Source organism: Paenibacillus sp. LS-5 (genome assembly GCF_056121505.1).
The window spans coordinates 173,015-230,685 of the sequence record NZ_JBWAVA010000002.1; the positions used below are offsets into that span (position 1 = coordinate 173,015).

The following is a 57,671-nucleotide window of genomic DNA, read 5'->3' on the forward strand; positions in this document are numbered from 1 at the left end:
AGAAACTGCTGATCGCCCGTCCGGTGGTGCCGATGGGTAAGGATATCGGATACCTGCCAGGTGAGAAGGACGAAAAGCTGCGTCCGTGGATGCAGCCGATTTATGATAATTTGGAATTTTTGTTCGATACGAAAAAGTCCGGCGATATCGATAAAATATTGATGGGCCTAGGCAGTATTCAAGTGGAGGCTCTAACCTATATTCGCGGACGTTCGATCCCGTCTCAATTTATTATCATTGATGAGGCACAGAATCTGTCCCGCCACGAGGTGAAGACGATCGTATCCAGAGCCGGGGAGGGCAGTAAAGTCATCCTCATGGGCGACCCGGAGCAGATTGACCATCCGTATCTGGATGCGGCAAGCAACGGACTCAGCTATATCGTGGAGAAGTTCAAGCAACAAGGCATAAGCGGACATATTACCCTTGAAAAGGGCGAGCGTTCACACCTGGCCCAGTTGGCTGCCGACTTGCTGTGATGTTTTGGACTTATGCTAGAATCAAGGCCCATATTGCACTTTGTGAAATCCATTGTTTCCTGTGCGCATATTAGTGTACGTGCAAATGACAGTGCCCTTCAGCAGCCCCGCTGCTCCAGCAGGGCTGCAATTTACAGCAAACAGCCGGGAGGTCATTCCCGGCTGTTTGCCATTCTGCCCCCGAAAGGAACGGCGGGGGATTTTTGTGTCAGTAGAGCCGTTAGCGGAGAGAGCGGAATTGTTCTGGAGAAACGGAGTGTTCGCCTTTGTCCCCGGATTTGCACCGCGAAATCAGATTCAATAATTCCGGTGACAACAGCGATCGAAAGAATAATCCGCATGGGGAGCGTTCAGGCTCGTCAAGAGAATCAATGGCTCTTGCCGTTCTCACCTATATAATAGAAGAGAACGTTTTCAACGCGGCAGACAAGAAGTGAAGCATCTGGTAAAATGGGGGAGAAGAGTCATAGGGCTGGAGGAGAAAACACGTGCTGAGAAGGAGAAACTACTGGCTATTGTTTGCTATTTTATTGTTGTCGCTGACAAGCCTATCCCCCAGCATGGAGCTGGATACCAGTGACGATACCTACCCGATGAAGCAGCCGCTCAATCCGTTGGAGCATTCCGAAGCTGGAAATAAAGATCTTATTCAAACTTTGAGCATCCAGGTATCCATGAGCAGTGAGGAATTTAACGAACTGCAGCGGATCAGCAATAACTATAGCTTGTCCAACGGCACCCGGGTAATCCTGAGCAATGTGGATAGTGATAAGGCTGATGATATTCTGAAGCAGGATCTGACGATTGGCCAGAGCCCTGATATTATTATGACCGATGGCCGCAGAATCATAGAATTGGCGACGCAAGGTTACTTGCTGCCAATAGATATATATCAGAGTGTACCTGGAAGTGCGCCACTGACCACTCTGATTCCTCAAGTGCAGTGGAATGGTTATGACTGGGGTGTTCCTCTTGATATTGACCCCTATGTGCTTGTGTATTCACCGCAACGGCTCAGGGAACTAGGGATTACAGAGTTGCCCGGAAGTCTGGAGCAGTGGAATGAGCTGCTTAAGGTGATTCGTGAGCACCCCGACAAACAGCGCTATCTGCTAGCGATGGATACTCGTAACCCCTACGGCTATTCAGCAGTTCTGGCAAGCATGGGCGGAAGTCTTCGATCGGTCAGTCCTGCTCTGCTGGAATGGACCCATTACGCAGGCAGCTATTTTTTTCTCACCAGCCGTACAAACACTGATATTTGGGGTATGCTTCAAGAAGGCAAACTTGCAGTTGCAGCCCTCCCGCTCTCGGAGTGGCAGAAGCACGGGAATTCTTCACTATCCGCGGAAGCGCCGCTAACTACAGGCAGCGGGTCAGGGTATGAAGCGATCTACAGCCGTTTCTTCGCACTCCCAGCACAATCCGGTAATCCGGAGGAAGCAGTTAATTGGCTGTCCTATGTGACCTCCAGCATGGAGCAACTGGATTGGCTGGAGAATACAGGACGTCTTCCGGCACTCGATGAGATATACCGTACCGGACTGCCAGAGCGTGTAAAGCTTCCGTTTGACCCCGGGTTGCTGCTGGGAGACGAAACAAATCTGAAGAGTGAATCAGCAGGCGATTGGACAGCATTGTCGCTGGCAGTAACACAACTACTGACAGGCGAGATAGATCCGGCAGGATACGCTGCTGCGGTGGCACAGTCCTCAGAATGAGAGCGAGAGCTTCACATGCAGCACACCGTCCTGGCTGCTCACCTCAGTTGCACGGAGGAAAGAGACGATTTTGGCCGGATAGAACCCCAGGTCGAATTCTTCCTCCAAGGCCTTTCGCGTAGTATCGGGTAACTCGAGGCCATTGAATACGACATGATCGACATGGAACATCAATCCGTTAACCGGTTCCTCCTGAATGGTGTAATGGCCGGTCAGCGTGAGCGATAATCCGCCGCTTTTACCGGAAGCTGTTACTTCATTGTCATTGAACTGAAAGGCAAAATCCTTGAAAAGTTCATTCTGCGAGATGAGGAATTCATTCAGATCAGCTTCCTTTAAGGCCAGATTATAAGTCATTCCTTTACGGGTCAAAATCCCGTCCCGGCTTTGAACGAACTCAGGCAACTGCTTCATAGCAGAAGACAAGGCTTTGAAATAAGTTTTGACTTCGTGAACCCCGATATTTTCCCAATATTTGGTGAACTCCTCCAATAAGGCGCTCATACTAGCCGGATCACTGCTGGATTGAATGCCCTTGTCAATATCTTCATGCAGTGCCGCGATGCGTTCTTTTTGCTGCTCCAAAGCTGTTTTGAGCGTTAGAAGCTCCTCTGAACTGCGCTGTGCTGCGGTAAGTGTTGCTTTTAACTTCTTATACTCCGCTTCATATTGAGACAAAATGTCACGGTCTCTTCCTATAATAATCTCATAATAATCATATAAGGCCAGTAATCTGCCAATACTTTTAGCGGAAAGAACCGCTGCCAGGAGTCCATCTCTATCTCCCATATAATAAGATCGGATTATAGCGCCGGCTTGTTCCCGCTGATTCTGTATTGCGCTTTGCTGAGAAACAGCCCTTTTTTCCAGAAGTGATGCCTTTTCCTCAAGAGTCTTCTGCTCAGCGGTGATCCGCGAGATTTCCTGCTCAATTTCTGCCGAGGATAACGTCTGTTCCAGTAGCTTACGGGTGACCTCGTTGTCAGGCATGACAGGAGGAGAAACGCCAGACAGTCCAGTTCCAGGATCAGCACTCAAAAAATGAGGGGGCATCAGCGGCAGCACAGTGAAGCAGAGAAGGATAAGGAGTACACAAGTAAACCGGCTTCGATTGTTGCGGGATTTCACCACTCCACCACCTTATTAAGATATCAGGATATGTATGTACTATTATTATGATTAGCCCTGCTAAAATATCATACCCTCTTTTCTGTCCAAGACCTACTGCGTATGCACAAAAAAACGGAAGCGCTCCATAAAAAAAGGAACAGCCTCCGTTACTATATTTAATAAATTAGTGGAACTTACAGCGGCAATCCCATTTCGAAGATCGTCCAGTAGCTGAAGCCCGTAAATGTAAGAATCATATATCCCCAAAAAAGCAGAATATAGGTCTTCTCAGTAAACTTCATATATCCGAGGATCACGAAAAAAGCGGTTTGCAGAAAAAAGAGTAGAGCCATCTCCGTTAAATTCCCGGCAAAAGCCATAAGTCCAATCACAAGCGTAAAAAAACCCAAGACTCGAAACATGCGGTCCAAGAGAACATCTCCCTCCTGTATGTATCCGGCAATTTCTTATTTGTAGTTATATTATAACGGCTGAAGCAAACGGTGTAAACGAATTCATTAAAAAAATGCTGTTTTTTTGAGATAATTATGATTTTTGTTATAGACTCGGCCCAGATATTTTGAAAGTGGATATTTTATAGTACAGCAAGTATGAGGTTTAGCCAAAATGGAAATACAATTTAGTATCAAATAGATTCTATGAACTCTAATAGAGGCATAGAAATGGAGTAAGCAGCTTTTATCCTATTCACTATCCGGCGGAGCTGCCGGTTATGAAGATGGTTATTTCATGATGTTGTTAGGAGGGTTTGGCTTTATGACAGCCGTTAGACAGGATGCTTGGAGCGCGGAAGATGATTTGATATTGGCCGAAATAACGCTGCGTCATATCCGTGAAGGCAGCACACAGCTTGCTGCTTTTGAAGAGGTAGGCGAAAAAATCGGCAGAACCTCGGCCGCATGCGGATTTCGCTGGAACAGCTGTGTTCGCAAGAGCTATGAAGATGCAATTGGTATTGCCAAGAGCCAACGCCAGAAGCGGAATTATTTGAAGAAACAGCCTTCCGCCAGGGGCGCACAGGTAGCAAGTCTCATTCTTGGAGACATGGAAGAGGAATACAGCCGCAGTGAGGGGCTAGGCGAGAACTCTTTGTCCATTGATGCCGTAATCCGCTTCTTAAGGCAATGGAAGGGCAGCTTTCAGGAGGCAGGCCGCCAGCTGAAAATGCTTGAGAGGGATTTACGCGAGAAAGAAGATGAATTAACAGAGCTGAGGGTAGAAAATGAAAGATTGTCCAAAGAGGTCAATCTGGCCCAAAGTGACTACCGAGTAGTCAATGATGATTACAAGGCATTAATTCAGATTATGGACCGGGCGCGGAGACTTGCTTTCCTTAATGAAGAAGAAGAAGAAATGAAGACAAGATTCAAAATGGATGCCAACGGTAATTTGGAACGGATTGAATAAACATAAATATTTTTCTAAATCCCGCATGCAGAGGCTAACCGCCAGCGTTTGCGGGTTTTTTGCATGGATTATGCTTGTTTTTCTTTTTCGGAAGAAAGGATATAATGAGGGAAATTGTGTACAAGATGGCAGGTGACAGCATGAAAATAGATGTGATCGGTGCAGGCTCACTCGGTCTTTTACTGGCCGGCAAGCTGATTCTATCCGGCGCAGAGGTCAGACTATGGTGCCGGAGCGAGGAACAGGCGGAAGAATTGTCGAGGTCAGGAATCACCGTAAGTTACGAGAACGGGAATCTATCCCAACATCTCCAAGGCACTAGCTTTCAGGTTGGACCCATTAGCGGTTACGGGGATACGATCCTCCGGCAGCCTGGTGAATGGACAGCAATAATGCTTAAGCAGAATGCGTTTCACAATATGCTGCCAGAGATTCTGGCGCCTCTTCGGCACACGAGACTCCAAGTCATTTGCTTTCAGAACGGTATTGGACATGTGGAGCTTCTCCAGGAGCTTTTGCCGGAGGCTTCAGTCTGGGCTGCAGTGACGACCGAAGCAGCCAAGAGGAAAACATTAACAGAGGTTATTCATACAGGACTTGGGGAAACATTTATAGGGAAACGAGGAAACAAAATCTCAAATGAACCAAAGGTTACCCTAAAGGAGGACGATATAGCGGCAATACGTTTGACTCATGCTCTTACAGCAGCAGGATTCCGGACTTTGGTGTCGAAAGAAGTGGATACCATGATTTACCGGAAGCTGCTATTCAATGCTGTGATTAACCCGCTTACAGCGATCTGGCGCATTCAGAACGGGGAGCTGATTGTCTCCGAGGAACGAATACAGTTAATGAAAGAACTGTACCTGGAAGCCACCTCCGTATATGAAGCCAGCGGTATCAAGGTTGATGTTCAAGCATGGGAGGGCATAATTGACGTTTGCCGGGCAACATCTGGCAACATCTCATCTATGCTCGCTGATGTTCTAGCGTCCAGAGATACAGAAATCCGCTGGATTAATGGGAGTATTGTGGCAATGGCGGATAGAGCTGGTATTGCGGTCCCTTTACACCGCTGGATTTGCCGGATGGTAGAAGGCATGAATGTGAAGGAGAGGTGAGGCTGTTTGGAATTGCTGCGGAATTCGTTCATTTCTTTAAGCGTTATTCCGGTTGTTCCTTTTTTGATCGTATATTTCATAGGAATTGGCCTCAGAAAAGAAAGAAGAAATACTTTTTTACTGGCAATGGATATTACTACAGTATTTTTATTTTTTTCAGTATCTGCCTTATTCAATAACATCTTTGACTCACGGTTCGGGTTATACCTTATACTACTTATTGTATTAATATCCGCTGGACTGCTTGGAGGCGCCCAAAACCGCCTAAAGGGAAATGTCGACGGAAAACGGTTACTTCGGGCAGTTTGGAGACTTTCATTCTTTTTTATGGGTACCATGTATGTACTATTTATGGTCGTAGGCCTTATCCGTTACATATCACAAGCCATGTAATGTTCCATTGCTCCGGTGAAGCGTCAATGTCACAAAATTTTTAACTTTTCAAAAAAAAGTGTTTTCAGAAAATATTGCTCTAGATTTTTTTGACCACTGGTTGTATAATCATAAACCATATACCACATTCTATTTAGGGGGAACTGCTAGATGAAGAAGAGTAAAAGTCTATTGCTCATGATTGCAATGGTTCTTGTTATCGGCACAGTGCTTGCTGGCTGCGGCGGAAACAACAATGCAAACAAAGGCAACAACGCTGCGGCAACAAACGCAGCAGGCAATGAAGGCAGCACGAACACAGGCACCGCAACTGGTGACGAGAAATTGGCCGCTGATCAGACACTTAGAGTCAACCTGACTGCAGAACCACCTACATTTGATCCAGCACAAGCTCAAGACAGCCAAGCAAATACGCTGTTGAAAACTATGTATGAAGGTTTGACCCGCATGAATGACGAAACTGGTCAAGCTGAGCCGGGTATTGCTGAGAAGTGGGACATTTCCGCTGACGGTCTGGTATATACCTTCCACCTGCGTGATGCTCAATGGAACAATGGCGACCCTGTAGAAGCTGCAGACTTCGTTCGCGCATGGAAAATCGTGCTCGACCCTAACACAGACCCTACTGCACCATATGCATACCAATTGTACTACCTGAAGAACGCTGAAGAATATTACACAAAGAAAGTTACAGATTTCAATCAAGTGGGCGTAAAAGCTATTGATGCAAAAACTCTTGAAGTTACGCTGAAAGCTCCAACACCTTACTTCCTTGGCCTTCTGTCCTTCTATACTTATTACCCAGTACACAAATCCGTTGAGGGTAATCCTAAATGGGCAACTAACAAAGACACTATGGTTACCAATGGTGCCTTCACACTGACTGGCTGGACTACTGGTCAATCTATCGAAGTTACTAAGAATGATAAATATTGGGATGCAGCTTCCATTAAACTTAGCAAAATCGATTTCTCCATTGTTAACAGTGGTGCAACTGAATTGCTGAGCTACAAAAACGGAGAACTTGACCGTGCAGGCGCACCTCATGGTGAAATTCCGCAAGAACAGCTTCCTATCGTCAAAAAAGAGCTTCCTAACGAGTTTGTCTCCAAGGGAATCGCTGCTACTTACTACTATGAATTCAACACTACTGAAAAACCTTTCAGCAACGCTAAGATCCGTAAAGCACTCGCAATGTCGATTAACCGTCAAGCTCTTATCGACAATGTAACTCTGGGCGGACAGCTTCCAGCTTTCGGTTATGTGCCACCAGGTATCGCTGGCGCTGACGGTGAATACCGTAACGCAGTTAAAGATGATTACTTCAAAGAAGATATTGAACAAGCTAAAACATTGCTTGCAGAAGGTCTGAAAGAAGAAGGTCTGACTACACTGCCTCCAGTAGAACTGTCTTACAACACAAGTGAAGGCCACAAGAAAATTGCCCTGGCTATCGCTGATATGTGGAAACAAGCTCTGGGTATTACTGTAAACACAGTGAACCAAGAATGGGCTGTATTTATTGACAACCGTCAAAACCTGAACTACCAGGTTGCTCGTGCCGGCTGGACTGCGGATTACAATGATCCAATGACTTTCCTGGATATGTGGGTAACAGGCGGCGGTAACAATGATACTGGTTACGCTAACCCTGAATATGACAAACTGATTGCTGATGCAAAAGCAAGCTCCGACCTGGCAAAACGCCAAGAAGACTTTGCTGCAGCTGAAAAAATGCTGATCCAGGATGATATGGTCCTGATGCCTATCTACTACTACACAAACAACTCCCTGACTAAAGAATACCTCAAAGGCGTATCTCTTGACTTCAGTGGTGCAATTGACTTCACCCGTTCTTACCTGCTTGAACACTAAGATTCAAACTTCAGAAAATTAATTAAATAGTTAGTCGTCTGAAGTTAGCAGTACACTTCGGGATATATATGTGGAATTCCATATATATCCCTTTTTTTTGTATTTGCGGATTTTTGTTAATGTTTTCACAAGTTTGCAATAATAGAAAATGGACAAAAGGTCATTTTTTGAATAGAATTCTATTGTATGTCCATAAAAAAGTCGAAGGAGGTGTTGATGGGGATGGTTCGTTATGTAGCCAATAAATTTTTCTATATGATCGTATCGCTGTTTGTACTTATTTCAGCGACTTTTTTTCTGATGAAAGCAATTCCGGGAGATCCGTTTACTGCCGAGAAAAAAGTTCCGCCGGAAATTAAAGCGCGTTTATACGAGCAATATGGTCTGGACAAGCCGCTCTATCATCAGTATTTTAAGTATTTGGGTGAAGTTGCCCGAGGAGACCTGGGTGTTTCCATGAAACGTCTGAATCAGGATGTAACTCATTTGATTGGTCAGACTTTTTCATCATCCCTGAAGCTAGGGATTTTTGCGATTATCGTGTCGGTTATTGTCGGCGTAATACTAGGTATGCTGGCAGCATTGTATCACCGGAAGTTCATTGATAGCGCTGCGATGGTGCTGGCGGTACTCGGGATTGCGGTCCCGAGCTTTGTAGTCGCATCCCTGCTGCAGTATATGTTCGCTTATAAGTTTCATATGTTTCCGGTTTCAGGATTTAAGGGCCCCATGTATTATTTCCTTCCGGTAGCCGCGCTCTCGGCACAGCCGATAGCCTTTATTGCGCGTCTGACCCGTTCCAGTATGCTTGAGGTGCTGCATGCAGACTACATCAAGACGGCTAAGGCTAAAGGACTAAGCTGGTTCGCTATTTTGAGCCGTCACGTTCTCCGCAACGGAATTCTGCCTGTCGTTACATACATGGGACCTATGACAGCCAACATCGTTACCGGTTCTGTGGTTATCGAGCAGATTTTTGGTGTGGGCGGTATCGGGAAACAGTTTGTGGAAGCGATCGGTGTCCGTGATTATACCGTAATTATGGGGATTACTATTTTTTATGGTGTACTGCTCATGTTAGCCCGCTTTATTACAGACATTGCTTATGTATTTGTAGATCCGCGTATCAAACTAACTGGAGGAAAGGAGGGCTAAAGATTGGTATCTGACAAAAATATGAGTTCGCTGGATGCGAACCTGAAACCAGAGGACTTCCAAAAAATCGGTATTGATGAGAAACAGGCGGAAGTCATTCAACGTGAAAGTCTTTCAGCTTGGAGGGATTCCTGGGAACGTCTTCGTCAGAACAAAATGGCGATGACTGCTCTTGGTATTCTTGCCTTGATTATTTTGGCAGCACTGATTGGGCCATTGTTCTCAAAATACAACTACTACTCTAATGATTTGCTCAGCACCAATAAGCCCCCTTCATCCGACCACTGGTTTGGAACTGATGATCTGGGCCGTGACATTTTTGTCCGTACATGGTACGGAGCACGTATTTCACTGATTGTTGGTTTGGCCGCAGCGGCAATTGATTTGCTGATCGGTGTTATTTATGGCGGAATCATGGGCTTCTTTGGTGGCCGCGTGGATAACATTATGAATAAGGTTTCTGAAGTATTGTACTCCATTCCTTATTTGCTGGTGGTTATTTTGCTGCTCGTGGTAATGGAACCAAGCTTGTTTACGATTATCGTTGCGTTGACCATTACAGGCTGGATCACCATGTCCTGGATTGTACGCGGGGAGATTATGCAGCTTAAAAACCGTGAGTTTGTTCTGGCTTCGCGTTCCATGGGTGCAGGCTCCAAACGACTCTTGTTCCGTCATTTGCTGCCAAATGCCGTAGGACCCATTATCGTAACGATTACTTTGTCCGTACCAAATGCCATTTTTGCTGAAGCTTTCTTAAGCTTCCTCGGTCTGGGTGTACAGGCTCCAATCGCTTCCCTGGGTTCAATGATCAGTGATTCACTGACAGGCTGGATGTATTATCCGTGGCGCTTCCTGTTCCCGGCTATCCTGATCAGCTTGACCATGCTTTCCTTTAACATTTTTGGTGACGGTCTACGTGATGCACTGGATCCTAAGCTGAAGAAATAGGAGGTGAATATGATGGAACCCATTCTGCAAGTCAAGGATCTGCATGTTTCCTTTTTTGTTAAAGGCGGAGAAGTACAAGCTGTCCGTGGTATGAATTTTGAAGTAGGCAAAGGTGAAACAGTAGCCATTGTTGGTGAATCCGGCAGCGGCAAGAGTGTTACCGCACAATCGATTATGCGGCTTATTCCTACGCCCCCTTCCAAAGTGAAAAAAGGCGAGATTATTTTTCAGGGACAGAATCTGCTGGACAAAAGCATGAAGCAAATGGAAACGATTCGCGGCAAAGATATTGGCATGATCTTTCAAGACCCGATGACTTCTTTGAACCCAACGATCAAGGTGGGCAAACAGATAACCGAAGTTTTGATCAAACATCAGAAAATGTCAGCGGCCGAAGCGAAAGAGCAAGGTATTGAGATGCTGAAGCTCGTAGGCATCAAAAATGCGGAGGCTCGCTTTAACCAATATCCCCACGAATTCTCCGGCGGTATGCGCCAGCGTGTAATGATCGCCATTGCACTGGCTTGCCGCCCGGCCCTGCTGATTGCAGATGAGCCGACAACGGCGCTTGATGTAACGATTCAGGCGCAGATCATGGAAGTCATGCAAGATATGCAGCAAAAACTCGGGACCTCCATCATACTGATTACACATGACCTCGGCGTTGTTGCCGGAATGTGTGACCGGGTCATCGTCATGTATGCTGGTGAAGTAGTGGAAACCGGAACCAGATGGGAAATCTTTAAAAATCCGCAGCATCCGTATACCAAGGGGTTACTGCGGTCGATGCCGCGTCTGGACCAAAAGAAGGGCGAGCCGCTGATCCCGATCATCGGTACTCCCCCGGATCTGATCAAACCGCCGGTCGGCTGTCCGTTCACGGCACGCTGCAGTGAAGCGATGCATGTCTGCGAACAAATCGATCCCGGTGCAACAGAATTCAGTGAAACGCACATGGCGCGTTGCTGGAATCTGCATTCGATGGCCAAGGAGGTGCAGTTCGTTTGAGTAAGAACCTGATTGAAGTTGAAGGTCTTAAGAAGTATTTTAATGTAGGTAAGGGAAGAGTTCTTAAGGCTGTTGACAATATTAATTTCACGATTCGCGAAGGCGAAACCCTGGGAATGGTAGGGGAATCCGGATGTGGTAAAACAACTGCCGGCCGGACAGTGCTTCGTCTTTACGAACCCACTGCTGGCAGTGTGAAATATAACGGAACGGATATCTACAAATTGTCTCCGGGCAAAATGAAAGCTATGCGCCGTGATATGCAAATGATCTTCCAGGATCCGTATGCATCGCTGAATCCGCGTTTTACGGTTTCGGATATCATTGGTGAAGCACTGGATATCCACGGTATGGCTGGAAGCCGTGCAGAACGCAAAAAACGGATTGAAGAGCTGCTCGATATGGTTGGACTCAACCATGACCATGCAACCCGCTATCCGCATGAATTCTCCGGTGGACAACGTCAGCGTATCGGAATCGCACGTTCACTAGCGGTTAATCCTAAATTCATCGTCTGCGATGAGCCGATCTCCGCGCTGGACGTATCTATTCAGGCGCAAGTGGTCAACCTGCTGAAGGAACTGCAGGACCGTCTTGGACTAACCTATCTGTTTATTGCGCATGACCTGTCCATGGTTAAGCATATCAGTGACCGTGTGGCTGTTATGTATCTGGGCAAAATGGTTGAGCTGGCAGAAAGTGAAGAGCTGTATGCCAATCCTATCCATCCTTATACGAAGTCGCTGCTGTCCGCGATTCCAGTACCGGATCCGGATGTGGAAGCGAACAAGAAACGTATTCATCTGCATGATGAACTGGGTACTCCAATCTACGCGGCTGGGGAAAAAACCAATGACAGTGATTTTGAATTGGTTGAAGTTTCGAAGGGCCACTTTGTAGCCAAGCAATTCGCATAGGAATATACAATTAATATTACCTCGATATATTATTTGACGAAGTATACCTTAGGCGGGAGCATTCAGCTCTCGCCTATTGTTTCGTTAGTAACCGGCTGCTAATTAAAGGAACAGCGGGTTTCTTTGACGGCGCCCTTAACTTTGGATACAATCATAAAGAGTTTATCCGACCCATTGATTACATATAGCAGCATAGTAGAACAGGAGGCAATTGCACATGAATGTAGTACCTGAGCCCGTTCCGGGCGGGTCGGCACTAGCCCGCGACTATATACATCATTATGAAAAAGTAGGTCATTTGTACGGCGGGGATTTCCGCAGTGAGGCCAGCAGAGCCGAGCGTGCAAAGTGGCTGGACAGTACTGAAGAACTGCGTGCTGACCGTTCCGGGATTGCTGAATGTTTAAGACAATATAATCTTAAATTTAATTCTCATTCTGCAGTGATGGATTCCCTGGCACTTCTGGAGCAAAAAGGGACTTTGGTCGTTACCGGCGGCCAGCAGAGCGGTTTGTTCACGGGTCCGCTTTTTGTTATATATAAGGCAATTACAACAATTCAGGCGGCAAAAGAAGCGGCAGCGCAGCTCGGACGACCCGTGGTTCCGTTGTTTTGGATTGCAGGTGAGGATCATGACTGGGATGAGGTCAATCATACGTATGTCTTGAACCGTACAGGGGAGATCACTAGACTTAAGCTGGACAAGGCCGATGAACTCCGGTCTTCCGTAAGTGCGATCCAGGTTGAGGAAGAAAGCTGGCTGCAAATGATCGGGCAATTGGACAACCTGCTGCAGGAAAGTGAGTTCAAGCCACAGATTATGGACGTGATCCGCGATTCCTCAGCTGCAGGATGCAGCATGAGTGATGCTTTTGCCAAGCTGATGGGTTCGTTGTTCGGCAGATTCGGCCTGATTCTGCTTGATTCCGCAGACCCCGGGCTGAGGAAGCTGGAAGTCCCGATGTTCAAATCTATGATTGAACAGAACGATGAACTGGAGACCGCATACCATAAATCTGCTGCAAGGATAGCGGATAGCGGATATGAGCTTCAGGCTGCTGTAACTGCTGGCGGGGCCAATCTTTTCTATATACATCAAGGTGCACGCCTGTTGCTTCACAAAGAGGAAGGTCGCTTCACTGACCGGAAGGGCGCGGTCTCCTTTTCCCGACAGGAGTTACTGGATCAGCTTGATAAACATCCTGAAAGGTTTAGCAACAATGTACTCACCAGACCGCTCATGCAGGATTATGTGCTGCCGGTACTGGCAACGGTGCTTGGACAAGGGGAAATCGCTTATTGGGCTATTCCGCAGCCAGCGTTTGAGGTGGTGGGGGAACGGATGCCGTTAATCATTCCGCGTATGTCCTTCACGGTTGTGGAAGGGACACTTCACAAGCATATGGATAAGTACCAGCTTGTTTTTGGCGATGTTCTTCAGGGCTTGGAGGAGAAAAGAAAGAAATGGCTCGCCGCCCAGGATGAGCTGGAGCTGGAGCGCCGGTTCGAGGAGACAAAGACTGCTTTTACTGCAATGTACGAACCGCTGATTGAACAGCTGGGCTCGATACAGGCGGGACTTCTGAAACTCGGTGCAAACAATAAAGACAAGATTCTGGATCAGATTACGTTCCTTCAGACCAAAGCCCAGGATGCTATGGAGAAGCAGAACGAAGCTGCGCTCCGCCAGTGGGAACGGATTGAACTGTCGCTGATGCCGCTGGGCAAGCTGCAGGAGAGAGTATATAATGTGACATACTATCTGAACCGATACGGTCCGAAATGGCTGGATGAGCTGATGAACATCCCTGCGGATTACAGCGGGAATCACCGCTTGATATATATGTAAATTCAAAGAAGCGGTTTTTCCGCAAAACTTTCAGGAGGTTTTACAATGAGTTCAATGTCGAAAGAAAATAGTATTGTCGCAGATATGTCGCTGGCTCCGGAAGGACATCTCAAAATCGACTGGGTTCGCCAGCATATGCCTGTATTGAACCGTATCCGGGAGCAGTTCGAAGCCGAGCAGCCGTTCAAGGGTTTGAAGGTGTCGATTACGCTTCATCTGGAAGCCAAAACGGCTTATCTGGCTAAGGTTGTTCAAGCCGGCGGTGCCGAGGTAACGATTACCGGTTCCAATCCATTGTCCACTCAAGATGATGTCTGCGCAGCACTGGTTGAAGACGGCATAACGGTATTCGCCAAATACAACCCTTCCCCTGAAGAGTTCAAGGCTCTGAATATCAAAGCTTTGGAGAGCAAGCCGGATCTGATTATTGATGACGGCGGTGATTTTGCTACACTGCTGCATTCCGAGCGTCCCGACCTGATGGAGAATATCCGGGGCGGCGCAGAAGAGACCACTACCGGGATCATCCGGTTAAAAGCACTGCAGAAGCAGGGTATTCTCAAGTTCCCTATGGTCGCTGTAAATGATGCCTATTGTAAATATTTGTTCGACAACCGTTATGGTACGGGCCAGTCAGCCTGGGACGGAATTGTCCGCACTACTAACCTGATTGTAGCCGGTAAAACAGTTGTAGTAGTGGGTTACGGCTGGTGCGGTAAAGGTGTGGCTATGCGGGCCAAAGGCCTAGGTGCCAACGTGATCGTTACTGAAGTGGACGCGATTAAAGCTGTAGAAGCCCATATGGATGGATTTCACGTAATGCCGATGCTGGAAGCAGCAAAACGCGGCGATTTCTTTGTTACCGTGACCGGTAACCGCTATGTGATCCGCGGGGAGCATTACGATGTAATGAAGGATGGGGCGATTATGTGCAATGCGGGCCATTTTGACGTTGAAGTGAATAAGCCTGAACTGTCCGAGCGTTCCGTATCCCAGCGAACGGTACGCAAGAATATTGAAGAATACCAGTTGAAAGACGGTCGCAAACTGTATCTGCTTGCCGAAGGCCGCCTGGTGAACTTGGGAGCTGCTGACGGACATCCTGCCGAGATTATGGATACCACTTTTGCACTGCAGGCACTTTCACTTAAATATGTAAATGATAATTACAAGAGCATTGGCGTCAAAGTAGAGAATGTTCCTTACGATCTGGACGAGCAGGTAGCCCGTTATAAGCTGGAGAGTCTGGGGATTTCCATTGACAGTCTGACTCCGGCACAGGTCGAATACCTCGACAGCTGGAATCTCGACGCATAACCTATAGAACGGAATACAAGGTGTCCGGGCCATGTAAATGGTTCGGGCACTTTTTTTTGAAATATAAGCTGTATATGCCCGCCGGTTTCTGCTTGCCCCCTTGACAAAAAGAAAAAATTACCTCCCTTGTGAAAAAGGATTTTGATTTTTAATGGCGAATCTATTATGCTTAGGTGGTGTAAAGTGGGGCAAAGTGGGGAATTAGAAGTTAGAGGTGGGGAATAATTATGTTTATGGGGGAATATCAGCATAGCATTGACGACAAAGGCCGAATCATTATCCCGGCCAAGTTTCGTGACATGCTCGGAACCTCCTTCGTAGCAACCCGCGGCCTCGACACTTGTCTATTTGTTTATCCCATGGAAGAATGGGGCATCATGGAGCAAAAGCTCAAAAGCCTTTCACTGATGAAATCGGATGCTCGTGCCTTCAGCCGCTTTTTTTTCTCGGGAGCGACCGAATGTGTATGGGACAAGCAAGGCAGAGTGAATCTGCCGGGGAATTTGCGGCAATATGCCAAGCTGGATAAGGACTGTGTGATTCTGGGCGTTTCGAACCGGGTGGAGATCTGGAACAAAGAGCTATGGGAGCAGTACTTCGAACAGTCAGAGGAAACGTTCAACGAGATTGCCGAGAAATTGGTTGATTTCAACTTCGATCTATAACACATATATTATTCGAATACTGCCCTGGAGGGATGCAGCTTGTTTCACCACATCACGGTGCTTAAGGAAGAAGCGACAGAAGGGCTGCACATCAAGAAGGATGGCATCTACGTGGATTGCACACTCGGCGGAGCGGGACATAGTGCTCTAATTGCCGGTAAGCTCAGCGGCGAAGGCCGGCTGATCTGTCTGGATCAGGATGACTGGGCGCTTCAGAATGCAAGGGAGCGTCTCGCTGAATATGGAGACAGGGTGGTTTTGGTGAAAACCAACTTCCGCGATCTTGAACAAGTGCTTAAGGAACTCCCTTTTGTTCCGCAAAAGGATGGCGTTCCCCAGGTAGATGGAATTCTATACGATCTTGGTGTGTCCTCGCCCCAGTTTGATGAAGGGGAACGGGGATTCAGCTATAATCACGATGCTCCGCTGGACATGCGGATGGATCAGTCCGCTGAGCTGACTGCAGCCGACATTGTGAATACCTGGCCTGAACAGGAGATTGCCCGTGTGCTTTTCCAGTATGGAGAAGAGAAATTCTCACGGCGGATTGCCCGCAAGATTGTGGAGCGGAGAGAAGAACATCCTGTGGAGAGCACGGGAGAATTGGCGGAGTTGATTAAGGAAGGTATCCCGGCGGCCGCACGCCGCACGGGTGGGCATCCCGCCAAACGCAGCTTTCAGGGACTCCGGATTGCGGTGAACGATGAACTTGGTGCTTTTGAAGAAGGGCTTCACGCAGCGGTACGCTGCCTGGCACCCGGAGGAAGAGTATCCGTGATCACCTTTCACTCCCTGGAGGACCGGATTTGCAAACAGATTTTCAGCAGCTACTTAAGCAGATGCACATGTCCGCCAGACTTCCCATATTGCGTATGCGGTGCAGAAGGCACCTTGAAGCTAATTAACCGCAAACCGCTTGTTCCTTCAGAAGAAGAGCTTGAGCAGAACACACGTGCACGTTCAGCGAAGCTGCGGATCGCAGAGAAATTGTAAATAACGATAAAGGAGAGTCAGAGATGGCCTATACCCGCGGCAACTTAGCAGTTCAACCCAAAAGAAAAGAAGAGGCAGACAGGCTTTACCGTGAGAAAACAAAAGTAGTCACGCGACGCATGGTACTTCCACTGCAGGAGAAACTTCTCTACATGCTGACACTAGGTGTGTTCGTTCTGGTTGCTGTCACCCTGATTTGGCGATATGTCCATATTTACGATTTGAATCTGCAGGCGCAGAAACTGGATGCCAAAATTGCTTCAACCAAAAAAGATATCGCAACGTTTCAGATGGAGAAGCAGAGTCTTGAACAGACAGTGGCCAAGAGGGCTGCTGAGCTTGGATACGTCAAGCCATCTGATGATTCGACCATCTATATACCACTGAGCAGCACGGCCACTGACGGAGACCATTAATCAGCGATTGGCAGCAATCGCAATAATAGAGTTGGTGAGGTTGGCTTATGGTAAAAAGAATAAAACTTCGCACGCTGTTTATAGGAGGGTGTATTACCCTCTTTTTTCTTGTTTTAGTAGGTCGGGTGTTTTGGCTTCAGGTTATGGACGGTGAGTATTGGCAGGATAAGGCAGCCAAACAGTGGGCTCACTCTGCAACCATCAGAGCGGTGCGCGGTGAGATTGAAGACCGCAACGGCAATATCCTCGCCAGTGATGTTCCTGCTTACACTATTGTCGTCAATCCTGAGGTCATTGCAGAGCAGGGGATTGGCCAGGAAGTGATAGATGGGCTGCATGAGCTGCTGGGCAAACCCGTAGACGAGCTCAAGCCATTGATCGAGGCCAAGGATGAGAAGGGCAACTATCTCAAAAACCGTGAGATCCGTAATGAAGGCTGGAAGATTGACAAGGAGCTCAAGGATAAGGTAGTGGCCTTTTACGAGGAACTGGGCAAAAAACATGATATCCGGGAAACCGGTGTCGGATACGTTACGGAGCAGAAACGATATTATCCCAAAGATACACTAGCCGCGCACATCTTGGGCTATACCGACAGAGACGGCAAGGCGATCATGGGGCTGGAGAAGTATTTTGACAAGCAGCTGAAGGGTACGGACGGCAAACTTCTCTATCAAAGTGATGGCAAAGGCGTCAAGCTTCCGGATTCCAAGGATACTTATCAGCCTGTGGTTAACGGGAGCAATTTCAGGCTGACTATAGACAGCACAATTCAATTCTATATTGAGCAAGCTATGCAGAAGGCATATGCCCAATACAAGCCTAAAAGCATCAGTGTTATAGCTGCTGATCCAAACACAATGGAGATTCTGGGCATGGCGAATATGCCTACCTTTAATCCTAATGAGTACTGGGACCCTAATCAGGATGCTGCTGGCTTCTATAATCACGCGATCAAATCCAGGTATGAGCCAGGTTCAACCTTTAAAATTGTTACACTGGCCGGAGTGGTGCAAGAAAAATTGTTTAATCCTGAAGCCACTTTTCAATCGGGCCAAATTCGGATTAAGGGGTATAGCAAGCCGCTGCACGACATCAACAGAGTGGGCTGGGGTGAAATCTCGTTCCTGGAGGGCGTGAAGCGTTCAAGTAACGTAGCTTTTGTTAAGCTGGGGTATGAAATGCTTGGCCAGGAGAGATTGCTGCAATACATTAATGATTTTGGATTCAATGAAAAAACCGGAATCGACCTGCCGGGTGAAACCATCGGTATCGTCAATCCTGATCCGAATAAATCAGTCGAGAATGCAACTTTGGCTTATGGGCACGGTAAGGTACTGGTTACACCGATTCAGCAACTGACTGCAGTGTCCGCAATCGCTAATGGCGGCAAACTGATGGTTCCGCATGTGGTCAAGGAAATCACCGACCCGAATACCGGCAAGAAGACCATTACCCAGCCTGAAGTGGTACGCCAGGTGATATCGAAGGAGAGTGCACGTGAAACTGGCGGCTACCTGGAACAGGTTGTTGCGGATCAGGTGAAGGGAACCGGACGGCATGCCTACATTGAGGGCTATCGTGTAGCAGGTAAGACGGGTACGGCAATCAAAGTAAACGGTACGGATTATGACCGAAACAAGGTATTGTCTTCCTTTATCGGATATGCACCAGTGAATGATCCCAAGATTGCGGTGATTGTGATTATTGATGAGCCGCAGGGTGAAGATGGCGGGAATGGCGGCGGGGCGGTTGCTGCCCCAGTGTTCCAGGAAATTGTGTCGCAGGCGCTGCCTTATATGGGAGTGCCCAAGGTGAGTGAGGATTCTGCAGACAGTACTTCCAAAACCGTTAAGACTGCTGTTGCCCCGTTGCGATCCACTCCGGATCTCACCGGCAAAACGGTACAGGCAGCCCGAAAGCTGCTGATTGATCAGGGCTTTGACTTTGAAGCTGTGGGAGAAGGAGCTACAGTGGTCAGCCAATATCCTGAGAAAGGGACGACACTCGCTTCGGGTCAGCGCATCTATCTGCTGAGCCAGCAGGGAGAGAAGCCCGTTATACCGGATTTGCGCGGACAGTCGCTTCGTGATGCGTTGGAAATCCTTAGCCTGTTGAAGGTAGGCATTGCAGTGGATGGCGAGGGTTATGTGTCTGCGCAAACGGAAGGGATCAAGAACGGTAAGACACAGGTTACGCTGTCGCTGAAACCGATCAATGAATATGGAGAGGATATTCCTCCCCCTCCTGACGAGGAAGAACCACCTGAAGAATAAGGCCATCGCATAGGCTTGTTCTAACCCCTGTTTGTCCTGAATAGTCATGAAGATAAGAGCTCATGTCTAGAACAGCGAAAGCGGGGGGACGGAATGAAGGTTTCAAAAGTCGTAACGCGCCGGAGAATGCTGTGGACGCTGCTGGGACTGGCCGTGTTGTTTGGCGCTCTGGCTGTGCGTCTGGCATATGTACAGCTATCTGAAGGAGAGAAGCTGAGTGCCAGAGCGGAAAGCCAGTGGCGCCGCAATATTCCTTTTACCGCTAAACGTGGTGAAATATTGGACCGGGAAGGGATACCGCTGGCATATAATATCAGCTCGCCGACTGTGTATGCAGTGCCCGTGCAGGTGAAAGAAAAGCAAAAGACAGCACAGACGCTGGCTCCACTGCTCGGTATGAGTGAGATGAAGCTTGTGACTTTATTGTCCAAAAGTCAGTCATCGGTGAAGCTACAGCCCGGCGGCCGCAAAATTACGATGGAGCTGGCCGCGAGCATCCGTGATTTGCAGCTGCCGGGCATCGTTGTGGCTGAGGACAACAAGCGGTTTTATCCTTACGGAGATTTAGCGGCACATATTCTTGGCTTCACCGGTATCGATAATCAAGGCATTACCGGGGTGGAGAGTATATACGACAAGCTGCTTCAGGGCAGCGCAGGCGATATCTCCTATTTGTCGGATGCCGGAGGCCGGCTGATGCCGGGTTCTTCAGAAAAATATTCTGCACCCCGGGACGGCCTTAATCTTCAGCTGACGATAGACAAGCAGATCCAGTCGATTATGGAGCGCGAGCTGGACCAGGCCATGGTGAAATATCAGGCACAGGGCAGTTGGGCTATAGCCATGAACCCGAAGAATGGTGAAATTCTGGCTATGGCCAGCAGACCCGGATATGAACCCGGAGCCTACAAGGAATATGATGCCGGGATCTATAACCGGAATCTTCCAATCTGGATGACTTATGAACCGGGTTCCACCTTCAAAATCATTACCTTGGCCGCTGCGCTCCAGGAAGGTAAAGTGGATTTGCAGAATGACCGTTTTTTTGATCCTGGCTATATCGAAGTAAGCGGGGCCAAACTGCGCTGCTGGAAGAAGGGCGGGCATGGCAGCCAGACCTTTCTTGAGGTGGTGGAGAACTCCTGCAATCCCGGATTTGTGGCGCTGGGACAACGGCTCGGCAAAGACACCTTGTTCAAATATATCCGTGAGTTTGGATTTGGCTCCAAGACCGGTATTGATCTGAACGGTGAAGCAAGCGGAATTCTCTTTAAGCCTGCACAAGTCGGACCCGTAGAGCTGGCGACTACCGCTTTTGGCCAAGGGGTATCCGTCACGCCGATTCAGCAGATCGCTGCTGTCTCGGCGGCCATTAACGGCGGCAAGCTCTACACACCGCATGTTGCCAAGGCCTGGATCAATCCGGATACCGGAGAGACTGTATCAGATGTGCAGCCGGATATGGTACGTCAGGTCATCTCGGAGGAAACCTCGAAGAAGGTGCGCGCTGCCCTTGAGAGCGTAGTTGCCAAAGGCACAGGCCGGCCGGCTTTTATTGACGGCTACCGTGTGGGAGGCAAGACAGGGACGGCACAAAAGGTCATTAACGGCCGGTATTCGCCTACAGAGCATATTGTATCGTTTATCGGCTTTGCGCCTGCGGATGATCCGCAGATCGTAGTGTATACGGCAGTGGATAATCCGAAGGGTATTCAGTTCGGGGGAGTGGTGGCAGCACCTATCGTGCAGAATATCCTGGAGGACTCCTTGCATTACTTGAAGGTTCCGGAACGTAAAGATCAGCTTCCCAAAACCTATAAATATGGTGAGACTCCGATTGTAACCGTTCCTGATCTTACGGGGGCTACAGTCCAGGATATTTATGAGGATCTGAACATGAACTTCACACTCGCCCGTTCCGGAACAGGCAATACCGTAATTAATCAGGCGCCCAAAGCCGGAGCAAGAGTCGAGCAGGGTTCGACAATCCGGATTTATATGGGGACTGAGGATGGGAAATAATGTTGGATGAATTCTTCTATTCCGAAAAATGCAGAGTGAGGGATGGCTATGAAAGTATATGAATTATCATCTTGTCTCGCGGCTTCGCGGGTATATGGAGATGGAGAGACAGAAATTACGGGACTCCAAGCAGATTCCCGCCGCGTTAAGCCTGGCGACTTGTTCATCTGCCTGCCTGGTTTTACGGTGGATGGGCATGAGTTCGCCCCCCAGGCTGCTGCGAACGGGGCTTCTGCCCTTGTCTGTGAGCGGAAGCTTGAGATTGATCTGCCTCAGATTGTTGTGGATGACTGCCGGTTTGCCATGGCTGTGTTGACAAATGCCTTTTTCGGCTCGCCTAGCAGCCGGATGAGAATGATCGGTGTGACCGGCACGAACGGAAAAACAACGACAACCTACCTGATAGAGCGTATTATGCAGGACCAGAACATCAAGACAGGACTGATCGGAACCATTCAGCTGCGCTATGACGGACAGACCTATCCGGCATCCGGCACAACACAGGAATCCCTTGAGCTGCAGCGTACGCTAAATGATATGGTTCAGAAAGGCGTACAGTGCTGTGTGATGGAAGTCTCCTCGCATGCATTGGAGCAGGGACGTGTAAAGGGAACAGATTTCCGGACGGCCATATTTACCAATTTGACTCAGGATCATCTGGATTATCATCATACGATGGAAGAGTACAGAGCGGCTAAAGGGCTATTCTTTTCCCGGATGGGGAATGTGATTTCGCCATGGAAGGAAGAACGTAAATATGCTGTGCTGAATGCGGACGACGAGGCAAGTGCTTACTTTGCTGCACAGACTGCCGCAGAGGTGATTACATATGGCATTGACACTGCAGCGAATGTCCGGGCCTCGCAAATTTCCATCACTTCTAAAGGAACATTCTTCCATGTAGATACGTTTAAGGGAGAGACTGACATCTCGCTGCGTATGGTAGGTAAATTCAATGTATATAATGCTCTGGCTGCAATTACAGCTGCGCTTCTGGAGAATGTTCCGCTTGCGGACATCAAGGCCAGTCTCGAATCTGTGGCCGGTGTGGCTGGACGCGTGGAGTCCGTAGATGAAGGCCAGGATTTTGCGGTAATCGTAGACTATGCCCATACCCCGGATGGATTGGAAAATGTGCTGCGGGCCGTATGTGAATTTGCTACAGGTAAGGTCCTTACCGTCTTCGGGTGCGGAGGAGACAGAGACACGACCAAGCGCCCGCTGATGGGCAAAATTGCTGCAAAATACAGTGATCATGTTTTTGTAACCTCGGATAATCCCCGCACGGAGGATCCTCTGCTTATTCTTCGGGATATTGAAGCAGGATTGATGGAGGACGGAGTCGCGCAGGACCATTATGAAATGATTGTGGACCGCAGGGAAGCGATCAGAAAAGCTATTGAAATGGCAAGCCCCAGCGATGTAGTATTGATTGCGGGGAAAGGTCACGAGACCTACCAACTGATCGGCGGAGTGGTTCATGATTTCGATGACCGCGTCGTCGCCAAAGAAGTTATAAGGGGCCGAAGCTATTGATTACAAGAACGCTGCAAAACATCGCTGACATGTGCGGGGGAGAACTGTCCTCTGCTAACGATATGGATAAGAGAATTGCGGGAGTCGTTACCGACTCCCGCAAAATTACGCCTGCCTGCCTGTTCGTTCCGCTGGTTGGGGAACATTTTGACGGGCATGACTATAGTGCTGCCTCTTTGGCTGCGGGTGCCGCCGCAACCTTGTGGCAGAAGGATCGGGGAGCCGCTCCTGCGGGGGACGGAGTGATCCTGGTGGAGGATACTCTCTCTGCACTGCAAAAGCTGTCTTCTGCTTATTTAGGCCAAGTCGCTCCGCAGGTGGTTGCCGTCACCGGCAGCAACGGGAAGACAACCACGAAGGATATGATTACAGCTCTGCTGGAAAGAGAATACAAAGTCCACAAGACTGCTGGGAACTTCAACAACCATATTGGTCTGCCGCTGACGATTCTCTCCATGAGTGAGGATATCCAGATTGCTGTGCTGGAGATGGGGATGAGCTCGAGGGGAGAGATTGCACTTCTTGCTTCACTCGCACCGCCTGATGTGGCGGTCATTACCAATGTAGGGGAGTCCCATTTGCTGCAACTGGGGTCCCGCAAGGAAATTGCCCGTGCCAAGCTGGAAATTGCCGAAGGGCTGAAACCTGGAGGTCTCCTGGTTTATAACGGCGATGAACCGCTGCTCTCCGAAGTTATGGCGGAGCCAGGATTTCCTGCACCAGAGGGGATGCGAAGCTTCCGCTTTGGCTTAAACACTGACAACGACGATTATCCTTCGGGAATGATGACACATATCGGTGGAATGACTTTTACTTCCCGTCTACATGCGCAGCGTGCCTTCACGCTGCCGCTGCCGGGCCGTCATAATGTCGTGAATGCTTTGGCTGCGCTGGCGGTTGCCAGCCACTTCAGGGTGTCCGAGGACAATCTTGCAGAAGGCCTCAGCAAGCTTAAACTGACAGGGATGCGGATTGAAATGATGCAGACAGCTTCAGGCATTACCATGTTGAACGATGCCTATAATGCCAGTCCTACCTCGATGAGAGCAGCCATTGATGTGCTGCAAAGCATGAAATGCAGCGGCAAAAAAATCGCTGTACTGGGGGACATGCTGGAACTTGGGCCGGATGAGGCATTGTTCCATCAGGAGATCGGCGCTTACCTGGATCCATCTCTGACAGATCTGGTCTTTACCTATGGTCCTCTTTCTGCGCATATCGCCCGCAAGGCTGAGGCGCGCTTTGGGCCTGAACGGGTATTTGCTTTTACGGATAAAAAGGAGCTTACCGCTGCCTTGATCAGTCTAATTGACCCTAAGGATGTTCTGCTCTTCAAAGCTTCCAGGGGAATGCGGCTGGAGGAAGTGTTGCACAGCTTGAATGAATATTCTCAGACAGATATTAACGAATAGGAGGGGATGTACCCATGGATTATCAATTACTTCTGCTGACAATTGCTGTATCCTTTATCCTTGCGGTCATTGCCGCTCCGCTCATCATTCCGCTGCTGCGGAGGTTGAAATTCGGACAGCAGGTTCGGGATGACGGACCCCAGACTCACTTGAAAAAAGCCGGAACGCCTACGATGGGCGGAATTATCATCATGGTGGCGTTCACGCTGTCTTTTTTGAAATTTTCGGTGGTAGATTCAGACTTTTATGTCCTCTTGGTAGCTACGCTTGGCTATGGGCTGATCGGCTTCCTGGACGACTATATCAAAATTGCGTTCAAGCGTTCCCTGGGACTGACTCCTCGCCAGAAGCTGCTGGGCCAGCTGTTGGTCGGTGCCGTAATGTGCGGGCTGCTGATTAACGCGGGGCACAATACCGGAATCAGTATCCCGGGAACTTCGGTCAGCTTTGACTGGGGGAACTGGTTTTACTATCCGTTCATTATCATTATGATGATGGCTGTAACGAATGCGGTGAATTTTACCGATGGAGTAGATGGGCTGCTGTCAGGTGTCAGTGCGATTGCCCTTGCTGCTTTTGCCGTGGTGGCTATGCAGGCTACCTCGATTGCGGCAGGTGTCTGTGCGGCGGCGATGATCGGAGCGGTACTTGGTTTTCTGGTCTTCAATGCGCATCCGGCGAAGGTATTTATGGGTGATTTCGGATCCTTCGGCATTGGTGGAGCCATTGGTGCGATTGCCATTGTTACCAAAAGCGAGCTTCTTTTTATTGTAATCGGCGGCGTGTTTGTTATTGAAATGCTGTCTGTCGTGCTGCAGGTGGCCTCATTCAAAACCCGCGGCAAACGCATCTTCCGCATGAGCCCGATCCATCATCATTTTGAGCTTGGCGGCTGGTCGGAATGGCGGGTAGTCGTCTCCTTCTGGGCGGTGAGCCTGGTGCTGGCGGCAGTAGGACTAATCTTGAGCAAGGGGTTGTAAAGAATGAAGCATCCGGATGAGTACCGTGGTGAAAAAGTGGTCGTCCTGGGCCTTGCCAAAAGCGGTGTCCAGGTGGCCAAGGTGCTGCATGAGCATGGCGCCATTGTAACGGTCAATGACAAAAAGGAAAGAGATCAAAGTCCCGAAGCTTCCGAACTGGAATCTTTGGGAATTTCTGTTATATGCGGAGGGCATCCCGAAGGATTAATTCATTCAGGGGTAAGCCTGGTAGTGAAGAATCCGGGAATTCCCTATTCCGTGCCCCCGGTTCAAAAAGCAATGGAGCTGGGAATCGAGATCGTGACCGAAGTAGAGGTAGCCTATCACCTTTGTGCAGCGCCTATGATTGGGATTACCGGTTCCAATGGTAAGACGACTACGACCACCTGGGTAGGGCGTATGCTGGATGCTGCGGGAATGAAGCCTATTGTGGCCGGGAATATCGGTACGCCGCTCTGCCAGGCCGCACAAGAGGCTCATGATGATAACTGGATGGTAGTGGAGCTTAGCAGCTTTCAGCTAAAAGGGACCCGGGAGTTCCGTCCCAAGATAGGCTGTCTGCTGAATGTGGCTGAGACCCATCTGGACTATCATGGCGGTATGGAGGACTATATAGCCTCCAAAGCTAAGCTGTTTGAGAGACAAGGGCCAAGTGATACTGCGGTGCTGAACTGGGATGATCCTGTGTGCAGGGAACTGGTGCCTTATATCCAGGCAGGGATTTTGCCTTTTTCAATGACCGAAGAGCTGGTTCAGGGTGTCTTTGTCCGTCCATCTTATGTCCATGGTACTGATGATGACCTTAAGCGGGTGATTATCTATCGGGATCATTCGGAGAGTGAGACAGAGATTGCCGCTGTTGATACCATCGGCCTGCCGGGCCGCTTCAATGTGGAGAATGCACTGGCAGCCTGCGGGATTGCCATCGCTGCTGGTGCAGACCCTGGCGGGCTAGCTGAAGTACTGGCAAATTTCAGAGGTGTAGAGCACCGGCTGGAATATGTAGCGGATAAAGCGGGGGCTGCCTATTACAACAACTCCAAAGCCACCAACTCCAAAGCTACCTCCATGGCGCTGGCCTCCTTCCGGAAGCCCGTGGTTCTGATTGCCGGCGGCTTGGACCGGGGGTCCGACTATATGGAGCTAATGCCTGTCCTCGGCGGCGTCAAAGCGCTTGTGGCACTGGGACAGACTAAGGACAAGCTGGCGGCCGTTGCAGGTATGGCAGGAGTAAAGCGCATCATCTCCGTCGATAATGGGGAGAGCGCCGCCGCCGTGCTGCAACAAGCCGTGCGGGAGGCTTCCGCTCTGGCGGAAGCGGGAGATATTGTTCTCCTGTCTCCCGCCTGCGCCAGTTGGGATATGTTTACATCCTATGAGGAGCGCGGGCGTATTTTTAAAGAGGCGGTGCATAACCTTTAAGTAGGGGGGTGGATAAGCCCCTACTACGGATGCAAGAGGTGTGCTCCTGATGAACAAATCCCGTCATGCGCCCGATATCTGGATACTGATGGCGATTCTGTCCCTGCTGGCAATCGGTATGGTGATGGTTTACAGCGCAGGTTCAGTATTGGGCTTCCGCAATTATGGCGATTCGTTTTATTTTGTCAAAAGGCAGCTGTTGTTTGCGGGGCTTGGGCTTGGCGCAATGTTCGTTACCGCGAACACCGATTATCTGGTCCTGAAGAGATTGGCCAGGCCAGCGCTGATCATCTGCTTTATTCTGCTGGTCATGGTGCTGATTCCCGGCATCGGTGTTGTGCGCGGCGGGGCCCGTAGCTGGCTTGGCATCAGCTCTTTCGGGATTCAGCCTTCCGAATTTATGAAAATGGGGATGATCCTCTTTCTGGCCAACTGGCTGGGAAAGGATGAGTATGACATCTCTGTGTTCACAAAAGGACTGCTGCCCCCGCTCGCACTGATCGGTTCTGCATTTGCCCTGATTATGCTCCAGCCGGATCTGGGGACAGGCACCGTCATGTTCGGCGCTGCCCTTATGATGATTTTTACTGCCGGGGCCCGAATGAAACATCTGCTCTCTCTTGGTGCCTTGGGAGTAGTGGGGTTTGCTGGCCTCGTAGCTGCTGCTCCTTACCGCCTGCAGCGGATAACAGCATTCCTGGATCCTTGGTCCGATCCGCTGGGGAAGGGTTATCAGATTATCCAATCGCTCTATGCGATTGGTCCAGGCGGACTTGGCGGTCTGGGACTGGGCATGAGCCGGCAAAAGTACAGTTATGTGCCGGAGCCGCAGACTGATTTTATTTTTTCCATTTTGGCTGAGGAGCTTGGGTTTATCGGTGGGCTAATTGTACTGATTCTGTTCCTGATCCTGATCTGGCGAGGGATGAAGGTGGCAATGAGCCTGCCGGACAGATTCGGTAGCTATCTGGCAGTAGGCATAGTCTGTATGGTAGCCGTCCAGGTCATCATCAATATCGGCGTTGTCATCGGCCTTATGCCGGTTACAGGTATCACCCTTCCGCTGATCAGTTATGGCGGCTCATCGCTGACCCTGATGCTCACAGCACTCGGCATTTTACTCAACCTATCCCGTTATGCGAGGTGAAAGATATGCGTATCGTATTAAGCGGCGGCGGCACAGGGGGACATATCTATCCTGCTGTCGCTGTTGCCAGACAACTTGAAGCGGAAGAAGAAGGTTCGGCTTTCCTGTATATTGGCGGGAAACGGGGGCTTGAGAGCAAGCTGGTTCCCCAAGAGAATCTTCCGTTCAAATCGATTGATATCACTGGTTTCCGGCGCAAGCTTTCTATGGACAATGTGAAGACTATAATGCGTTTTCTAAAAGGGGTCAAAGCCTCCAAGGCAATGCTCAGAGAATTTAAGCCGGATGTCGTGATCGGTACAGGCGGTTATGTATGCGGTCCGGTTGTCTATGCTGCCTCTAAGCTTGGGATTCCAACCCTTATTCATGAACAGAATGCGATTCCCGGGCTGACCAACCGTTTTCTCAGCCGTTACGCGGATACGGTTGCCGTTAGCTTTGAAGGCACAGAGTCGGCGTTTCCGGGAGGGAAAAATGTAATCTTTACCGGGAATCCCCGGGCGACAACTGTAACGACGGCGAACCCGCAGCGCGGCTTTGCTTCACTCGGTATACCCGAAGGCAGCACGGTTGTTCTAATGGTGGGGGGCAGCGGCGGGGCACGAGCCATCAATCAGGCTATGATTGAGATGGCCCCTTTTGTGGGTAAGGGTAATGGTGTTCATTATGTTTATGTAACGGGTGAGTCCTATTTCGAGGAAACCCGCAAAGCTCTTCGTGAAAAGCTGGGGGGCGTGCCGAATTGGCTGCATCTGCTCCCTTACATCCATAATATGCCCGAGGTGCTAGCTTGTACTTCCCTTATCGTGAACCGGGCAGGCGCTTCATTTCTGGCTGAAATTACAGCACTTGGTATTCCCTCCGTTCTGATCCCGTCCCCTAACGTGACGAATAATCATCAGGAAGCGAATGCAAGACAATTGGAACGCGAAGGTGCAGCAGTCGTGCTGCTTGAGAAGGATTTGAACGGCCAGGCTCTGATGGAGGCTGTGCAGAAAATCATCAGTGTGGAGTCCGTGCGCAGGCAAATGTCAGAAGCCTCAAGGCGTTTGGGTAAAAGGGATTCTGCTGCAGTGGTCGTAAGCGAGTTGCGCAGGCTAGCCGCAATGCGGAAGCCTTAGGGAAGAGCTTAATGTAACATGGCTGGAAGCTGCTTCCTGTAATTGGTCTGTATTGTCACACACCCGAGTGCACGAACATAGGATAATCCTATAATCGTGACAATCACCCAGAGCACTTCCGGTCCATGAAATGCGGACGCGGGCAGCTTTTCCTGACCGTTATTGATTTGTGTACAGGAAGTGCTTGTGGTGGGTGAGCGGTAATCTCGGAGGTGATACATTGGACAAATTGGTGATTGAGGGTGGGAACCCCCTGTCAGGCACCATACGTATCCATGGAGCAAAAAATGCGGCACTGCCGATTCTGGCGGCTAGCCTGCTGGCCGAAGGAGTTCACTCACTGCATAATGTGCCGAAGCTGCTGGACATTGAGACCATGCTGCACATTCTGGAACGGCTGGGGTGCAGTTGCACACACGAGGACGAGACCGTAACGATGGATACTTCGTCTGTGGATACTTCCCATGTTCCAGAAGATCTGATGCGGCAGATGAGATCCTCAATTTTTCTGATGGGGCCGTTGTTATGCAGATTTGGCGAGGTGACGATTTACCAGCCGGGAGGGTGTGCGATCGGCGAACGCAAGATTGATCTTCACCTCCAGGGGCTCAAACAGCTTGGTGCGGAGATTGAGGAAGTCAACGGGCGGATTTCCTGTAGGGCTGTTAAGCTGAGGGGCAGCGATATTCATCTGGATTATCCGAGTGTAGGGGCTACAGAGAATATTATGATGGCAGCTGCCATGGCAGAGGGCACAACAACGATATCAGGCGCGGCCAGAGAACCTGAAATTCAGGATTTACAGAATTATCTGAACCAAATGGGGGCTCAGATCATCGGTGCAGGTACGGATACGATTACGATTCAAGGGGTGAAAAAACTGCAGCCCTGCAGCTACGAGGTGATCCCGGATAGGATTGTTGCCGGAACAGTGATGATCGCTGCAGCTGCGACACGCGGCAATGTGACGTTGACCCATACCAACGCCGGGCATCTAACCTCGCTTATTCACGTGCTCAGACGGGCTGGTGTTCAAATTACAGTGTGCAATGATATAATTAATATCAGCTGTATGGGACGCCCACGCGCAGTTGAGAGAATCGTAACGTCTCCCTACCCCTCCTTTCCCACAGACCTGCAGTCTCAAGTCATGGTGCTGCTGTCGCTGGCCGACGGATTCAGTGTGATCAAAGAAACTGTGTTTGAGGGCCGCTTCAAGCATGTAGAGGAAATGGGCCGAATGGGTGCCGATATCTCTATTGATCTTAACCGTGCATTTATACGCGGGGTACAGAGATTATACGGAGCTACGGTGGAGGCTACCGACCTGAGGGCAGGAGCTGCCCTGGTGATCGCCGGACTCGCAGCTCAAGGAACCACTGTGGTTGAGCAGGCGCACCATATTGACCGCGGATATGATGGCATTGAGAAGCTCTTTCAGAAGCTTGGAGCACACATCAGCCGCAAAGTACCTGTGCCGGGTCCGCTAGATTTGGCCAATTAAAGCTCCCTGTCTCCTTCAGCCTCAGGTGTTGGAAGGAGACAGGGCCTTATTACGGAGATATGAGAATGCCTAAAACCCGTTTACCTCTGCTTAAAGAGGACAAGCCAAGCAAAAAAATGAGCCGGAAAGTCACATTGATCCTGCTGCTGCTGTTCATCGCGCTGCTGGCCGTGATTTTTTTTCGTTCGTCGCTCAGCCGTATTACAGAAATTCATTTTGAGGGCAACAAATATACGACCCGGGAAGAGCTGGTGTCTCACAGCGGAATTTCGGTTGGAGGACAGTTCTTTGCCGTCTCCAAGTCATCTGTAGCAGATTCGCTGAAGGAGCTTAAGACCATCCAGGAAGCAGTGGTAGACAAAAAATTCCCGGGTATAGTCACCATAAGCATTAAGGAGTACCCTGCAGTTGCTTATGAATTGGACCAGGCTGGCATCCTTCAAGCCATTCTGTCCAGCGGAGCGGCCGTAGCTGTAAGTGAATCCGGAATTGCGGTGGAGAAGCCGATACTTACGGGCTGGGACGCTAAGGACCCTTATAAGGCCAAGCTGTGTCAGGTGCTCAACAGCATTCCCAATGAACTGACAGGTGATATTTCCGAGATCGTCCCTTCACCGACGCTGTCTTTTCCGGACCGGATTAAGCTTTACACACGGTCGCATTTTGAAGTTATAACTGCGATTTCCCTGCTTAAGGATAAGGTGGAATATTTGAACCAGGTCATAGAGACTGAGGAACCAGGACTGATTAAGATGCTGGAAGCCGATTCGTATGTTCCTTTTCAAACCCCGGCAGATACAAATCAGGATAAAGAAGACACACAAGAGTAAATAGTCCCTACTAATAGAGCGGGAAAAATGCTACAATCGGATTTACGGGCAATAAGCTGGATCCCTCTTTTTTCTCCGGATTTTTTGGACAGAGCCTTAAATATGGATGACATTTCTTGATTACACTAATTTTAACTTTATAGTCTTCTAGTATTACGAATTTCATGAAGCATCTATGTTTATGCGGAATGCCTGTTATATTATTCCATTCAAAAAAAATGTAGAAAAAAGAGGGAAAGGGTTAGGTATGTTGAATATGTACAGAGAAGTTTCCCAGGACCGGGAGCAAAATGTTTTACAGACTTCACCATCTATTTTGATCATAACAGGAGGTGCCATAGAGCTTGAGCAACAATGACATCATTGTTAGTTTGGACATCGGTACATCCAAAGTTCGGGCAATCATTGGGGAAGTTACCAATGGAACCTTTAATATTATTGGCGTTGGATCTGCTGATTCAGAAGGAATACGCAAAGGTGCGATAGTCGATATTGACCAGACTGTCCAGTCGATCAAGAGTGCGGTAGACCATGCAGAACAAATGGTAGGCATACAGATTTCCGAGGTCTACGTCGGCATATCCGGCAATCATATCGGGCTGCAATCCAGTCACGGTGTTGTAGCCGTTCAGAATGAGGACCGTGAGATTGGTGAAGATGACATTGACCGGGTAATCAAAGCTGCCGAAGTCATCGCACTGCCTCCTGAACGCGAAGTGATTGATGTTGTCGCCAAACAATATATCGTAGACGGTCTTGAAGGTATCCAGGACCCGCGCGGAATGATCGGTGTGCGTCTCGAGGTGGAGGCGACGATCATTACCGGAGCCAAAACGCCAATACATAATCTGCTTCGCTGTGTAGAGAAATCAGGGCTGAAAGTTAAAGATCTTGTGCTGATGTCTCTTGGAGCCGGTGGATTAGCGCTTTCCAAAGATGAGAAATCAATGGGCGCTGTACTGGTAGACATTGGCGCAGGTTCAACGACGATAGCCGTATATGAAGAAGGTTCCCTTTGTGCAACATCCACGATTCCGATCGGCGGAGAATTTGTAACCAATGATATTGCCTACGGACTTCGGACGCTTACCGACCAGGCAGAAAAGGTGAAGCTGAAATATGGCTGCGCCTGGGTGGACGATGCTGCCTCAGATGTAGTGTTCAAGGTTTTACGTATTGGAAGCAATGTTGAAAAAGAGTTCAACCAGGAAGATTTGGCTGCAATAATCGAGCCGAGGGTGCAAGAGATTTTTCATCTGATTCGCCAGGAAGTGAAACGGCTTGGTTACACGGAGCTCCCCGGAGGTTATATACTAACGGGTGGAACTGTATCCATGCCAGGTGTACTGAAGGCAGCGCAAACAGAACTATCTGCCTCTGTACGCATTGCTGTGCCTGATTATATCGGTGTCCGGGATCCCGGCTTCACCGGTGGTGTAGGCATTCTGCACAATGTTGTCCGCAGTTACCGCGGTCGCAACAGCGGCGGAGGAAGCAGCAACAAGAAGACGGTCAACCGAAACAAGCAGAACGCCGTTCCAAGCCAAGATACCGCGAAGAAGCCCGGTTTGGTGGAACGTCTTAAGAATATGTTCAGCGAGTTCATATAAGTGTAAGTCCAGATATACTTGGACCGGCCATCCAAGCACTATTCTAGGGGGAGATGGAACAATATGTTGGAATTTGATTTTGAAATGGAGAGCTTGGCGCAAATAAAAGTCATCGGCGTCGGCGGCGGCGGAAGCAATGCTGTCAACCGGATGATTGAAAATGGCGTTCAGGGTGTAGAATTCATCACAGTTAATACAGATGCCCAAGCGCTGCATATGGCCAAATCGGAGCATAAACTGCAAATCGGGGACAAGCTTACCCGTGGACTGGGTGCTGGTGCCAATCCGGAGGTTGGCAAGAAAGCGGCCGAAGAATCCCGCGATCTGATTTCCAATACACTAAAAGGTGCGGATATGGTATTTGTAACTGCAGGCATGGGTGGGGGTACCGGTACTGGTGCAGCACCTGTGATTGCTGAAATTGCCAGAGAATGCGGAGCGCTGACGGTTGGCGTTGTGACGCGTCCGTTTACTTTTGAAGGCAGAAAACGTTCAAACCAGGCAGAGCTTGGAATTGAAGCGTTGAAGGAAAAGGTAGATACGCTTATCGTCATTCCGAATGACCGTTTGCTTGAAATTGTTGACAAGAAAACACCGATGCTGGAAGCGTTCCGCGAAGCGGATAACGTGCTCCGTCAAGCGGTTCAGGGTATCTCAGATCTGATTGCTGTACCGGGTCTGATCAACCTTGACTTTGCAGATGTGAAGACCATTATGACAGAACGCGGTTCGGCCCTGATGGGCATCGGAATTGCTACAGGCGAGAACCGTGCGTCTGAGGCCGCCCGTAAGGCGATCATGAGCCCATTGCTGGAAACGTCCATAGAAGGTGCCCGGGGCGTCATCATGAACATTACAGGTGGTTCTAACCTCTCTTTGTATGAAGTTAATGAAGCAGCTGAGATCGTTACCTCCGCTTCCGATCCTGAAGTGAATATGATCTTCGGAGCCATTATAGAGGAGAGTATGAAGGATGAAATTAAAGTTACGGTGATTGCCACCGGCTTTGAGCATAAGCCATCCCCTGTAGCGCCTAACCGCCGTCCGGCTGCGAGTAGTGAGCCTGCCGCTGACAAGAACGCCAACCTGCGTCCTTTTGGCAATCAGACAACCTCTGACCAGCTCGACATCCCGACGTTCCTGCGCAACCGTACACGCGGCAACAACGATTAGTCTGCAAGACACATACACATTTACGGAAGCACCGTATCCGCATAGCTGAATGCTATGTCCGGATACGGTGTTTTTTGCTTTTTGAGCTGATATAATATGAATAACGGGAGTGGAAATGATGGAGCTGCTGGACCCCCGCGTGGATTTTGTATTCAAAAGAATTTTTGCAAGCGAGAGTAACAAGGATGTGCTGCTGGCTTTTTTAAACCGTATTCTTATGGATGCTGGAGGCGGTCCCTTGAATGAAGTGGTGCTTCTGAACCCTTATACAGATAAAGATGATCCGCTGGATAAGCAGTCGATCTTTGATATCTGGGCAAAGACAGAGGACGGAAAGCTAATCAATATCGAAATGCAGTTGTTCAACAGATATGACATGGAGAAGCGGACCTTATATTACTGGAGCAAACGCTATTCTGGACAGCTGCAGACTGGCGGCAGGTACGCTGAGCTCAAAAAGTGTGTAACGATTAATATTTTGAATTATAAGGTATTGCCTAATGAACACACTCATAGTGTCTTTCATCTGCGGGAGGATTTCAGCGGATCACGACTGACAGATGACATAGAGATTCATTTTCTGGAATTGCCTAAGCTGAACCAGCAGGCTGTTCCGGGTGAGAGCGGCTTGATCAATTGGCTGCTTTTTTTGAAAGGGAGCGACAATTCGAATTGGGAGGTATTGCGGATGAATGAACCGGCTTTGATAAAGGCGATGGAAACGTTGGAATTTTTGAGTCAGGATTCTGAAGCCCGGCGTAAATATGAAGACCGCCAAAAGTTTCTGCATGACGAAGCCTCGCAAAGAGACGGTGCTCAGAGAGAAGGCTTTGCTAAAGGAATGCTAGAAGGCAAACAAGAAGGGATCAAGGAAGGTATAAAGGAAGGGATCAAGGAAGGCATAAAGGAAGGCATAAAGGAAGGCATAAAGGAAGGCATAAAGGAAGGCAAGAGAGAAGGCTTAAAGGAAGGAAAGCTCGAGGTCGCTAAGAAACTGCTGGCTATGGGACTTGACCGCTCATCTATTCGGGATGCTACGGGGCTGACAGAAGAAGAACTACAATCTATCTAATGCTAACCAATGATTTAAAACGGAGTCAGCCCTGCATAGGCTGGCTTTTTTGTGTTTAGGAGGTGAATTGGTAAAAACGAGACCCAGCCGCCGGGCAGGATGCTATAAACCGACAAAAAAACCTCAGGAATGCCCCCCAAGTTTAGACAGACTTTGGATGCGAGTCTTTCTATACTAATCATATCGTCCAAATTGAGAGCCGGAGCCTTGGTCTTTCGGATAGATATCCCGATTACAGGCAGGTGAATCCACTGGTTGTTTATATTGACTTGATTTTCACAGCCAATTTGCTGATCGACGGCATACTTTTATGGCTTACAGGCTGGCTGGTCAAGCAAAAAGTCTCTTGGTGGCGGCTCATTATTTCGGCGCTGGTTGGCGCCCTCTATGTGGTGATGATGTTTGTACCGGAGCTCTCGTTCCTGTACACCTTTTTCATCAAGTTTGGATTGTCGGTAGTCATGTTGTGGATCGCTTTTGGCTTCACAAGTCTGCAAAGCTACCTTCGTGCACTAGGGGCTTTCTATATCATTAATTTTGCAGCTGCTGGCGGTATTGTCGGCGTTCACTATTTGCTGCAGAGCTCGGGCGACATCTGGAACGGGATTCTTTTCACCTCCTCGGGGGGCCAAGCTTACCGGCTGAAAATCGGGTTGTGGTTCGTGCTTGCAATGCTGCCTCTGGTGTTGCTTCTCTACAAGATGATCCACACCTCCAGAATCCGGAGGGAACAGCTGGAGACGTATATGGGTGAAGTCTGTGTAGAGATCGAGGGAGTGAGTGTGTCATGCCGAGGGCTGCTGGACACCGGCAATCGTCTGAACGACCCATTGACCCGGGTTCCGGTGATGGTGATGGAAGCTTCACTATGGGATGGCCATTTGCCGGCCTCATGGAAAGGAAGACTGACCCAGATTAGTGCCGACAAGCTTCTTCTGGAAGCGGACGGGCAGTCTTTTGCCTGGCAAGACAGATTGCGGCTTGTGCCCTATAGGGGAATCAACCGCGGAGCATCGTTTATGCTTGCGCTGAAGCCGGATCTGGTGACGATAAAGCTTGGGGAGGAGACTTTTTTCAACAAAAGGGTCCTCATCGGGCTTGATGGCGGAATACTGTCGGGAGACGGTGCGTACCGGGCGGTCATACATCCTGACTTGACCCAAAGAGAGTCCCTTGCAGAGGCGGCGGTGCCTTCTTGAGTTAGAACAGAGTGTGTATGCAGTACCTCCGCCGTTTGAATAGATGTCGCGTAGGGGCAAGGGAACAAAGAACGATCTCAGGGCAACTGTGTACTTCTTGAAGGAGGAACAAGAATGGTCAAATGGAAGATTACGCTGCAGCTTCAATATTACCGCATGCTTTTTCTGCTGGGGCTGAAGAGCCAAGAAATCTATTATATCGGTGGAAGCGAGGCATTGCCCCCACCTCTTACTAGAGAGGAAGAGGAGTTTCTGCTGCAGCGGCTTTCAAGCGGTGACGCGGCTGTACGCGCCATGCTGATTGAACGCAATCTACGGCTGGTAGTCTACATTGCCCGCAAATTTGAGAACACCGGCATCAACATTGAAGATCTTGTATCCATTGGGGCGATTGGCTTGATCAAGGCCGTCAACACTTTTGATCCGGAGAAGAAAATCAAGCTGGCTACCTATGCCTCGCGCTGCATTGAAAATGAGATTCTGATGTATTTGCGGCGCAACAGCAAAACCCGGAGCGAGGTTTCTTTTGATGAACCGCTGAATATCGACTGGGACGGTAATGAACTGCTGCTCTCGGATGTGCTGGGTACAGAGAATGACACCATCTACCGCAATATTGAAGAACAGGTCGACCGCAAGCTGCTGCAGAAGGCGCTGGAGAAGCTCAGTGAGCGAGAAAGACTGATCATGGAGCTGCGTTTCGGGCTGCGCGGCGGGGAAGAAAAAACGCAAAAGGACGTTGCCGATCTGCTGGGAATCTCCCAATCCTACATTTCACGACTCGAAAAAAGAATTATCAAGCGGCTGCGTAAAGAGTTCAACAAGATGGTGTAAGCCGAAGATGCCAAGGAATAAAATGCCGGACCGGGGAGATAATGTACAGTAATGTTTCTCCTTGGGAGGTAAATCATCATGACCCGAAATAAAGTCGAGATTTGCGGTGTGGACACCGCCAAACTACCCGTTCTAACGAATGTGGAAATGCGGGAGTTGTTCACTTCGCTGCAGCAGCAGGGCGAGCGATCCGCCAGAGAGAAATTGGTAAACGGTAACCTTAGACTTGTGCTTAGTGTGATTCAAAGGTTCAATAACCGGGGGGAGTTCGTTGATGATCTGTTCCAGGTAGGTTGCATTGGGCTAATGAAAGCCATCGATAACTTTGACCTATCGCAAAATGTAAAGTTTTCCACCTATGCAGTACCGATGATCATTGGTGAAATCCGCCGGTATTTGCGCGACAACAACCCGATCCGGGTATCGCGCTCCTTGAGGGACATTGCTTACAAAGCTTTGCAGGTGCGTGACAGTCTGACCAATCAGAATTCAAGGGAACCGACGATTTTTGAAATTTCTGAGGCGCTTGGCGTTCCCAAAGAAGATGTGGTTTTTGCTCTTGATGCCATTCAGGACCCGGTCTCTTTGTTCGAACCTATATACCATGACGGTGGAGATCCCATTTATGTAATGGACCAGATCAGTGATGACAAGAATAAGGATGTGTCGTGGATCGAGGAAATTGCACTTCGTGAAGCTATGCAGCGGCTAGGGCAGCGGGAGAAACGGATTCTGTCGATGCGGTTTTTTGAAGGGAAAACCCAAATGGAGGTTGCGGACGAAATCGGCATCTCCCAGGCCCAGGTGTCCCGGCTTGAAAAGTCGGCCATTCAGCAGATGCAGAAGCATGTTAAGTCATAGACACACATAGCAGGCTTGTACCTAGGGTGTTCTGGATGCGGAAAATTCCGCTTCCGGAGCATCCCTTTTTATTGTGTGTACCTGGAGTCACGTCTTAAGGAATCCTAAGCATGTTGCCAAGCCTGCTGGGCATATATTGGACTATACATCTGAATGTACAGGGGTGACGAGGTGAACGAAGATTCGATAGGCAGCAGCAAAAAAATGAAAATCTCCGATTTTCAGGCGAAAGATGTGATTAATATTGTCGACGGGAAGCGGCTCGGGCAGATCAGTGATCTCGAGTTGGACCTCCGCCGCGGCGTGATTGATGCGATCATTATCCCAGGGTATACACGTTTTATGGGCCTCTTTGGGGGAGGCACGGATCTGATCATTCCCTGGCGGAATATCGTGAAGATCGGCGCTGATGTCGTGCTCGTCAAGATGGAGGAAATCCGGATGCCGCAAAATCAGGAAGAGCGGGAGACTATGTATCTGGAACGGGGGGACCGCAGCGACCGGCGCACTTATTGAATGGGTGCGTCTTATTTAGCGTAGTCTATCAAAAGGACGGCAATACTGTTTCTAGATGGTTATTTTGGGGATGTATGAAGTAGGAGAGGTACCACAGCAGGCTAACCGGCAGTTTGCCCCCACTCTGAGCGAGCATCTTGTGGTACACTTAGGCGGAGGTGAAGAGATGGAACCGTTTATTCAAAAGGGCGGCAGGCCTATGCTGCTTCATCTGGAACCCTGGTGTGCGGAGTATGCTGAATTAACAGCAGGCTTCACTGGCAGACAGGGTGGCATAGGCAAGGCGCCTTATGACAGCTTCAATTGTGCCTTTCATGTTGGGGACGAGCCGGAAGATGTGCTCAAGAACCGCATGCTGCTTGCCGGGAGCGTCGGGTTTACACTAGAGGATTGGACCTGTGGAGAGCAGACTCATGGAAAAGATATAGCAGTGATCAGAGAGGAAGACCGCGGCCGGGGAAGCTTGGACAGAACATCGGCTTTTCAAGCAACGGATGGTTTGCTTACCAATGTACCAGGTGTGCTGTTAACCTCTTTTTATGCCGATTGTGTTCCCCTTTATTTCTATGATCCCCGCCTGCGCGTGGCAGGACTTGCACATGCTGGCTGGAAAGGGACCGTGGCGGAGATCGCTGCCGCAATGGTGGCCCGTATGGAGGAAGTATACGGCAGCCAACCCGAGGATATTCTTGCCGGAATTGGTCCCTCGATTGGCGACTGCTGCTATGAAGTGGATGATTATGTAATGGATCATATCCACCGGCTTGAGGGGGGACTGAAGCCAGTGAACCCTTCCTACACTCCGCAGGATCTCTACAAAACTTCGGAAGTGGATAGCCGCAAAAGTATGCTGAACTTGAAAGAAATGAATCGACGCATTATGATGAAAGCAGGAATATTGCCGACTCATATCGAATGTACATCATGGTGTACAAGCTGTAATCAGGATCTTTTCTTTTCCTATCGGAAGGAAAATGGGGTTACAGGAAGAATGACGAGCTGGATCGGAATAAAGGAGAGCTGAACTTGACACTGCAGGATAGAATAGCCGGGGTAGAGGAACGTGTAGCACGTGCCTGTGCGGCAAGTGGCCGGGATGCGGCGGACGTCAAGGTTATCGCAGTGACGAAATATGTGTCTCTGGAAACAGTGTCCGCTGTGCTGGATGCAGGCCTAGAGGATATCGCCGAGAGCCGCTGGCAGGATGCCGAAGCGAAATGGAATGCGCTGGGACATAAGGGCACCTGGCATTTCATCGGACATTTGCAGACGAATAAGGTTAAGGATGTTATCGGTAAATTTCAATATATACACTCGCTTGACCGCTTGTCACTGGCGCGTGAACTGCACAAAAAGGCTGAAGCGGCAGGACTTACCGTCAACGTTTTTCTGCAGGTGAATATCTCAGGAGAAGATACGAAGTTCGGTCTTGCGCCTGGGGAAGTGGCGGAGTTTCTACGTGATATCGCCAGTCTGCACCGCGTTAAGGTTATCGGACTGATGACTATGGCACCTTATGAAGCGGAGCCGGAGCAGACCCGTCCTGTATTTCGCGGACTAAGGGACCTTCGTGATGAGCTGAATCTGCTCGCTTTGACACCTGAGCCTATACAAGAACTGTCGATGGGAATGTCGAATGATTTTGAAGTGGCGATAGAGGAAGGAGCCACCCTGGTGCGTCTGGGGACGGTATTAGTAGGTCATAAGGAGGGAGATTGATGGGCGTGATGAACCGTTTTATGAGTTTTTTGGGCTTGCAGGAGGAAGAGGAAATTGTGGAGCGGGAGCAAATATCCCGCGAGGAAGATGACTATGAGCCCGCCCCTGTAGAAACCCGCAAAAATCAGCGGGCGAACGTCGTCAGTATTCATTCTCAAAAGAATGTGAAAGTCGTATTGTATGAGCCCCGTTCTTATGAGGAAGCTCAGGAAATTGCCGACCATCTCCGGGCCCACCGTACGGTGGTAATTAATCTGCAGCGTGTCAGAAATGACCAGGCGATGCGTATCATTGATTTTCTCAGCGGAACCGTCTATGCCCTTGGAGGAGGAATCTCCAAAATTGGGGGCAATATATTCATGTGTACCCCGGATACTGTTGAAATTCAAGGCACCATTTCGGAGATTCTGGGTGAGGATCAAGACTACAACAGAATGAGGTGAACGGGCTTTGTCCCAGATCAATCTAATTATTGAAATCCTATACAACATCTACTTTGTAATGATTCTTATCTATGTCCTCATGTCCTGGTTGCCGAATGTGCGTGACAGCTTCATCGGTGAACTGCTTGGTAAGCTGGTGGAGCCATATCTGTCACCATTCCGGCGGTTCATCCCGGCGTTGTTCGGCACAATCGACATCTCCCCGATTATTGCATTGTTCGTGCTGGAATTTGCCAAAAACGGATTGCAGTACATTGTGGCATATGTATTTTAGGCGGCTGCAATGAAGAACGAAATTTATGGACATTTCCACCCCGATGAACGGCAATTTGTGGACAAGGCCTGGGAATGGGTTACCTCTGCCGGAGATTATCATGAAACCAAGCTGACTGAATTTCTCGATCCCCGTCAAGGTTTTATTCTCCAGACGCTAGTGAATCGTCATCCCGATGTAACCGTAAGGTGGGAGGGCGGAACTGAAGAAGCTGAGCGGAAGCGTGCATTGGTAGCTCCTGATTACAGAGACCTTGAGGAAGAAGATATGGGGCTAAGGGTGCTCGCCATTTCCTCTGGAGAACAGAAATTCCTCGAATTAGAGCATGGCGATTATATGGGAGCGATCCTAGGCCTAGGAATCAAAAGAGGTAAAATCGGCGATATCCATGTGCTCCCGGATGGTTGCCATGTAGTTGTTGCTGAGGATATTGCTGATTACTTAGCAATGAATCTGACCGGTGTGCACCGGATCAGTGTCAGTACGGAGATTTTACCGTTGTCCAGTCTTCGCAGCAGCAGTGTAAAGCTTGAGAAGATGGAGCTTACGGTAGCTTCGCTGCGGCTTGATGGTATTGCTGCAGATGTGACCCGTCTTAGCCGGAGCAAAATTCTGGCACCCATCAAAGCCGGACGCGTCCGCGTGAACTGGAAGGTAGAAGAAGACCCTTCCTGCGGGCTCAAGGATGGAGATATGGTTTCCATTCAGGGTTTTGGACGCTTCAAGGTTCTGGAGATCGGGAGTCTGACCAAAAAGGGCCGTTACCGGGTGCAGGTTGGCAAATTTGTCTGAATTTCATGCAGGAATCCGGCAGGCCTTGTCGAAATTGAATATCTCTATAGGGAGACAAACATTTTCTGAGCTCTACGCCGATACTTGTAAAAGAGGAAAACCCTAATTATGCATCGGATGAAACAGGCAATCCGTGTATACTTGAGCTACAAAAGGACATATAGTAATATCCTGATCCCTAATTTATAGTTCCTGTTAAAGCGGATACCCTCTTTTTGGAGGACTAAGCCGTTTCTTCTTCAAATACAGTTTTTCTGCTTTGTCTGGGACAAAGTAAGGTTCAGGGGCACATGAGGTCCGAAATTTCTAGGAGGTGCACAGCATGCCATTAACACCGCTCGATATACATAACAAGGAATTCTCCCGGAGAATCCGCGGTTATGATGAGGACGAGGTCAACGAATTTCTGGATCAGGTGATCAAGGATTATGAGAGCGTCATCCGCGAGAACAAGGAGCTGCACAATCAGCTGTTGTCCATTCAGGAGCGGCTCGATCATTTTGTGAATATCGAAGAGAGTTTATCCAAGACCATCCTTGTTGCTCAGGAAGCTGCAGATGATGTGAAGAATAACTCCAAGAAGGAATCACAGCTGATTATCAAGGAAGCAGAGAAAAACGCCGACCGTATTATCAACGAAGCCCTCTCCAAATCCCGCAAGGTTGCGATCGAGACGGAAGAATTGCGCAAGCAGGCGTCGATCTACCGTACCCGTTTCCGCACACTGCTCGAAGCGCAGCTGGAATTGCTGTCTACGGATGATTGGAATGCTCTGGAGAGTCGTGAAGTGAGTGAGAACACACTCTGAATAACAGACTGTTCATGTCACATACTTCATGTAGCAGGAACGTCTGCTCCGGAGAACAGAGGTCTGCAAGATTGACATTTACAATTAAAACGTCTATAACTAGAACATATCTGTAATCTTTTCATATCTATTCGATGACGGGACAAGTACGATAAGGTAACGTTCTCCAGAGAGTCGGCGATTGCTGCGAGCCGATGTTCATGCCTTGCTCGGAAGATCTTCCCCTAGAAGCTAAGCTGAAGCGTTCCCTACGTGCGTAAGCTTAAGCCGTCTGCCGGACGTTATCCCGGACCTGCGTGGCTATCATTACGCAGAACTGAGATTGTACTGAATACACTCCCCCTTAGGATGTGCATGAGGTGCAGAATTAGGGTGGTATCGCGAGCGTCGTCTCGCCCCTTTTGGGGCGGGGCGACGCTTTATTTATGTTTAGGGGCGGACATCCCCCTAAATCCCCCTTCTAAGGGGGACCCCAAGGGCTGGCCGCCCTCTGGACACCCGCAATAAGGGATTATCGTGGATTAGATGGACGTCCGCGGAAGGGGAAGGATTTGTTCGGCGGGGGAACGGCCCTTCTTAGGCTCCCCTGGCGGGGACGCCTGCAGGGCCTTACATGCGATAAGAGCAAAATGCATGAACAAAGAGCTAGAGCAAAGAGCTAGAGCAAAGAGTAAACAAAGGGCTCCCGGCCTAGCGCTGCCCGAACGGGTTCGCGGACCGGTACGCCTGAGGTAGAGCGTGCCGCTTGCTGCGACAAGCGGGCACTACAGCCACAATAGATCAAAACCTGCCACTCCCTCGGATGTAGACAACATTCCAGGTGTCCATAGGGGGAAACCCTTGGGGCCCTCCCTTGGCTAAGGGAGGGTTTGGGAGGGATCGAAATATATTACGAAAGGATTGACCTATGATGCAAAAAGTAGATGTCAAAGAAAAAGCGCGGGCCAGAGACGTCCGTATTTTGAAGAAATGGAGCGACGAAAATACGTTCCGCAGATCAATGGAGAACCGCGAAGGCCGTCCGAATTATGTGTTCTATGAAGGTCCGCCGACGGCTAACGGTGTGCCGCATATCGGGCACGTGCTGGGCCGGGTCATCAAGGACTTTGTCGGTCGTTATCAGACGATGAAGGGTTTCCGGGTGGTGCGTAAGGCAGGCTGGGATACTCACGGCCTTCCGGTAGAACTCGGTGTACAGAAGAAGCTGGGAATCTCCGGGAAGCAGGAGATTGAAGAATATGGTGTGGAGAAGTTTATCAAAGAGTGTAAGGATAGTGTCTTCGGATATGAGAAGCAATGGCGCGAGTTCACGGAAGCCATCGGCTACTGGACCGATCTTGATAATCCTTATGTCACTTTGGACAATACCTACATTGAAAGTGTATGGAACATCCTCGCTACGGTCCATGAGAAAGGTCTGTTGTACCGTGGTCACCGTGTAAGCCCATATTGCCCAAGTTGCCAGACTACACTCAGCTCGCATGAAGTGGCGCAAGGCTATAAGACGGTCAAAGACCTCAGTGCAACAGCTAAGTTCAAGCTGGAGGGCAGCGGGGATTATGTATTGGCCTGGACGACTACACCTTGGACCCTTCCGGCACACATGGCGCTGGCGATGAACCCGGATATGGAATATGTACGTGCCCAGCAGGAAGATGGCGTATATGTGCTAGCGAAGAATCTGGTTGAAGAAGTACTGAAGGGTGATTACACTATCCTGTCTACCCATAAGGGCACGGATTTCATCGGACAGAGCTACACACCTCCGTTCAATTACATCAAGGCGGAGAAACACAATGTAATTGTAGGGGCATCTTTTGTTACGGATTCCAGCGGTACCGGGATCGTACACATGGCGCCGGCACATGGGGAAGATGACTATAAGAGCTGCCGCGAGAATGGCATCAGCTTCGTAAATGTGGTGGATACCTCCGGGAAATATACGGATGTGGTATCTGATTTTGCCGGACGGTTTGTGAAGGATTGTGATCTTGATATTGTGAAGGTGCTCTCCGAAAAAGGACTGCTGTACAACAAGGAGAAATACGAGCACAGCTACCCGTTCTGCTGGCGCTGCGATACTCCTCTGCTCTACTATGCGACAGACAGCTGGTTCATCCAGACCACTGCCATCAAGGACCAGCTCATCGCAAATAATAATTCTGTGGATTGGTACCCGGATCATGTGCGTGATGGCCGCTTCGGTAAATTCCTGGAAGAACTGGTCGACTGGAACATCAGCCGTAACCGCTATTGGGGAACTCCACTGAATATCTGGGTCTGCCAGGATACGGGTAAAGAGTTCGCACCGCACAGCATTGCTGAGCTGAGATCGATGGCTATAGGCGAAGTGGCAGAGGATATTGAACTGCACAAGCCTTACGTGGATAATATTAAGCTGCGCAGTCCGTTCAGCGAAGGCGGAGTCATGGTGCGTACCTCCGAGGTGATTGACGTATGGTTCGATAGCGGCTCGATGCCGTTCGCCCAGAGCCACTATCCGTTTGAGAATGAAGACAGATTCGAGGATCAGTATCCGGCGGATATGATCTGCGAAGGGATTGACCAGACACGCGGATGGTTCTACAGCTTGCTCGCCGTGTCGACGTTGTTTACGGGCAAAGCACCTTACAAAGCAGTCATTGCCCACGGCCACATCTTCGATGAGAATGGTCAAAAAATGTCCAAATCCAAAGGCAATGTCATCGACCCTTGGGAGATCATGAACGAATACGGTACAGATGCATTCCGCTGGGCAATTCTCTCCGACAGCGCGCCATGGAACAACAAACGCTTCTCGCGCGGCTTGGTGGGAGAGACCAAATCCAAAGTTGTGGATACGCTGGTCAATACCCATGCATTCCTTACGCTGTATGCCGGCATCGACGGTTACGATCCGGCGGATCACCCGTTCAAAGTATCGGAGCATAAGCTGGACCGCTGGATTCTTTCCCGTTTGAACAGCTTGATTCTGGTTGTAGATAAGGGCTTGGCCGTTAACGATTTCGTCAATACGTCCAAGGCGGTTGAGAATTTTGTGGATGAGCTGAGCAACTGGTATATCCGTCGTTCCCGTGACCGTTTCTGGGGTAGCGGTTTGGGTGAAGAGAAGCTTGACGCTTACCGCACACTGACGCATGTTCTGCTGACCACAGCTACACTGATGGCGCCATTTACACCGATGCTGTCCGAGGATATCTTTACGAACCTGGGCGGGGGCGAAAGCGTACATTTGGTTGACTATCCTGTGGCAGATAAGAGTCTAATTGATCTGGAACTGGAACAGGACATGGAGAACGCAAGACAAATCGTTGAGCTGGCCCGTAACGTTCGTAACGAGTCGGGCATCAAGACGCGTCAGCCGTTGTCCGAACTGATTGTATCCATCGACCGCAGCTTCCATGTGGCGGATTATGAAGAGATCATCAAGGAAGAGATCAACGTAAAAGAGATTGTGGTGGAGCACAGCGACAGCGGATTTGTAGATTTTACCTTGAAGCTTAACCTTAAGGTGGCCGGGAAAAAATACGGTAAAAACGTCGGCTTCCTCCAGGGCTTCCTGAAAGCACTCGACAGCGAGGCTACTCGTAAAACGGTTCAGGATGGCGTTATCGCCATTGTCTCTCCGGAAGGGGAAGAACTTCAGATTACCGCTGAAGAGCTGCTTGTGGAGAAACAGGCCAAACCAGGCTTTGCTTCGGCATCCGGGTACGGGCTCACTGTAGCGCTGAATACAGAGATCACGCCTGAACTGGTGCAGGAAGGCTGGGTACGCGAGATCGTGCGTGCAGTGCAGGATTACCGCAAACGCCTCGATCTGCCGATCGAAAAACGGATCGCGCTGACACTCAAGGTAGACGACGAGCTCAAGGCTGCAGTCACGGCTTTTGAACATGTACTGCGTGAGAATGTGCTTGTAACTACGGTTGATTTTGATGGGGAATATACCTTTGAGACTGTAGATGCCGGCGGCAAATCGATCGGAATTCACCTCGAAATCTAAAGCCTTGCATTACCTGTCCTTAAATGGCATATACTAGCGGCAAAGGAAAAGGTTCTAGGGGTTAGCAGCACAATGACGAGCCCGGTACTTAAGGAGAGTCTTCTCTCTTTTGACCGGGCTCGTTTCGTGTGTTGACCCTTTAGTGACGCTAGGGAGGAGCCAATGCTATGGAGGGACGGCAAGAGGACAAGCACCGGTTCGGGAAGACCGGAAGAATCTCCATCAGAACATCAGGAACCGGTAGTAATACGAAAGACATTAAGGATATTCCAGAATGGAAGCGGGACCCTCATGACCTTCCGCAGGAAGAAAAGCTGAATGCCGTATACCGGCTGACTTCGGGATTGGTCCAGCAGATGGAGAAGGCGCGCATTGCAGAGTATACGCAGCTCCTGAATTCACCCTGGCGTCTGATTTGGCTGAATATCCTCTCAGGAACGGCGCGGGGACTGGGGATCGCGCTTGGTTTTACTTTTTTTGCCGCGACCATTATTTATGTGCTTCAGGTTCTTGGAGCGCTCAATCTGCCGATTATCGGTGATTATATTGCAGATATCGTACGGATTGTTCAGCATCAGCTCGAACTGAAGACTTTCTAAGAAAGAATATGCCTGGAAAAGGAAAAAAGAGCAGCACGGGGCTACTCTCTTTCTTTTTTGCCTTGTGGATCAAGCAGATAGCTTCCTTCTTCACTGTCCATATAATGACGGTAGCTTGATCCCTTAATGACAGTCATATGATTCCCGGCAATATCAGTGGCGATGAAATTCTCCCAAGGCTCCACGAAGCCCTCGGTTTCATCTGCTTCAATCTCCATATCGTTATAAGAGGAAATGTCATTTCCCTCGGCCATGGCGGGTGAATTGGAGCTGCCCCAGCTCTCCACAATCTGCCAGGCATCTTCACCGTCGAACCCGTTCTGCTCACGTTCATCCAGACTGGTGCGCCCAAACGGGGGGGATAGAAATTCCTCTTCCGCAGGTCTAGTGAAAGGTGCGCTTTGGCGGGGATTATGCTCTTTGCAAAAGCGGGTAAGCGGTACGGCATTCAAACGTTCCAGAGGAATGTCTTCGCCGCAGACGGCACAGATTCCATAGGTTCCTTCGTCCATGGCAGCCAGGGCAGCATCGATGTCATCGAGTTCATGCTCATCACGCTCCAGAAGCGAAATATCCATAGAACGGTGGTACAGCTCCGTGGCGGCGTCGCCCGGATGGTTGTCGATCTCCGTAAGGTCTCCCGTCATGTCACGCATGGAGTCCTGTAGCCCGTAGTGCGCATTATTTTTTAATCTATGTTCAATATCTTCCCGCTGCTGAATGACCGCAGCCCGCAGCTTCGAGAGCTGCTCCGCCGGCAGATGGCTCATGGGTGTTAGCTCCTTTCGTATCGCTTCCTTAGCATCGTCCGTTCTCAATCAAGCCGGATGCTTCTTGAATAGGTTGACCGGAGAGATGCTATTTTAACGATGGCAAATCCTCCCCGGTTTGGAGTGCCGAGCCCTGTCCTGGCAATAGACGGCTTCTTGAGGCCTGTGCTACAATATACAAGTCTTTATACAGTATTCGTACCGCTTTCAGCGGGGAAAATAAGAACGGAGTGACAACTTCTGTGGTGTACTATCTGATAGCGCTAATCGTATTTTTGGTGGACCAGGGTACCAAGTATTTAATTGCTACCCGGCTGGAGCTCGCGGAGCAGATTCCGGTAATCAAGGATTTTTTCATCATTACCTCCCACCGCAATCAAGGAGCGGCTTTTGGTATTCTTCAGGGACAGCAATGGTTCTTTTTTCTGATTACCGTCATTGTGGTGGCCGGAATCGTCTGGTATTTGAACAAAGCCAGAGCGACCCGCAAGCTGCTGCCCACCGCACTTGCACTGGTGCTTGGCGGAGCTGTAGGCAATTTTTTGGACCGGCTGCTGAACGGAGAGGTTGTTGACTTCCTGATGTTCAATTTCGGCAGCTACACCTTTCCAATCTTTAACGTAGCCGACTCTTGCATTGTTGTAGGTGTGGCGCTGATTATTCTGGATACACTGCGGGATATGAAGAGCGGAGATGAAATCACCGAAGTGAAGGAATCCAAGGAAGTTAAGGAAGGGAATGAATGATTTGAATAAAGACGTCAATGAGCAGGCGGCAACCGGCGCCTTCGAGGAAGATAAGGACGTCACTGAATGGACTGTTGCCGGCGAGAATGCCCGGGAACGGATTGATAAATATATAACAGAGTCCTGGGAAGAAGAAGTTTCCCGCTCACAGGTGCAGCTATGGATCAGCGGCGGACATGTAACGGTTAACGGTTCTCCGGTCAAAGCCAATTACAAGCTGAATGAGGGTGATGTGGTTGGCGTCACCGTACCGGAAGCGGAGGTCACAGACCTCATTGCTGAAGATATTCCGCTTGAAGTGGCGTATGAAGACAGTGATGTTATCGTTGTGAACAAACCGCGCGGAATGGTTGTCCATCCTGCAGTGGGTCATCCGTCAGGGACTCTGGTCAATGCGCTGATGTACCATTGCAAAGACCTGTCGGGTATTAACGGAGAGATTCGTCCGGGCATTGTGCACCGTATTGACAAGGATACCTCCGGACTCATTATGGTCGCCAAAAATGACGCCGCTCACGCTTCGCTAGCAGCCCAGCTTAAGGAACATACTGTAACCCGCCGCTACATAGCTGTAGTGCACGGGAATTTGTCCCATGACCAGGGTACGGTGGATGCTCCGATTGGCCGTGATCCGCATGACCGTAAGCTCTATACCGTAACCGAGAAGAACAGCAAACGTTCTGTGACCCATTTTACAGTATTGGAGCGTTTGGGGGATTATACGCTGCTGGAGCTTCAGCTGGAGACCGGGCGGACCCATCAGATTCGCGTGCATATGAAGTTTATCGGTCATCCGCTGGTCGGAGATCCGATCTATGGACGCAGCAAAGGGACTACCATGAACGGACAAGCTCTTCATGCCGCTATCCTGGGATTTGTGCATCCTTCTTCCGGTGAATATATGGAATATAGTGCGCCAATTCCGGCGGATATGGAAGAACTGCTTTTTGCATTACGGAGCAGATAAGTACAAATCAACTGACTATAAATCCATGGTTTTGATATCGGCTTTGCGGCATATTTAGAACATGGAATCAAGCAGGAACGGTTTCACTGTACTTATTTTAATAACCAGCCAGGAGATGAGATTAAGAATATGAGTATTGAACAATATCAGAATACCTTCATTCAGACTAATTTTGCGGACCGCATCGGCGGAGCGAACTACGGTAAAGATACAGCTATATACAAATTCGAGAAAATCAAACGCGCCAAGGCATCGGCGAAACAGGATTTTCCGAATATTGAGCTAATTGATATGGGTGTTGGTGAGCCGGACGAAATGGCAGACGAAGGCATTATTGCCAAGCTTGCTGTCGAAGCAGCCAAAGAAGAAAACCGCGGATATGCAGATAACGGAATTCCTGAGTTCAAAGCCGCAGCCGCAGCTTATCTTAAGGAAGTTTTCAGTGTAGACGGTATTGATCCTGTAACCGAAGTGGTACACTCCATTGGTTCGAAGCCGGCGCTGGCCATGCTGCCGTCCTGCTTCATTAATCCGGGTGATATTACAATCATGACGGTTCCGGGCTATCCGGTACTGGGTACCCATACCAAGTATCTGGGTGGACAAGTATTCACGGTGGAGCTCAAGAAGGAGAACAACTTCCTGCCGGACCTGAACTCCATTCCTGATGATGTTGCCCGCAAGGCAAAGCTGCTCTACCTGAACTATCCTAATAACCCTACGGGTGCTAGTGCGACCCCTGAGTTCTTCAGCGAAGTTGTAGCTTGGGCCAAGAAATATGATGTAGTTGTAATCCATGATGCTCCATACGCTGCATTGACCTATGACGGCGTGAAGCCGCTCAGCTTCTTGTCTGTACCAGGCGCTAAGGATGTCGGCGTTGAACTTCACTCCCTGTCCAAGTCGTACAACATGACCGGATGGAGAATCGGATTCGTTGCCGGGAATCCTCTGGTAGTCAAAGCCTTCAGTGATGTGAAGGATAATAATGACTCCGGTCAATTCATTGCTATTCAAAAGGCAGCAGCCTACGGTCTCGCTCACCCTGAGATTACCGAAGCGATTGCCGCGAAGTATTCGCGCCGCCACAACATGCTGGTAGACGCCCTGAATAGCCTTGGCTTCTCCGCAGAGAAACCAAAAGGATCTTTCTTCCTTTATGTGGCGGCTCCAAAAGGGATCAAGGACGGTCGCCGTTTTGAATCCGGCGAGGACTTCTCGCAGTTCCTCATCCGCGAGAAGCTGATTTCTACTGTGCCTTGGGATGATGCTGGCCCGTTCGTACGGTTCTCCGTAACCTTCATCGCCAAAGGCGAAGAAGAAGAGAAACGCGTCATCTCCGAAATTCAAAGACGCCTTAGCGACGTTGAATTTGAGTTTTAATTGAATGGATTTCGGTAAGCCGCTGCAGAGAAATCTGCGGCGGCTTTTTTGCGTCAGTTCAGACTTAATATGTTCCCGGGGAAACTGTACTTTGTGGATCAACTAAGTCTTCACTGAAACAGGCTCTGTTCATCTATTTTCTCGATGTGTGACCCTGTTAACTTTGGTAGAAATTCCTGCATAGAATACAACTTTGTTGCGCTGAGAGTGACGATTATGTGCATATCCTGCACGTAATGCAACATTCTCAACGTATTTGTGTTTGAACAGCTGGTAATGCTGCATTTCATACAACAATTTTGATCTGAGCTCAACTTTTATCAGTATATTATGTTTTATATGCAGCATTTTCACCCATTGACTATCCCAGCTACTAGGCCTTATCACAAATACGATCGCTCTCAGCATCTTTAAACACGGATATTGCCCCGAGCCATGGAAATGCTTAGATTATGCCAATCGTAGACAGCACTCCTGTTCTGCTTCTGCTGTTAATCACCGTCAGCTTCGTTAAATAAGAAGCTGGCGATTTTTTTACCACTACTTATAAACTTTATTTTAAAGTGGGAGTAGCGAAGGGGAAGTTTGGAACTGTAGGAGCGAGAGCGTCCGCCTTTAGGTTTGGATTTCTAACGCAGACAGCGGAATCAAATCAGGAAATCCAAACCTAACAGCGGCCGAAAGTCCAAATATTCACCGTAGTTACGGCTGCCACCTTAATATAAATTTCTCCCATTTGACACCCGCCGTAACATCTGTCATAATTCCTTTAGTTGAATATGCGCCTTTAATTCAGTCCCGTGAGGCTGGCAAGGTAACGTGAATCGAGGTTCGCGACATGTAAAGAGGAATCCGTATGTGTACGGAGGGTCTTTATATACGCGCGGACACGCCATCTTTTTGAATCTGCGGATTTCACTCCTTGCCTGTTTCGGGCAAGGAGTTTTTTGTTATCCGGGAACTTGAACAGGCGATCAAGCAGGAGGATGGCAGGGATGATGGTTACTGAGAAAAATGTGATTATGGACGAAACGGCAATCCGCCGGGCGCTGTCACGCATTGCCCATGAGATTTTGGAGAAGAACAAAGGGATTGAGAATTGCCTGCTGGTGGGAATCCGGACACGCGGAGTGTACCTAGCGCAGCGAATCGCGGAACGCATCAAGGAGATTGAGGGGATCGAGATTCCTTATGGAGAGCTGGATATTACGCATTACCGCGATGACCGTGAAGGCGGCGGTGACAACCGCGAAGCCATGGACCGCACGGTGGTGAACAGTAATCTGACCCTCCCGGCCGGCTCCAGCGGCATCCACGACAAGAAAGTAATTTTGTTCGATGATGTGCTCTATACCGGCCGGACGATCCGGGCTGCGATGGATGCATTGATGGATTGCGGACGGCCACGGATGATCCAGCTGGCAGTTCTTGCAGACCGTGGACACCGCGAGCTTCCCATCCGGCCGGATTATATCGGCAAAAATGTACCAACCTCCAAGCATGAGCAGATTGAAGTAGCGCTGACCGAATTTGATGGCAAGGATGAGGTTTACATTATTTCCAACCGGGAGGAACGATAACAATGATGACCGCAACCAAGGTGAAGGAACGCAGTCTGCTGGGAATTAAGGAGCTGGACCGGACAGAAATTATGCAGCTTTTGAACAGAACGGCGTACTGGGATAATCAAACCGAGAAGCTGACACCTGTGCTGAGATCGCATTTTGTGGCCAACATGTTTTTTGAGAACAGTACACGTACCCGGTTTTCCTTCGAAATGGCTGAGAAACGGCTGGGTGTCCAGGTGCTTAACTTCACGGCTGCGGCTTCCAGTGTGGAAAAAGGCGAATCGATCTACGACACTGTACGCACTCTTGAGTCCATGGGGATTGACGCCGGAGTTGTGCGTATGAAGCCTGCAGGGGTGCTGCAGCAACTGGCAGAGAAGGTATCCATCCCGCTGATCAATGCGGGGGACGGCAATAACGAGCATCCCACACAGGCGCTGCTGGATCTGTATACGATGAACAAAAATTTTGGCGAGCTGAAGGGCCTTAAAGTATCGATTATCGGGGATATTATGCATAGCCGTGTGGCCCGCTCGAACCTCTGGGGATTGACGAAGATGGGAGCTAAGGTGCAGTTCTGCGCACCGGATAACATGAAGGCTCCTGAGCTTGCGGAGTATGCGCCTTATGTAACCATGGAAGAAGCACTCAAGGCGGATGTGGTCATGATGCTGCGTGTTCAGCTGGAACGCCATGCTTCAGGTATCCTGCTATCGCCGGAAGAATACCGGAGACAGTTCGGACTTACGGAAGAGCGTGCCGCGAAGCTGGACAAGAGTACCATCATCATGCACCCTGCACCGGTGAACCGGAATGTCGAAATTGACGATGCTGTTGTGGAGAGTGACAAGTCGCGGATTTTTCCTCAGATGGCGAATGGCGTACCTGTACGTATGGCGGTTATGGAAAGAGCCATCCTCTAAAAAACCTGACACAATCTTATTAATAAATATACACAAAGATGAATTTTTATTATATAATAACTACAGAGCTCGGGGCCGATCGCCTGCGGGTAGAAGGAGAATCATAACCGTGATCATCAAGAACGCCAGTGTACTGAATGAGAAAGGCGTGCTAGAGCGCAAACATATCGTAGTCCAGGATGGACTCATCACAGCCATCAAGAACGACAACGAGGTCTTAGACGAAGCCGGTGAGATCATTGAGGCGGAAGGCAAGCTGCTGATTCCGGGATTGATCGATATGCATGTGCATCTGCGGGAACCTGGTTTTGAACATAAGGAGACTATTGAGACAGGAGCACGTTCAGCTGCCAAGGGCGGTTTTACCACTATTGCCTGCATGCCGAATACCCGTCCTGTAACAGATAGTCCTGAAGTTGTGAAGTTCGTGAAGGATAAAGCGGATGAAGCTGGACTGGTGAAGGTGCTGCCTTATGCAGCAATTACGAAAAATGAGCTCGGGCGCGAGCTGACTGATTTTGCCGCCTTGAAAGAGGCTGGGGCGATTGGGTTCACGGATGACGGTGTAGGCGTACAGAGCGCTCAGATGATGAAGGATGCAATGAAAATCGCGGCTGGACTGGATATGCCGGTTATTGCCCACTGCGAAGACAATTCGCTGGTGGAGGGCTGCGCGGTCGCTGAGGGAACTTTTGCCGATAAGCACGGTTTGAAAGGAATTCCGAATGAATCGGAGGCCATTCATGTCGGACGTGATATTCTGCTCGCTGAAGCAACAGGGGTACACTACCATGTCTGCCATGTCAGTACAGAGCAATCTGTCCGCCTTATCCGGCAGGCCAAGGAGATTGGCATTAAGGTAACTGCAGAGGTATGTCCGCATCATCTGCTGCTCTCGGAAGAGGATATTCCGGGCATGGACGCCAATTGGAAAATGAACCCGCCGCTGCGCTCACGCCGTGATGTGGAAGCTTGTATCGCAGGTCTGCTGGACGGTACGCTGGATATCATCGTCACCGACCATGCACCGCACAGCGAAGAAGAAAAGGCTAAAGGCATGCAGCTTGCGCCTTTCGGCATCGTTGGTTTTGAGACAGCGTTTCCGCTGCTGTATACGGCATTTGTAGCCACAGGCAAATGGGATCTGTCACTGCTTGTACAACGTATGACGGCTGATCCGGCCCGGGTATTCCGGCTGAATACAGGCAGTCTGACGGTTGGATTACCGGCAGATTTGACACTGATTGATCTAACGGACGAAAAAGAAGTGAATCCCGCTTCGTTTGCCAGCAAAGGACGCAATACTCCTTTTGCCGGTTGGAAGCTTAAAGGCTGGCCGGTTAAGACATGGGTGAACGGCAAAGCCGTATGGACTGAAGAATAACGGACGGACTGGTAGAGCGAAGCTGCCGGCTGTATGGGGTCAGGGTATAACATACGGCGGTATTTTCGCGCGCTTGCTCCGGAAATCCAGCAAGACATAAGAACCAGACTACAGAAACAAGAAGGAGTGGAAGGAAATGCAGGCGAGATTGCTGCTTCAGGACGGAACGCTGTTCACAGGTACCGCATTTGGTGCGGAAGGTGAAAAGACGGGCGAGGTTGTTTTTAACACAGGGATTACAGGTTATCAGGAGGTGCTGTCAGACCCTTCCTACTGCGGCCAGATCGTGACCATGACTTATCCGCTGATCGGAAACTATGGCATCACACGCGATGATTTTGAATCTGTGCGTCCATTCGTGCACGGCTTTGTCGTGCGCCGCCATGAGGAAGTTCCCAGCAACTGGCGCGCTGAATATAGCGTAGATGACTTGCTGAAGGAATATGGCATTCCCGGAATCAGTGAGATTGATACCCGGATGCTCACCCGCATTATCCGCCACTACGGCACCATGAAGGCGATTCTTACCACTTCCAACAAGCGTGTGGAAGAGCTGATGGAAATGATGGGTGACACCACTATTGAAGAACTGCGTAACCAGGTGGCCCGCACCTCTACCACTAAGACCTACAGCAGTCCCGGCAACAAGGAGCGGATCGTGCTTGTCGACTACGGTGCGAAGACAGGTATTCTGCGCGAGCTGAACAACCGCGGCTGTGATGTGGTTGTAGTACCACATGATGTGACTGCCGATGAGATCCGTAGATTGAATCCGGACGGAATTCAGCTGTCCAACGGCCCTGGGGACCCGAAAGACGTGCCTTACGCAGTCCAGACGATCTCTGAACTGCTCGGTGAATATCCAATCTTCGGCATCTGCCTGGGACATCAATTGTTCGCACTGGCTTGCGGCGCGGATACTGAGAAGCTTAAATTCGGCCACCGCGGCGGTAATCATCCGGTCAAAGAACTCGAAAGCGGACGGTGCTTCATCACCTCCCAGAATCATGGCTACACGGTAAATGAGGAATCTGTGCGGAATACAGATCTTGAAGTGACTCACATTAACAATAATGATAAGACCGTCGAGGGAGTCAGACATACCCGCTACCCCGCATTTTCGGTGCAATATCATCCGGAAGCGGCACCGGGACCGCACGACAGCAGCTATTTGTTCGACCGTTTCCTCCAGATGATTGCCGATCACAAAGCTCAGACTCCGTCAAGCTCGCGCCAGGCGCAGCTTGCAGCCAATGCCAGAATCACGGCATCGAACATTACACCGCAGCTTGAAGCCGTGAAAGGAGCACTATAACATGCCAAAGAACGATAAGCTCAAAAAAATTCTCGTGATCGGCTCCGGTCCGATCGTCATCGGCCAGGCCGCTGAGTTCGACTATGCCGGAACTCAGGCCTGTCAGGCCCTCAAAGAAGAAGGCGTTGAGGTTGTACTGATCAACAGCAACCCGGCCACGATCATGACAGATACCAATATGGCTGACAAGGTCTATATCGAGCCGATCACCCTTGAATTCGTTACCGCAATTATCCGCCAGGAGCGTCCGGACGGACTGCTGCCTACGCTTGGCGGTCAGACCGGTCTGAATATGGCTGTGGAACTGGCACGCGCTGGCGTCCTGGAGAAGGAGAACGTGAAGCTGCTGGGTACACAGCTCGAATCCATCGAAAAGGCTGAAGACCGCGACTTGTTCCGTGAACTGATGCGCGAGCTGGAGCAGCCGGTACCGGAAAGCTCCATTATTACCAGTGTGGAAGAAGCTATGGACTTCGCAGCCGGTATCGGATACCCGCTGATCGTCCGCCCCGCTTACACACTGGGTGGAACTGGCGGCGGGATTTGTGACAACGAGGAAGAACTGCGTGAAACCGTGAAGGCTGGTATCCGTTACAGCCCGATCGGCCAATGCCTGGTGGAGAAGAGCATCGCCGGGATGAAGGAAGTAGAATATGAGGTCATGCGCGATGCGAACGATAACTGCATCGTGGTCTGCAACATGGAGAACTTTGATCCGGTTGGTGTGCATACAGGTGACAGTATCGTCGTAGCGCCAAGCCAGACCTTGTCCGACCGGGAATACCAGATGCTGCGCAGCGCTTCACTGAAGATTATCCGTGCCCTGAACATCGAAGGTGGCTGTAACGTCCAGTTCGCGCTGGATCCGCAGAGCTACCAGTATTATGTGATTGAAGTGAACCCGCGTGTCAGCCGTTCCTCGGCGCTGGCTTCGAAAGCGACCGGTTATCCGATTGCCAAGATGGCAGCCAAAATAGCCCTCGGCTACACGCTGGATGAAATTGTAAATCCGGTAACTGGCCAGACCTATGCCTGCTTCGAGCCGACACTTGACTATATCGTGA

51 protein-coding genes and 1 other annotated feature (2 of these 52 running past the window's edge) are annotated in these 57,671 nt (G+C 49.6%); of the genes, 48 read left to right on the plus strand and 3 right to left on the minus strand.

All coding sequences use genetic code 11. The features are described 5' to 3' along the window. Together AC0MA3_RS04065 and AC0MA3_RS04070 are read left to right on the plus strand one after the other, a co-directional pair. Window positions 1–479 carry the 3' end of a PhoH family protein gene (locus tag AC0MA3_RS04065; protein WP_474655260.1) on the plus strand. Its footprint begins 853 nt before the window's first position, so only the last 479 of its 1,332 coding nucleotides appear in the window; its start codon lies off the left edge, out of view; the stop codon is at window positions 477–479. Between the two features lie 488 nt (window positions 480–967). After that, complete coding sequence (locus AC0MA3_RS04070; RefSeq protein WP_474655261.1) at window positions 968–2,200, plus strand: extracellular solute-binding protein; 1,233 nt, start codon at window positions 968–970, stop codon at window positions 2,198–2,200. On the opposite strand, the gene AC0MA3_RS04075 is transcribed toward AC0MA3_RS04070, so the two are convergent. Together AC0MA3_RS04075 and AC0MA3_RS04080 are read right to left on the minus strand one after the other, a co-directional pair. Next, window positions 2,192–3,328 carry a coiled-coil domain-containing protein gene (locus AC0MA3_RS04075; protein ID WP_474655262.1) on the minus strand — a complete coding sequence of 379 codons (1,137 nt, stop codon included), beginning with the start codon at window positions 3,326–3,328 and terminating at the stop codon, window positions 2,192–2,194. The two genes, AC0MA3_RS04070 and AC0MA3_RS04075, sit on opposite strands and share 9 nt — an antisense overlap. Window positions 3,329–3,504: 176 nt before the next feature. After that, window positions 3,505–3,741 (minus strand): DUF2626 family protein, encoded by a 237-nt coding sequence (locus AC0MA3_RS04080; RefSeq protein WP_074112261.1) that lies wholly within the window; start codon window positions 3,739–3,741, stop codon window positions 3,505–3,507. Between the two features lie 346 nt (window positions 3,742–4,087). Between AC0MA3_RS04080 and AC0MA3_RS04085 the strand changes: the two genes are divergently transcribed. The 38 genes from AC0MA3_RS04085 (at window position 4,088) to AC0MA3_RS04270 (ending at window position 47,551) form a co-directional block, all read left to right on the plus strand. Further along, a complete protein-coding gene (locus AC0MA3_RS04085) occupies window positions 4,088–4,738 on the plus strand; it encodes an RsfA family transcriptional regulator (RefSeq protein ID WP_379161204.1) in 651 nt (216 codons plus the stop codon). Between the two features lie 125 nt (window positions 4,739–4,863). Further along, a complete protein-coding gene (locus AC0MA3_RS04090) occupies window positions 4,864–5,859 on the plus strand; it encodes a ketopantoate reductase family protein (protein WP_474655438.1) in 996 nt (331 codons plus the stop codon). A 12-nt stretch (window positions 5,860–5,871) separates the two neighbouring features. Next, window positions 5,872–6,252 (plus strand): DUF3397 domain-containing protein, encoded by a 381-nt coding sequence (locus AC0MA3_RS04095; protein WP_474655439.1) that lies wholly within the window; start codon window positions 5,872–5,874, stop codon window positions 6,250–6,252. 150 nt (window positions 6,253–6,402) lie between these two features. Next, window positions 6,403–8,127 (plus strand): peptide ABC transporter substrate-binding protein, encoded by a 1,725-nt coding sequence (locus tag AC0MA3_RS04100; protein ID WP_474655263.1) that lies wholly within the window; start codon window positions 6,403–6,405, stop codon window positions 8,125–8,127. Window positions 8,128–8,349: 222 nt separating this feature from the next. Then, window positions 8,350–9,282, plus strand: coding sequence for an ABC transporter permease (locus AC0MA3_RS04105; protein WP_379161602.1), 933 nt, complete (start codon window positions 8,350–8,352; stop codon window positions 9,280–9,282). Window positions 9,283–9,303: 21 nt separating this feature from the next. Next, complete coding sequence (locus AC0MA3_RS04110) at window positions 9,304–10,233, plus strand: ABC transporter permease (protein ID WP_379161604.1); 930 nt, start codon at window positions 9,304–9,306, stop codon at window positions 10,231–10,233. A 12-nt stretch (window positions 10,234–10,245) separates the two neighbouring features. Beyond that, window positions 10,246–11,241: an ABC transporter ATP-binding protein gene (locus tag AC0MA3_RS04115; protein ID WP_379161210.1), complete on the plus strand. Its 996-nt coding sequence runs from the start codon at window positions 10,246–10,248 to the stop codon at window positions 11,239–11,241. After that, entirely contained in the window at window positions 11,238–12,158 is a 921-nt protein-coding gene (locus tag AC0MA3_RS04120; protein ID WP_379161212.1) for an ABC transporter ATP-binding protein, read from the plus strand. The genes AC0MA3_RS04115 and AC0MA3_RS04120 overlap by 4 nt, the downstream gene beginning before the upstream one ends. Before the next feature lie 217 nt (window positions 12,159–12,375). Next, window positions 12,376–14,007, plus strand: coding sequence for a bacillithiol biosynthesis cysteine-adding enzyme BshC (bshC, locus tag AC0MA3_RS04125; RefSeq protein WP_474655264.1), 1,632 nt, complete (start codon window positions 12,376–12,378; stop codon window positions 14,005–14,007). A 45-nt stretch (window positions 14,008–14,052) separates the two neighbouring features. Continuing rightward, entirely contained in the window at window positions 14,053–15,324 is a 1,272-nt protein-coding gene (locus tag AC0MA3_RS04130) for an adenosylhomocysteinase (RefSeq protein ID WP_379161217.1), read from the plus strand. 227 nt (window positions 15,325–15,551) lie between these two features. Further along, the gene (gene mraZ, locus AC0MA3_RS04135) at window positions 15,552–15,989 is read left to right on the plus strand and encodes a division/cell wall cluster transcriptional repressor MraZ (RefSeq protein ID WP_020427850.1); all 438 of its coding nucleotides are present in this window, start codon (window positions 15,552–15,554) and stop codon (window positions 15,987–15,989) included. A 39-nt stretch (window positions 15,990–16,028) separates the two neighbouring features. Next, entirely contained in the window at window positions 16,029–16,982 is a 954-nt protein-coding gene (gene rsmH, locus AC0MA3_RS04140; RefSeq protein ID WP_379161220.1) for a 16S rRNA (cytosine(1402)-N(4))-methyltransferase RsmH, read from the plus strand. Window positions 16,983–17,005: 23 nt separating this feature from the next. Continuing rightward, the gene (locus AC0MA3_RS04145; RefSeq protein ID WP_379161222.1) at window positions 17,006–17,398 is read left to right on the plus strand and encodes a cell division protein FtsL; all 393 of its coding nucleotides are present in this window, start codon (window positions 17,006–17,008) and stop codon (window positions 17,396–17,398) included. A 47-nt stretch (window positions 17,399–17,445) separates the two neighbouring features. Further along, the gene (locus AC0MA3_RS04150) at window positions 17,446–19,674 is read left to right on the plus strand and encodes a penicillin-binding transpeptidase domain-containing protein (protein ID WP_379161224.1); all 2,229 of its coding nucleotides are present in this window, start codon (window positions 17,446–17,448) and stop codon (window positions 19,672–19,674) included. Between the two features lie 93 nt (window positions 19,675–19,767). Next, window positions 19,768–21,696: a stage V sporulation protein D gene (locus AC0MA3_RS04155; protein WP_379161226.1), complete on the plus strand. Its 1,929-nt coding sequence runs from the start codon at window positions 19,768–19,770 to the stop codon at window positions 21,694–21,696. A 48-nt stretch (window positions 21,697–21,744) separates the two neighbouring features. Next, entirely contained in the window at window positions 21,745–23,232 is a 1,488-nt protein-coding gene (locus AC0MA3_RS04160; protein WP_379161606.1) for a UDP-N-acetylmuramoyl-L-alanyl-D-glutamate--2,6-diaminopimelate ligase, read from the plus strand. After that, window positions 23,229–24,644, plus strand: a complete 1,416-nt coding sequence (locus tag AC0MA3_RS04165) for a UDP-N-acetylmuramoyl-tripeptide--D-alanyl-D-alanine ligase (RefSeq protein WP_379161229.1) — start codon at window positions 23,229–23,231, stop codon at window positions 24,642–24,644. Before AC0MA3_RS04160 ends, AC0MA3_RS04165 begins: the two co-directional genes overlap by 4 nt. A 14-nt stretch (window positions 24,645–24,658) precedes the next feature. After that, entirely contained in the window at window positions 24,659–25,624 is a 966-nt protein-coding gene (gene mraY, locus AC0MA3_RS04170) for a phospho-N-acetylmuramoyl-pentapeptide-transferase (RefSeq protein WP_379161231.1), read from the plus strand. Window positions 25,625–25,627: 3 nt separating this feature from the next. Continuing rightward, the gene (gene murD, locus AC0MA3_RS04175; protein ID WP_474655265.1) at window positions 25,628–27,046 is read left to right on the plus strand and encodes a UDP-N-acetylmuramoyl-L-alanine--D-glutamate ligase; all 1,419 of its coding nucleotides are present in this window, start codon (window positions 25,628–25,630) and stop codon (window positions 27,044–27,046) included. A 49-nt stretch (window positions 27,047–27,095) separates the two neighbouring features. Continuing rightward, window positions 27,096–28,193: a stage V sporulation protein E gene (gene spoVE, locus AC0MA3_RS04180; protein ID WP_474655266.1), complete on the plus strand. Its 1,098-nt coding sequence runs from the start codon at window positions 27,096–27,098 to the stop codon at window positions 28,191–28,193. 5 nt (window positions 28,194–28,198) lie between these two features. Further along, entirely contained in the window at window positions 28,199–29,314 is a 1,116-nt protein-coding gene (murG, locus tag AC0MA3_RS04185; RefSeq protein WP_379161238.1) for an undecaprenyldiphospho-muramoylpentapeptide beta-N-acetylglucosaminyltransferase, read from the plus strand. A gap of 220 nt (window positions 29,315–29,534) precedes the next feature. Next, window positions 29,535–30,818 (plus strand): UDP-N-acetylglucosamine 1-carboxyvinyltransferase, encoded by a 1,284-nt coding sequence (gene murA, locus AC0MA3_RS04190; protein ID WP_379161242.1) that lies wholly within the window; start codon window positions 29,535–29,537, stop codon window positions 30,816–30,818. A gap of 65 nt (window positions 30,819–30,883) precedes the next feature. Continuing rightward, window positions 30,884–31,648 (plus strand): cell division protein FtsQ/DivIB, encoded by a 765-nt coding sequence (locus AC0MA3_RS04195; RefSeq protein WP_379161245.1) that lies wholly within the window; start codon window positions 30,884–30,886, stop codon window positions 31,646–31,648. Between the two features lie 344 nt (window positions 31,649–31,992). Further along, complete coding sequence (ftsA, locus tag AC0MA3_RS04200) at window positions 31,993–33,258, plus strand: cell division protein FtsA (protein ID WP_379161247.1); 1,266 nt, start codon at window positions 31,993–31,995, stop codon at window positions 33,256–33,258. Window positions 33,259–33,321: 63 nt separating this feature from the next. Then, window positions 33,322–34,431, plus strand: coding sequence for a cell division protein FtsZ (ftsZ, locus tag AC0MA3_RS04205; protein WP_379161249.1), 1,110 nt, complete (start codon window positions 33,322–33,324; stop codon window positions 34,429–34,431). A gap of 115 nt (window positions 34,432–34,546) precedes the next feature. Then, entirely contained in the window at window positions 34,547–35,503 is a 957-nt protein-coding gene (locus AC0MA3_RS04210; protein WP_474655267.1) for an Rpn family recombination-promoting nuclease/putative transposase, read from the plus strand. Between the two features lie 242 nt (window positions 35,504–35,745). Then, a complete protein-coding gene (spoIIGA, locus tag AC0MA3_RS04215) occupies window positions 35,746–36,702 on the plus strand; it encodes a sigma-E processing peptidase SpoIIGA (RefSeq protein ID WP_474655268.1) in 957 nt (318 codons plus the stop codon). Window positions 36,703–36,816: 114 nt separating this feature from the next. Then, window positions 36,817–37,536: an RNA polymerase sporulation sigma factor SigE gene (gene sigE / locus AC0MA3_RS04220; RefSeq protein WP_379161254.1), complete on the plus strand. Its 720-nt coding sequence runs from the start codon at window positions 36,817–36,819 to the stop codon at window positions 37,534–37,536. A gap of 78 nt (window positions 37,537–37,614) precedes the next feature. Further along, window positions 37,615–38,397 (plus strand): RNA polymerase sporulation sigma factor SigG, encoded by a 783-nt coding sequence (gene sigG, locus AC0MA3_RS04225; RefSeq protein ID WP_019909334.1) that lies wholly within the window; start codon window positions 37,615–37,617, stop codon window positions 38,395–38,397. A gap of 204 nt (window positions 38,398–38,601) precedes the next feature. Next, window positions 38,602–38,913, plus strand: a complete 312-nt coding sequence (locus tag AC0MA3_RS04230; protein ID WP_379161608.1) for a YlmC/YmxH family sporulation protein — start codon at window positions 38,602–38,604, stop codon at window positions 38,911–38,913. Window positions 38,914–39,079: 166 nt separating this feature from the next. Beyond that, entirely contained in the window at window positions 39,080–39,937 is an 858-nt protein-coding gene (gene pgeF / locus AC0MA3_RS04235; RefSeq protein WP_474655440.1) for a peptidoglycan editing factor PgeF, read from the plus strand. A gap of 2 nt (window positions 39,938–39,939) precedes the next feature. After that, window positions 39,940–40,632 (plus strand): YggS family pyridoxal phosphate-dependent enzyme, encoded by a 693-nt coding sequence (locus tag AC0MA3_RS04240; RefSeq protein ID WP_379161256.1) that lies wholly within the window; start codon window positions 39,940–39,942, stop codon window positions 40,630–40,632. After that, window positions 40,632–41,075: a cell division protein SepF gene (locus AC0MA3_RS04245; RefSeq protein ID WP_379161261.1), complete on the plus strand. Its 444-nt coding sequence runs from the start codon at window positions 40,632–40,634 to the stop codon at window positions 41,073–41,075. Before AC0MA3_RS04240 ends, AC0MA3_RS04245 begins: the two co-directional genes overlap by 1 nt. Window positions 41,076–41,082: 7 nt before the next feature. Further along, window positions 41,083–41,349: a YggT family protein gene (locus AC0MA3_RS04250; protein ID WP_379161264.1), complete on the plus strand. Its 267-nt coding sequence runs from the start codon at window positions 41,083–41,085 to the stop codon at window positions 41,347–41,349. Window positions 41,350–41,358: 9 nt separating this feature from the next. After that, complete coding sequence (locus tag AC0MA3_RS04255) at window positions 41,359–42,141, plus strand: YlmH family RNA-binding protein (RefSeq protein WP_474655269.1); 783 nt, start codon at window positions 41,359–41,361, stop codon at window positions 42,139–42,141. A 322-nt stretch (window positions 42,142–42,463) separates the two neighbouring features. Further along, on the plus strand, window positions 42,464–42,949 hold the full coding sequence (locus tag AC0MA3_RS04260) for a DivIVA domain-containing protein (protein ID WP_074085638.1): 486 nt from the start codon (window positions 42,464–42,466) through the stop codon (window positions 42,947–42,949). A 125-nt stretch (window positions 42,950–43,074) separates the two neighbouring features. Continuing rightward, window positions 43,075–43,352: a binding site (T-box leader), on the plus strand. 507 nt (window positions 43,353–43,859) lie between these two features. Continuing rightward, window positions 43,860–46,952 carry an isoleucine--tRNA ligase gene (gene ileS, locus AC0MA3_RS04265; protein WP_474655441.1) on the plus strand — a complete coding sequence of 1,031 codons (3,093 nt, stop codon included), beginning with the start codon at window positions 43,860–43,862 and terminating at the stop codon, window positions 46,950–46,952. A gap of 167 nt (window positions 46,953–47,119) precedes the next feature. Beyond that, window positions 47,120–47,551 carry a DUF5665 domain-containing protein gene (locus tag AC0MA3_RS04270; protein ID WP_474655270.1) on the plus strand — a complete coding sequence of 144 codons (432 nt, stop codon included), beginning with the start codon at window positions 47,120–47,122 and terminating at the stop codon, window positions 47,549–47,551. A 41-nt stretch (window positions 47,552–47,592) separates the two neighbouring features. Here the strand turns inward: AC0MA3_RS04270 and AC0MA3_RS04275 are convergent, their stop codons facing one another. Next, window positions 47,593–48,321: a TraR/DksA C4-type zinc finger protein gene (locus tag AC0MA3_RS04275; protein ID WP_474655271.1), complete on the minus strand. Its 729-nt coding sequence runs from the start codon at window positions 48,319–48,321 to the stop codon at window positions 47,593–47,595. A gap of 242 nt (window positions 48,322–48,563) precedes the next feature. Between AC0MA3_RS04275 and lspA the strand changes: the two genes are divergently transcribed. The 8 genes from lspA to carB all read left to right on the plus strand — a co-directional run. Beyond that, window positions 48,564–49,067, plus strand: coding sequence for a signal peptidase II (gene lspA / locus AC0MA3_RS04280; RefSeq protein ID WP_379161612.1), 504 nt, complete (start codon window positions 48,564–48,566; stop codon window positions 49,065–49,067). Next, window positions 49,060–50,034: an RluA family pseudouridine synthase gene (locus AC0MA3_RS04285; protein WP_474655272.1), complete on the plus strand. Its 975-nt coding sequence runs from the start codon at window positions 49,060–49,062 to the stop codon at window positions 50,032–50,034. The genes lspA and AC0MA3_RS04285 overlap by 8 nt, the downstream gene beginning before the upstream one ends. Window positions 50,035–50,163: 129 nt before the next feature. Then, window positions 50,164–51,417, plus strand: coding sequence for an LL-diaminopimelate aminotransferase (locus tag AC0MA3_RS04290; RefSeq protein ID WP_474655273.1), 1,254 nt, complete (start codon window positions 50,164–50,166; stop codon window positions 51,415–51,417). A gap of 998 nt (window positions 51,418–52,415) precedes the next feature. Further along, window positions 52,416–52,997 (plus strand): bifunctional pyr operon transcriptional regulator/uracil phosphoribosyltransferase PyrR, encoded by a 582-nt coding sequence (gene pyrR / locus AC0MA3_RS04295; RefSeq protein ID WP_379161614.1) that lies wholly within the window; start codon window positions 52,416–52,418, stop codon window positions 52,995–52,997. A gap of 2 nt (window positions 52,998–52,999) precedes the next feature. Next, window positions 53,000–53,908, plus strand: coding sequence for an aspartate carbamoyltransferase catalytic subunit (locus AC0MA3_RS04300; protein WP_379161277.1), 909 nt, complete (start codon window positions 53,000–53,002; stop codon window positions 53,906–53,908). 103 nt (window positions 53,909–54,011) lie between these two features. Further along, window positions 54,012–55,292, plus strand: a complete 1,281-nt coding sequence (locus AC0MA3_RS04305; RefSeq protein WP_474655442.1) for a dihydroorotase — start codon at window positions 54,012–54,014, stop codon at window positions 55,290–55,292. A 136-nt stretch (window positions 55,293–55,428) separates the two neighbouring features. Continuing rightward, window positions 55,429–56,607 (plus strand): glutamine-hydrolyzing carbamoyl-phosphate synthase small subunit, encoded by a 1,179-nt coding sequence (carA, locus tag AC0MA3_RS04310; protein WP_379161279.1) that lies wholly within the window; start codon window positions 55,429–55,431, stop codon window positions 56,605–56,607. Window position 56,608: 1 nt separating this feature from the next. Beyond that, window positions 56,609–57,671: the 5' portion of a carbamoyl-phosphate synthase large subunit gene (carB, locus tag AC0MA3_RS04315; protein ID WP_379161282.1), read on the plus strand. Its footprint extends 2,159 nt past the window's final position; only the first 1,063 of its 3,222 coding nucleotides appear in the window; its start codon is at window positions 56,609–56,611; its stop codon lies beyond the right edge, outside the window.

Bases quoted from the DNA above. Each gene is read 5' to 3' on its own strand.
- AC0MA3_RS04085 (WP_379161204.1), top strand. From the start codon at position 4,088: ATGACAGCCGTTAGACAGGATGCTTGGAGCGCGGAAGATGATTTGATA.
- AC0MA3_RS04090 (WP_474655438.1), top strand. From the start codon at position 4,864: ATGGCAGGTGACAGCATGAAAATAGATGTGATCGGTGCAGGCTCACTC.
- AC0MA3_RS04100 (WP_474655263.1), top strand. From the start codon at position 6,403: ATGAAGAAGAGTAAAAGTCTATTGCTCATGATTGCAATGGTTCTTGTT.
- AC0MA3_RS04105 (WP_379161602.1), top strand. From the start codon at position 8,350: ATGGTTCGTTATGTAGCCAATAAATTTTTCTATATGATCGTATCGCTG.
- AC0MA3_RS04110 (WP_379161604.1), top strand. From the start codon at position 9,304: ATGAGTTCGCTGGATGCGAACCTGAAACCAGAGGACTTCCAAAAAATC.
- AC0MA3_RS04115 (WP_379161210.1), top strand. From the start codon at position 10,246: ATGGAACCCATTCTGCAAGTCAAGGATCTGCATGTTTCCTTTTTTGTT.
- bshC (WP_474655264.1), top strand. From the start codon at position 12,376: ATGAATGTAGTACCTGAGCCCGTTCCGGGCGGGTCGGCACTAGCCCGC.
- AC0MA3_RS04130 (WP_379161217.1), top strand. From the start codon at position 14,053: ATGAGTTCAATGTCGAAAGAAAATAGTATTGTCGCAGATATGTCGCTG.
- mraZ (WP_020427850.1), top strand. From the start codon at position 15,552: ATGTTTATGGGGGAATATCAGCATAGCATTGACGACAAAGGCCGAATC.
- AC0MA3_RS04145 (WP_379161222.1), top strand. From the start codon at position 17,006: ATGGCCTATACCCGCGGCAACTTAGCAGTTCAACCCAAAAGAAAAGAA.
- AC0MA3_RS04150 (WP_379161224.1), top strand. From the start codon at position 17,446: ATGGTAAAAAGAATAAAACTTCGCACGCTGTTTATAGGAGGGTGTATT.
- AC0MA3_RS04155 (WP_379161226.1), top strand. From the start codon at position 19,768: ATGAAGGTTTCAAAAGTCGTAACGCGCCGGAGAATGCTGTGGACGCTG.
- AC0MA3_RS04160 (WP_379161606.1), top strand. From the start codon at position 21,745: ATGAAAGTATATGAATTATCATCTTGTCTCGCGGCTTCGCGGGTATAT.
- mraY (WP_379161231.1), top strand. From the start codon at position 24,659: ATGGATTATCAATTACTTCTGCTGACAATTGCTGTATCCTTTATCCTT.
- murD (WP_474655265.1), top strand. From the start codon at position 25,628: ATGAAGCATCCGGATGAGTACCGTGGTGAAAAAGTGGTCGTCCTGGGC.
- spoVE (WP_474655266.1), top strand. From the start codon at position 27,096: ATGAACAAATCCCGTCATGCGCCCGATATCTGGATACTGATGGCGATT.
- murG (WP_379161238.1), top strand. From the start codon at position 28,199: ATGCGTATCGTATTAAGCGGCGGCGGCACAGGGGGACATATCTATCCT.
- AC0MA3_RS04195 (WP_379161245.1), top strand. From the start codon at position 30,884: ATGCCTAAAACCCGTTTACCTCTGCTTAAAGAGGACAAGCCAAGCAAA.
- ftsZ (WP_379161249.1), top strand. From the start codon at position 33,322: ATGTTGGAATTTGATTTTGAAATGGAGAGCTTGGCGCAAATAAAAGTC.
- AC0MA3_RS04210 (WP_474655267.1), top strand. From the start codon at position 34,547: ATGATGGAGCTGCTGGACCCCCGCGTGGATTTTGTATTCAAAAGAATT.
- sigE (WP_379161254.1), top strand. From the start codon at position 36,817: ATGGTCAAATGGAAGATTACGCTGCAGCTTCAATATTACCGCATGCTT.
- sigG (WP_019909334.1), top strand. From the start codon at position 37,615: ATGACCCGAAATAAAGTCGAGATTTGCGGTGTGGACACCGCCAAACTA.
- AC0MA3_RS04230 (WP_379161608.1), top strand. From the start codon at position 38,602: ATGAAAATCTCCGATTTTCAGGCGAAAGATGTGATTAATATTGTCGAC.
- pgeF (WP_474655440.1), top strand. From the start codon at position 39,080: ATGGAACCGTTTATTCAAAAGGGCGGCAGGCCTATGCTGCTTCATCTG.
- AC0MA3_RS04245 (WP_379161261.1), top strand. From the start codon at position 40,632: ATGGGCGTGATGAACCGTTTTATGAGTTTTTTGGGCTTGCAGGAGGAA.
- AC0MA3_RS04255 (WP_474655269.1), top strand. From the start codon at position 41,359: ATGAAGAACGAAATTTATGGACATTTCCACCCCGATGAACGGCAATTT.
- AC0MA3_RS04260 (WP_074085638.1), top strand. From the start codon at position 42,464: ATGCCATTAACACCGCTCGATATACATAACAAGGAATTCTCCCGGAGA.
- ileS (WP_474655441.1), top strand. From the start codon at position 43,860: ATGCAAAAAGTAGATGTCAAAGAAAAAGCGCGGGCCAGAGACGTCCGT.
- AC0MA3_RS04270 (WP_474655270.1), top strand. From the start codon at position 47,120: ATGGAGGGACGGCAAGAGGACAAGCACCGGTTCGGGAAGACCGGAAGA.
- AC0MA3_RS04275 (WP_474655271.1), bottom strand. From the start codon at position 48,321: ATGAGCCATCTGCCGGCGGAGCAGCTCTCGAAGCTGCGGGCTGCGGTC.
- AC0MA3_RS04285 (WP_474655272.1), top strand. From the start codon at position 49,060: ATGAATGATTTGAATAAAGACGTCAATGAGCAGGCGGCAACCGGCGCC.
- AC0MA3_RS04290 (WP_474655273.1), top strand. From the start codon at position 50,164: ATGAGTATTGAACAATATCAGAATACCTTCATTCAGACTAATTTTGCG.
- pyrR (WP_379161614.1), top strand. From the start codon at position 52,416: ATGGTTACTGAGAAAAATGTGATTATGGACGAAACGGCAATCCGCCGG.
- AC0MA3_RS04300 (WP_379161277.1), top strand. From the start codon at position 53,000: ATGATGACCGCAACCAAGGTGAAGGAACGCAGTCTGCTGGGAATTAAG.
- carA (WP_379161279.1), top strand. From the start codon at position 55,429: ATGCAGGCGAGATTGCTGCTTCAGGACGGAACGCTGTTCACAGGTACC.